The sequence below is a fragment of the Curtobacterium sp. MCBA15_013 genome, assembly GCF_001865095.1.
GTDB lineage: Bacteria > Actinomycetota > Actinomycetes > Actinomycetales > Microbacteriaceae > Curtobacterium.
This window is the reverse complement of record NZ_MJGQ01000045.1, coordinates 16776-73368: the sequence shown is the minus strand read 5'-3', so window position 1 is coordinate 73368 and position 56593 is coordinate 16776. Positions and strand designations below refer to the sequence as shown.

The 56593-nt window shown below is 65.2% G+C and carries 57 protein-coding genes and 2 pseudogenes (1 of these 59 running past the window's edge); 29 read left to right on the top strand and 30 right to left on the bottom strand.

Translation table 11 applies throughout. The features are described from left to right. From BIV01_RS14215 to BIV01_RS14205, 3 genes are all read right to left on the bottom strand, one after another. A protein-coding gene (locus BIV01_RS14215) for an aldo/keto reductase (protein WP_071303275.1) crosses the window boundary here: on the bottom strand, positions 1-533 show its 5' portion. The gene continues 469 nt to the left of window position 1, outside the view; only the first 533 of its 1002 coding nucleotides appear in the window; its start codon is at positions 531-533; the stop codon falls past the left edge of the window. A 172-nt stretch (positions 534-705) separates the two neighbouring features. Next, positions 706-1713, bottom strand: coding sequence for a TerC/Alx family metal homeostasis membrane protein (locus tag BIV01_RS14210; protein WP_071296470.1), 1008 nt, complete (start codon positions 1711-1713; stop codon positions 706-708). 106 nt (positions 1714-1819) lie between these two features. Next, a complete protein-coding gene (locus BIV01_RS14205) occupies positions 1820-2794 on the bottom strand; it encodes a family 43 glycosylhydrolase (RefSeq protein WP_083414057.1) in 975 nt (324 codons plus the stop codon). A 178-nt stretch (positions 2795-2972) separates the two neighbouring features. Between BIV01_RS14205 and BIV01_RS14200 the strand changes: the two genes are divergently transcribed. Then, positions 2973-3626, top strand: coding sequence for a nuclease-related domain-containing protein (locus BIV01_RS14200; RefSeq protein ID WP_071303274.1), 654 nt, complete (start codon positions 2973-2975; stop codon positions 3624-3626). A 54-nt stretch (positions 3627-3680) separates the two neighbouring features. Here BIV01_RS14200 and BIV01_RS14195 read toward each other — a convergent pair. The 3 genes and pseudogenes from BIV01_RS14195 to BIV01_RS19055 form a co-directional block, all read right to left on the bottom strand. Further along, positions 3681-4385, bottom strand: a pseudogene (locus BIV01_RS14195) (alpha/beta fold hydrolase). A gap of 72 nt (positions 4386-4457) precedes the next feature. Further along, positions 4458-5654 carry a hypothetical protein gene (locus BIV01_RS19450; RefSeq protein ID WP_139199410.1) on the bottom strand — a complete coding sequence of 399 codons (1197 nt, stop codon included), beginning with the start codon at positions 5652-5654 and terminating at the stop codon, positions 4458-4460. A gap of 829 nt (positions 5655-6483) precedes the next feature. Beyond that, entirely contained in the window at positions 6484-6885 is a 402-nt protein-coding gene (locus BIV01_RS19055) for a GDSL-type esterase/lipase family protein (RefSeq protein ID WP_083414056.1), read from the bottom strand. 218 nt (positions 6886-7103) lie between these two features. Between BIV01_RS19055 and BIV01_RS19445 the strand changes: the two genes are divergently transcribed. Continuing rightward, positions 7104-8324: a hypothetical protein gene (locus tag BIV01_RS19445; protein WP_139199408.1), complete on the top strand. Its 1221-nt coding sequence runs from the start codon at positions 7104-7106 to the stop codon at positions 8322-8324. A gap of 243 nt (positions 8325-8567) precedes the next feature. On the opposite strand, the pseudogene BIV01_RS19050 reads toward BIV01_RS19445, so the two are convergent. Further along, positions 8568-8705 (bottom strand): annotated as a pseudogene (locus tag BIV01_RS19050) (IS3-like element ISAar45 family transposase); the annotation flags it as partial. A gap of 296 nt (positions 8706-9001) precedes the next feature. Between BIV01_RS19050 and BIV01_RS19440 the strand changes: the two are divergent. Then, positions 9002-10312, top strand: a complete 1311-nt coding sequence (locus tag BIV01_RS19440; protein WP_139199406.1) for a trypsin-like serine protease — start codon at positions 9002-9004, stop codon at positions 10310-10312. 251 nt (positions 10313-10563) lie between these two features. On the opposite strand, the gene BIV01_RS14180 is transcribed toward BIV01_RS19440, so the two are convergent. Beyond that, positions 10564-12036 carry a HEPN domain-containing protein gene (locus BIV01_RS14180; protein WP_139199404.1) on the bottom strand — a complete coding sequence of 491 codons (1473 nt, stop codon included), beginning with the start codon at positions 12034-12036 and terminating at the stop codon, positions 10564-10566. A 214-nt stretch (positions 12037-12250) separates the two neighbouring features. Between BIV01_RS14180 and BIV01_RS19045 the strand changes: the two genes are divergently transcribed. Further along, entirely contained in the window at positions 12251-12856 is a 606-nt protein-coding gene (locus tag BIV01_RS19045) for an HIRAN domain-containing protein (protein WP_139199402.1), read from the top strand. Between the two features lie 341 nt (positions 12857-13197). Here BIV01_RS19045 and BIV01_RS14175 read toward each other — a convergent pair whose 3' ends face one another. From BIV01_RS14175 to BIV01_RS19915, 4 genes are all read right to left on the bottom strand, one after another. Next, positions 13198-13743: a hypothetical protein gene (locus BIV01_RS14175; RefSeq protein WP_071303270.1), complete on the bottom strand. Its 546-nt coding sequence runs from the start codon at positions 13741-13743 to the stop codon at positions 13198-13200. Between the two features lie 401 nt (positions 13744-14144). Next, the gene (locus BIV01_RS14170; RefSeq protein ID WP_071303269.1) at positions 14145-15041 is read right to left on the bottom strand and encodes a hypothetical protein; all 897 of its coding nucleotides are present in this window, start codon (positions 15039-15041) and stop codon (positions 14145-14147) included. 9 nt (positions 15042-15050) lie between these two features. Continuing rightward, positions 15051-15323, bottom strand: coding sequence for a hypothetical protein (locus BIV01_RS14165; protein ID WP_071303268.1), 273 nt, complete (start codon positions 15321-15323; stop codon positions 15051-15053). Between the two features lie 89 nt (positions 15324-15412). Next, on the bottom strand, positions 15413-15568 hold the full coding sequence (locus BIV01_RS19915) for a hypothetical protein (protein WP_175473740.1): 156 nt from the start codon (positions 15566-15568) through the stop codon (positions 15413-15415). Positions 15569-15680: 112 nt separating this feature from the next. Here BIV01_RS19915 and BIV01_RS14160 point away from each other — a divergent pair, with 112 nt between their 5' ends. Beyond that, a complete protein-coding gene (locus BIV01_RS14160) occupies positions 15681-16058 on the top strand; it encodes a helix-turn-helix domain-containing protein (RefSeq protein WP_071303267.1) in 378 nt (125 codons plus the stop codon). Between the two features lie 2 nt (positions 16059-16060). Continuing rightward, on the top strand, positions 16061-16633 hold the full coding sequence (locus tag BIV01_RS14155; protein WP_071303266.1) for an ImmA/IrrE family metallo-endopeptidase: 573 nt from the start codon (positions 16061-16063) through the stop codon (positions 16631-16633). 32 nt (positions 16634-16665) lie between these two features. Here the strand turns inward: BIV01_RS14155 and BIV01_RS14150 are convergent, their stop codons facing one another. The 12 genes from BIV01_RS14150 to BIV01_RS14095 all read right to left on the bottom strand — a co-directional run bounded on the left by BIV01_RS14150 (position 16666) and on the right by BIV01_RS14095 (position 29292). Further along, complete coding sequence (locus BIV01_RS14150) at positions 16666-18885, bottom strand: S8 family peptidase (protein ID WP_071303265.1); 2220 nt, start codon at positions 18883-18885, stop codon at positions 16666-16668. Between the two features lie 23 nt (positions 18886-18908). Then, positions 18909-20012 carry an AAA family ATPase gene (locus BIV01_RS14145; RefSeq protein WP_217642563.1) on the bottom strand — a complete coding sequence of 368 codons (1104 nt, stop codon included), beginning with the start codon at positions 20010-20012 and terminating at the stop codon, positions 18909-18911. Positions 20013-20499: 487 nt separating this feature from the next. Further along, positions 20500-21471 (bottom strand): hypothetical protein, encoded by a 972-nt coding sequence (locus tag BIV01_RS14140; RefSeq protein ID WP_139199398.1) that lies wholly within the window; start codon positions 21469-21471, stop codon positions 20500-20502. A gap of 63 nt (positions 21472-21534) precedes the next feature. After that, positions 21535-21780 (bottom strand): acyl carrier protein, encoded by a 246-nt coding sequence (locus tag BIV01_RS14135; RefSeq protein WP_071303262.1) that lies wholly within the window; start codon positions 21778-21780, stop codon positions 21535-21537. Between the two features lie 75 nt (positions 21781-21855). Further along, a complete protein-coding gene (locus BIV01_RS14130) occupies positions 21856-22872 on the bottom strand; it encodes a beta-ketoacyl-ACP synthase III (protein WP_254791846.1) in 1017 nt (338 codons plus the stop codon). A 41-nt stretch (positions 22873-22913) separates the two neighbouring features. Further along, positions 22914-23885, bottom strand: coding sequence for an AvrD family protein (locus BIV01_RS14125; protein WP_175473739.1), 972 nt, complete (start codon positions 23883-23885; stop codon positions 22914-22916). Positions 23886-24034: 149 nt separating this feature from the next. Further along, on the bottom strand, positions 24035-24853 hold the full coding sequence (locus tag BIV01_RS14120; RefSeq protein WP_071303260.1) for an MBL fold metallo-hydrolase: 819 nt from the start codon (positions 24851-24853) through the stop codon (positions 24035-24037). After that, the gene (locus BIV01_RS14115) at positions 24850-25698 is read right to left on the bottom strand and encodes a helix-turn-helix transcriptional regulator (protein ID WP_071303570.1); all 849 of its coding nucleotides are present in this window, start codon (positions 25696-25698) and stop codon (positions 24850-24852) included. Before BIV01_RS14115 ends, BIV01_RS14120 begins: the two co-directional genes overlap by 4 nt. A 43-nt stretch (positions 25699-25741) precedes the next feature. Beyond that, positions 25742-26386 carry a thioesterase II family protein gene (locus tag BIV01_RS14110; RefSeq protein WP_175473738.1) on the bottom strand — a complete coding sequence of 215 codons (645 nt, stop codon included), beginning with the start codon at positions 26384-26386 and terminating at the stop codon, positions 25742-25744. 8 nt (positions 26387-26394) lie between these two features. Continuing rightward, positions 26395-27867 carry an MFS transporter gene (locus BIV01_RS14105; RefSeq protein ID WP_071303258.1) on the bottom strand — a complete coding sequence of 491 codons (1473 nt, stop codon included), beginning with the start codon at positions 27865-27867 and terminating at the stop codon, positions 26395-26397. Between the two features lie 40 nt (positions 27868-27907). Then, on the bottom strand, positions 27908-28675 hold the full coding sequence (locus BIV01_RS14100) for an ATP/GTP-binding protein (protein WP_071303257.1): 768 nt from the start codon (positions 28673-28675) through the stop codon (positions 27908-27910). A gap of 32 nt (positions 28676-28707) precedes the next feature. Continuing rightward, the gene (locus BIV01_RS14095) at positions 28708-29292 is read right to left on the bottom strand and encodes an AAA family ATPase (RefSeq protein ID WP_071303256.1); all 585 of its coding nucleotides are present in this window, start codon (positions 29290-29292) and stop codon (positions 28708-28710) included. 201 nt (positions 29293-29493) lie between these two features. On the opposite strand from BIV01_RS14095, the gene BIV01_RS14090 reads away from it, so the two are divergent. From BIV01_RS14090 to BIV01_RS14075, 4 genes are all read left to right on the top strand, one after another. After that, the gene (locus tag BIV01_RS14090; RefSeq protein WP_071303255.1) at positions 29494-30441 is read left to right on the top strand and encodes an NADP-dependent oxidoreductase; all 948 of its coding nucleotides are present in this window, start codon (positions 29494-29496) and stop codon (positions 30439-30441) included. Next, positions 30438-31109, top strand: coding sequence for an HAD family hydrolase (locus BIV01_RS14085; RefSeq protein ID WP_071303254.1), 672 nt, complete (start codon positions 30438-30440; stop codon positions 31107-31109). The genes BIV01_RS14090 and BIV01_RS14085 overlap by 4 nt, the downstream gene beginning before the upstream one ends. 421 nt (positions 31110-31530) lie before the next feature. Then, on the top strand, positions 31531-32061 hold the full coding sequence (locus BIV01_RS14080; RefSeq protein ID WP_071303253.1) for a hypothetical protein: 531 nt from the start codon (positions 31531-31533) through the stop codon (positions 32059-32061). Positions 32062-32210: 149 nt separating this feature from the next. Next, on the top strand, positions 32211-32657 hold the full coding sequence (locus tag BIV01_RS14075; RefSeq protein ID WP_139199394.1) for a hypothetical protein: 447 nt from the start codon (positions 32211-32213) through the stop codon (positions 32655-32657). A gap of 4 nt (positions 32658-32661) precedes the next feature. Here the strand turns inward: BIV01_RS14075 and BIV01_RS14070 are convergent, their stop codons facing one another. After that, positions 32662-33870, bottom strand: a complete 1209-nt coding sequence (locus BIV01_RS14070) for a hypothetical protein (protein ID WP_071303251.1) — start codon at positions 33868-33870, stop codon at positions 32662-32664. Positions 33871-34210: 340 nt separating this feature from the next. Between BIV01_RS14070 and BIV01_RS14065 the strand changes: the two genes are divergently transcribed. Further along, on the top strand, positions 34211-34564 hold the full coding sequence (locus BIV01_RS14065) for a histone-like nucleoid-structuring protein Lsr2 (protein WP_071303569.1): 354 nt from the start codon (positions 34211-34213) through the stop codon (positions 34562-34564). An 87-nt stretch (positions 34565-34651) separates the two neighbouring features. On the opposite strand, the gene BIV01_RS19435 is transcribed toward BIV01_RS14065, so the two are convergent. Further along, positions 34652-35161, bottom strand: coding sequence for a hypothetical protein (locus BIV01_RS19435; RefSeq protein ID WP_139199393.1), 510 nt, complete (start codon positions 35159-35161; stop codon positions 34652-34654). A 74-nt stretch (positions 35162-35235) separates the two neighbouring features. After that, positions 35236-35496, bottom strand: coding sequence for a hypothetical protein (locus BIV01_RS14060; RefSeq protein ID WP_071303250.1), 261 nt, complete (start codon positions 35494-35496; stop codon positions 35236-35238). A 563-nt stretch (positions 35497-36059) separates the two neighbouring features. Here BIV01_RS14060 and BIV01_RS14055 point away from each other — a divergent pair. The 11 genes from BIV01_RS14055 (at position 36060) to BIV01_RS14015 (ending at position 46265) form a co-directional block, all read left to right on the top strand. Continuing rightward, positions 36060-36683, top strand: coding sequence for a hypothetical protein (locus tag BIV01_RS14055; protein ID WP_139199391.1), 624 nt, complete (start codon positions 36060-36062; stop codon positions 36681-36683). After that, positions 36676-37710 carry a hypothetical protein gene (locus BIV01_RS14050; protein ID WP_139199389.1) on the top strand — a complete coding sequence of 345 codons (1035 nt, stop codon included), beginning with the start codon at positions 36676-36678 and terminating at the stop codon, positions 37708-37710. The genes BIV01_RS14055 and BIV01_RS14050 overlap by 8 nt, the downstream gene beginning before the upstream one ends. 59 nt (positions 37711-37769) lie before the next feature. Further along, positions 37770-37985 (top strand): hypothetical protein, encoded by a 216-nt coding sequence (locus BIV01_RS14045; protein WP_139199387.1) that lies wholly within the window; start codon positions 37770-37772, stop codon positions 37983-37985. Positions 37986-38027: 42 nt separating this feature from the next. Next, entirely contained in the window at positions 38028-38879 is an 852-nt protein-coding gene (locus BIV01_RS14040) for an antitoxin VbhA family protein (protein WP_139199385.1), read from the top strand. Further along, positions 38867-39127, top strand: a complete 261-nt coding sequence (locus BIV01_RS14035; protein ID WP_071303245.1) for a hypothetical protein — start codon at positions 38867-38869, stop codon at positions 39125-39127. Before BIV01_RS14040 ends, BIV01_RS14035 begins: the two co-directional genes overlap by 13 nt. Further along, positions 39127-40212: a hypothetical protein gene (locus BIV01_RS14030; protein ID WP_071303244.1), complete on the top strand. Its 1086-nt coding sequence runs from the start codon at positions 39127-39129 to the stop codon at positions 40210-40212. Before BIV01_RS14035 ends, BIV01_RS14030 begins: the two co-directional genes overlap by 1 nt. Positions 40213-40738: 526 nt before the next feature. Next, positions 40739-41263, top strand: a complete 525-nt coding sequence (locus tag BIV01_RS14025) for a hypothetical protein (protein ID WP_139199381.1) — start codon at positions 40739-40741, stop codon at positions 41261-41263. Positions 41264-41660: 397 nt separating this feature from the next. Further along, on the top strand, positions 41661-41891 hold the full coding sequence (locus BIV01_RS19910) for a hypothetical protein (RefSeq protein ID WP_175473737.1): 231 nt from the start codon (positions 41661-41663) through the stop codon (positions 41889-41891). Positions 41892-42191: 300 nt separating this feature from the next. Then, positions 42192-44543 (top strand): hypothetical protein, encoded by a 2352-nt coding sequence (locus BIV01_RS14020; RefSeq protein WP_217642562.1) that lies wholly within the window; start codon positions 42192-42194, stop codon positions 44541-44543. Between the two features lie 14 nt (positions 44544-44557). After that, entirely contained in the window at positions 44558-44959 is a 402-nt protein-coding gene (locus tag BIV01_RS19425) for a hypothetical protein (RefSeq protein WP_139199377.1), read from the top strand. A gap of 919 nt (positions 44960-45878) precedes the next feature. Then, the gene (locus BIV01_RS14015) at positions 45879-46265 is read left to right on the top strand and encodes a hypothetical protein (protein WP_071303241.1); all 387 of its coding nucleotides are present in this window, start codon (positions 45879-45881) and stop codon (positions 46263-46265) included. 569 nt (positions 46266-46834) lie between these two features. Here BIV01_RS14015 and BIV01_RS20440 read toward each other — a convergent pair. Together BIV01_RS20440 and BIV01_RS14010 are read right to left on the bottom strand one after the other, a co-directional pair. Beyond that, positions 46835-47329: a YbhB/YbcL family Raf kinase inhibitor-like protein gene (locus BIV01_RS20440; protein ID WP_368073355.1), complete on the bottom strand. Its 495-nt coding sequence runs from the start codon at positions 47327-47329 to the stop codon at positions 46835-46837. Between the two features lie 231 nt (positions 47330-47560). Next, on the bottom strand, positions 47561-48100 hold the full coding sequence (locus BIV01_RS14010) for a YbhB/YbcL family Raf kinase inhibitor-like protein (RefSeq protein WP_071303568.1): 540 nt from the start codon (positions 48098-48100) through the stop codon (positions 47561-47563). A gap of 83 nt (positions 48101-48183) precedes the next feature. On the opposite strand from BIV01_RS14010, the gene BIV01_RS14005 reads away from it, so the two are divergent. The 6 genes from BIV01_RS14005 (at position 48184) to BIV01_RS13980 (ending at position 53569) form a co-directional block, all read left to right on the top strand. After that, on the top strand, positions 48184-48879 hold the full coding sequence (locus BIV01_RS14005) for a GntR family transcriptional regulator (RefSeq protein ID WP_071303240.1): 696 nt from the start codon (positions 48184-48186) through the stop codon (positions 48877-48879). After that, entirely contained in the window at positions 48879-49733 is an 855-nt protein-coding gene (locus tag BIV01_RS14000) for a fumarylacetoacetate hydrolase family protein (protein WP_071303239.1), read from the top strand. Before BIV01_RS14005 ends, BIV01_RS14000 begins: the two co-directional genes overlap by 1 nt. 875 nt (positions 49734-50608) lie before the next feature. Continuing rightward, complete coding sequence (locus BIV01_RS13995; protein ID WP_175473761.1) at positions 50609-51028, top strand: DUF4396 domain-containing protein; 420 nt, start codon at positions 50609-50611, stop codon at positions 51026-51028. Positions 51029-51218: 190 nt separating this feature from the next. Further along, positions 51219-51845 (top strand): TetR-like C-terminal domain-containing protein, encoded by a 627-nt coding sequence (locus BIV01_RS13990; protein ID WP_175473736.1) that lies wholly within the window; start codon positions 51219-51221, stop codon positions 51843-51845. 79 nt (positions 51846-51924) lie between these two features. After that, positions 51925-52710 carry an SDR family oxidoreductase gene (locus BIV01_RS13985; RefSeq protein WP_071303236.1) on the top strand — a complete coding sequence of 262 codons (786 nt, stop codon included), beginning with the start codon at positions 51925-51927 and terminating at the stop codon, positions 52708-52710. Positions 52711-52945: 235 nt separating this feature from the next. Next, on the top strand, positions 52946-53569 hold the full coding sequence (locus tag BIV01_RS13980) for a TetR/AcrR family transcriptional regulator (RefSeq protein WP_071303235.1): 624 nt from the start codon (positions 52946-52948) through the stop codon (positions 53567-53569). On the opposite strand, the gene BIV01_RS13975 is transcribed toward BIV01_RS13980, so the two are convergent. After that, entirely contained in the window at positions 53554-55167 is a 1614-nt protein-coding gene (locus tag BIV01_RS13975) for a DUF5597 domain-containing protein (RefSeq protein ID WP_175473735.1), read from the bottom strand. The genes BIV01_RS13980 and BIV01_RS13975 overlap by 16 nt on opposite strands. Before the next feature lie 112 nt (positions 55168-55279). Here BIV01_RS13975 and BIV01_RS13970 point away from each other — a divergent pair, with 112 nt between their 5' ends. After that, positions 55280-56533 carry an MFS transporter gene (locus tag BIV01_RS13970; RefSeq protein WP_217642561.1) on the top strand — a complete coding sequence of 418 codons (1254 nt, stop codon included), beginning with the start codon at positions 55280-55282 and terminating at the stop codon, positions 56531-56533. Positions 56534-56593 lie beyond the last annotated feature (60 nt).

Here is a 56593-nt window from a genome sequence, read left to right as displayed (position 1 = left end):
GCCGTCTGCGCCGGGTCGTAGTTCGAGATGCCGGCGTAGAGCGCCTTGCCCGAGCGGACCGCGGTCACGAGGGCGCTGACCGTCTCCTCGATCGGGGTCTCGGGGTCCGGCCGGTGCGAGTAGAAGACGTCGACGTACTCGAGCCCGAGGCGTCCGAGCGACTGGTCGAGCGAGGCGAGCATGGACTTGCGCGAGCCCCAGTTGCCGTACGGACCGGGCCACATGTCGTAGCCGGCCTTCGTCGACACCACGATCTCGTCGCGGAACGGTCGGAGGTCCGACTCGAGGATGCGACCGAACTGCTCCTCGGCGGCTCCGGGCGGCGGGCCGTAGTTGTTCGCGAGGTCGAAGTGGGTGATCCCGCGGTCGAACGCGTGCAGCACGATGTCGCGCTGCGTCGTGAGCGCTCGGTCGGCGCCGAAGTTGTTCCACAGCCCGAGGGAGATGCGGGGCAGGAGCAGGCCGCTCCTCCCGACGCGCTGGTACGGGAGTCGCTCGTAGCGGTCGTCGGCGGGGCGGTGGACGTCAGGCATCGTTGCTCGATCCGGTTCGTGAGGGGGTGGCGGGGTCCGGTGTCGACGCTAGCGGACTGCGGACGCGACCCGGTGACGGACGGGAGGGACGGTTCGGGCCCGACCCGCGCCTCCAGTCCGTCTCGTGGTGCGTCCACCCCCGGACGCGCGCGACGGGCGCGGTGCAGGACCGCTACGCCGTCCCGGCGTCGCGGGAGACCTCGTCGTGCGACTCGTCCTCGCGGCGCATCCGCAGCAGGCTCGCCCCGGTCGCCACGCCCATCGCCACGACGATGACCAGCAACGACACCCCGGTGCCGATCTCCGGCGCCCACTCGACGTGCTCCCCACCGTTGATGAACGGCAGCTCGTTGCCGTGCAGTGCGTGCAGCACGAGCTTCACGCCGATGAAGGCGAGGATCGCCGCGATCCCGTACTTGAGGTAGACCAACCGCTCGAGCAACCCGCCGAGCAGGAAGTACAGCTGCCGGAGGCCCATCAGGGCGAAGACGTTCGCGGTGAACACGATGAACGCGCTCTCGGTGATGCCGAAGATCGCCGGGATCGAGTCGAGCGCGAACAGCAGGTCGGTCGTCCCGATCGCGATGAGGACCACCAGCAGCGGCGTGAAGTGCCGCGCGCCGTCCTGCACGATGCGGAACTTCATGCCGTCGTAGGTGTCGGTGATGCGGATCCGACGCCGGAGCAGGCGCACGATGAGGCTGTCCTTGTCATCGTCGTCGTCCTCGCCACGGAGCTGCTGGATCGCCGTCCACACCAGCCACGCCCCGAAGAGGTAGAAGATCCACGAGAAGTCCTCGATCAGACGGGCGCCGAGCAGGATGAACACGCCGCGCAGGACCAGCGCGATGATGATGCCGAGCATGAGCACCTCCTGCTGGATCGCCTTCGGCACGGAGAACCGCGCCATGAGGATGACGAACACGAAGAGGTTGTCGATGCTCAGGCTGTACTCGGTCAACCAGCCCGCGAGGAACTGCCCGGCCGGTTCCCCACCGGCGAAGACGAACATCGCGACGGCGAACAGCAGCGCGAGGCCGACGTAGAGGCCCACCCACAGGCCGGACTCCTTGAGCGTCGGCACGTGCGGACGCCGCGCGACGACGAGGAGATCGGCCAGCAGGATCGCGACGATGGCGATCAGGGAGCCGACTTCGAACACGGCCGGGAGCTCGAGCATCCGGGGCCTTCCTGGTTGGGGGCGTCGGGGACGTCCAAGCTTGCCACGCGCGCGGGCCGGCCCCGCACTCGACGGCGCGGTTCGTGACCGCCTCGACCCGGCGGGGTCAGCCCACGGGGTCCGTCTGCACGACCGGCACCCCGTCGACGAACGTCAGCTCGGTCGCCGCGATGCACCACGTGTGTCCGTCGTCCGGGTTGCCCTGGAAGAACAGGTACTCGCGCCCGTCCTCGTCGCGGAAGAAGCCCGGGTGGCCGGACTCGGAGCGGTTCCACGCCCCCTCCGGCCCCGCCGGCACGAGCGGCTCGTCGGAGCCGCGCGTCCACGTCCGGCCGTCCGGGCTCGTCGCCCACCCGATCTGCTGCGGCTGGTTGTTGTACGCGCCCGCGTAGAAGACCGTGAACGTCTCGCCGTCCCACCGCAGCGCCGGCGCCTCGATGCAGTCCTGCTCCCACGGCAGCTCCGGGGCCAGCGCCGGGCCGTCGACGGACAGCTGCTCCCAGTCGTCGCGACCGTACGCGCTCCCCAGCGGCGCTCGTGCCGTCCCGAGCAGCTGCGTCGTCATCGTCGGGTCGCGCGTCACCCACCCGAGCAGCAGCCAGTCGTCCGCGACCACCAGGTCCGCGTCGATCGCTCGGCCGCAGGTCCACTCCCCCGTCGGGCGGAACACCGGGTTCTCCGGGTTCGGCGTGAAGGTCAGGCCGTCGTCGCTGACCGCGTGGCAGATCGAGTCCTCGCGGCCCCGGCCGTAGGTCTGGAAGAACAGGTGGACGCGTCCGTCGATCACCACGGCGCCGGGCGCTGCCGCACCACTCCGGTCGTACTCCCCAAAGGACGGCAGCACGGCCACGGTCCGCCACGTGACGAGGTCGTCGCTCTCGGCGATGCCGACCGACCACCCCTCGGGCTCGTCGTCACTCGCGGACGGGAGTGAGCAGTACAGCAGGTACCGGCCGCCGAACCGGATGACGGAGGGGTCCTTCGCGTAGGGGCGGCCGCGGCGGGAGGTGTCGCCCCAGGGGGCGCCGAGGAGGCGCACGGTCTGCGGTGCTGCGGCGGGGTCGGGTGCGGATGTCGGCATCGCTCCACTCTGCGCCCCGTCGGCGCGCGCGGACCAGCGTGACCGCTTGTCGGACTGGAGGCGCGGCTGGCGTCCGGTACCGCGCCTCCTGTCCGGTGGTCCGACCGTCCCGTCGTGTCGCTCGCGCGCCTCGCACTGGGGCTCGTCGACGAGGCAGGCTGTCTGCCTGGATGGGTCCATGGGGACCGACCACACGACCGGCGCCGGCGCGTCCGCGCAGCGCGAGTACGACCGGCGCAGGGCGCGCGACGAGGCGACGATCCGCTCGACGTGGGGCGAGGGGCGGATCGGCACGATCGCCGTCGCACTCTCGAGCGAGCGGCAGAGCACCGCGGCGTGGAGGTCCGGCGCCGTCGGTGAGGCTGAGGTCGGACGGAGACTCGACGCCATCGCGTCCGACCACGTCGTGGTACTCCACGACCGGCGCATCCCCGGCTCCCGCGCGAACATCGACCACATCGTCGTCACCCGGGCTGGCGTCTGGGTCGTCGACGCCAAGCACTACCGAGGCAAGCGCCCGCGGCTGGTGGTCGAGGGCGGACTGTTCCGTCCGCGCGTCGAGAAGCTCGTCGTCGGCGGCGACCGGACGAAGCTCGTGGACGGTGTCCTCCGCCAGGCGACGCTCGTCAGGGAGCTCGTCGACCCGGTGCCCGTGCACGGCGCGCTCTGCTTCGTCGGCGCGGACTGGCCGCTCGTCGGCGGGTCGTTCACCGCGCGCGGTGTCGAGGTCTGCTGGCCGAAGCGGCTCGCGAAGCGGCTCGCTGCGCTCGACGGGGATGTCGACGTGGCTGCGGTCGCGGCGGCGGTGGGGCGGCGGTTCCGGCCGGCGTGATCCGAGCGTCGGGGTCAGTGGCACCCTCGACGGCACGGACCCGCTCGTCGCGGGTCAGTGCTCGCGCAGGAACGGGTCGAGGACGCGCCACGTCGCGTCGGGGTTCTCCAGGTGGGGCAGGTGTCCCGCTTCCGGCACCTCGGCGAACGTTGCCCGCGGGACGGCAGCTGCGACTCGACGACCGTACGCCGGTGTGACGACCCGGCCGCTCTCCCCGAATACGATGAGTGTGGGCACCGCGACGGAGGCGAGCCGCTCCATGAGGATCGGGTCGCTCATCGTCCGCCCGGCGACCGCGATCATCGTCGCGCCGTTCGACTGCTGCACCGCCCGCTGCTGGTCCGCGAGCGCGGTCGGGTCGACAAAGCCGCGGTCCGGGTCGTGCCAGGCGACCTCGGCGAGACCCCGAGCATCGAGCGCGAAGAAGTCGGCGATCGGCTCGCCCTCGATGACGGCTCCGACACCGTCGATGTCGACCACCGCGCCGACCACACCCGCCTACCGGTCATCGGCGGCAGCCTGGACGGCCATCTCGAGGGCGATCCACCCACCGATCGACGAACCGATCAGCACGACGTCGCGTCCGCCGTCGACGAGGAGCCGTTCGAGGTACGCGGCGGCGAGCGCAGCCACCGAGTCGATGTCCGCGGGCCAGCTCGTCCCGTCCCGGCCGGGATGCGTCGGCGCGAGCACGTGGTGCGCCCCGGTCAGGTGCTCGACGAGCGGCGCAACCGTCCGCGGGCCGCCGCCGTGCAGCACCAGCGCCGTCCGTGCACCGGGCACACCGCCTCGGTGACCCGCAGTTGCCGGCGTTACCATCTGCCCGTGCTTTCAGGGTGTTGCTCTGTTCGTCTGATCAATCTTACCGAGGGCACGCGCAGAATCTTCCACCAACTTCGACAAGTCCGCTCCGTCGCCTCCGCCCGAGTGCTTCGCCGCGTCGCGATGCGCAAATCGCGAAAGTACGTTTCTGACCAAAACGGCGTCGCCCACCTGAGCGCGTGCCGCCACACGAGTCTCATTGTCAGAACTGGCATAAAATGGAGCGAGGGCTTTGAGTGAAAGGGATACGTCCTCTGCGGTGTCTGCCTCACGGAAGTGACGTCCAGATTCCCTCAAAAGCAGCGCGCCAAACGCTCCGATGACTGCCGCAACGCTAGCGCGAAGGATCCCATCTCCCACTGTGAGGTCGAAGTTATTAGCGACTGCTTCACTAACGATGAACCATCCAATTGCACCGGCGAGAACGAACGCCACTGCAGCACCAAATCTGATCCACTGCGCTGCTCGCCGCTCACGCTTGGCGCGGCTGCTCCAATCGACTGCGCTCAAGCTTCCGGCGGCATGCTCCGCGAGCGTCTCGCCGGCCCGTGCCGTTGCCGCCAGTGACGCTGCGTGCGAAAGAATTGCAGCATCTTGTTCTTCGTCAAACTGCTTACGGCGCTCCCACCAGTCGCGCAACTGCTCGCCCCAGTCTCGATCGATGTCTGTCCTCACGGACGCTTTGACATCTGCAATGGAATTGCGTTCAGCTTCAACTTCGTCAGCAACGGCAGTGGCTTTTTTCTCGATGCTGTTCAGGGTGGACTGCCGAGCAGCCAGGGACTTCTCAATCTCCACGATGCGTTCACGTAGATCGTCCAGGCGCGACGTCCGCGCCTCGATCTCCTTGTCGAGCAGGGCAACATAAGTGTCTTTCAGATCCTTTGGTGGAGGGAGCGGAAGCGCACGCAGGGCGATCTGAAGCTGTTCAGCCTGGCTCCGATATCCGGACATGAACGAGTTGAATTCGAGCTCGGCGGTGCCCAACCCATTCAATACGTCGCGTAGCTGATCAAGTACGCCCAGATACAGAGCGGGCTGACGCGTGAGCTTCGACTTCTCGGCCTCTGTCAACCAATCAATCACGTCAGCGCGCCGCTGCTCCGCGTTCGCTTCACCGAACCTTGCCGCGATGAGTGCTTCCTTCTTGATGCGCAGGGTGTCCCACACGTTGTGCCGACGGTAGCGCTCGCTCGCGGTTGTCATATATTGCTCCCAACTGGTGGCTTCGCGGATGTCCCTGGCGAAGGTGAGTCCACTTCAGTCTGGCGGATTCGAGCGACGCTGCCCAACCTTCGGCGCATCGCTCTGCGCCTGAATAGCGCGAGGAGGACCTCGCTCATCGAGCGCCCCGAAGACGAAGGGGCACAAGCGGGCGCCCCAAAGCGCGGCTGGCTAGTTCCTCGCGGGATCTCGCGCAGCACAAAGCAGTGGTTAGCTCGATTTGGCCCACCACGGTCGCACAGGTGCGAAGCCCTGGACTGGACTGCCCAATTGATCAACGCACGGGGCTGATCTCGGCATGGGTTTCGGACAAACTTCGACCGTGCATGCGCCCGAGCAAGCGGCGTTGCAGCACGAGACGTCCTGAGCGAGATCTGCACCAAAGACGTACCACAGGCAGTCCCAGAAACAAGAAAACCCCCGCGTGAACGGGGGTTCTCTGTGGCGGGTCATTTGCAGGTCTCGTCGATGCCCGTGTTCATCGGGATGGAAGCACGGCGGCTCCTGGTGCGCAGCCGACTTTCCCCTGAGCGGCTCGCGATTTTCCCCATGTTCCGGAAAGTCCTGATCAGGCGAGGTCGAGAAGCGGTCGAGCCGATGGCCGCGCTTACCGCCGCCTGGCTGCCGAGTCGGCGCATGGTCGTCTGCCGCCGGAAGGCGATCTCGCTTGGCGAAGCAAGGACGGCCGCGACCGCTCGAGGCCGGTATCCGAGGGGAGCTAGCGTGGCGTCGTGGTCTTGAAGAAGCTCGCTCGTAACGCGAATATCTGCCCAAGCAGCGAGGCCATCTGGCCGTCAGGCTCGGCGTGCGACTACGCGCTGTACAGCATCGCACCGGCGAAGTGGAGGTCGTTGCCGCCCGCCGGGACTGTCACGACGTCGGCGTTCGTAGGCAGGCCGTCGATCTGCGGCGGGAATGAGACGCCCTCCGCGACCTCCTGCGGGGTGTCGATAACGTTCGCGGTCGTCGCGCCGGACACCGTGCGGTCGACCAGCTCCGCGCCCAAGCGGTCCGCGAGCTGGTGCGCGTAGTTGTTCCCGGACCGCATGGCCGCTCGATCGACGACCGGTTCGATGTTCGGACCGGCTGGGATCGAGCTGCCGAGGGCGGCGATGAGCTGGTACGAAGGCGCACCATCATGCTGCCAGCAGCGGCCGGAATCGGGAACCGGCCGTGATGCGTGAATGCATGCAGGATAGACTGGAGGCGTCATGAGGGGACTAGTGCAGGGCCTCACGGTTGGCGTCGGTCAGAACGCGGCACTCTAGACCGGCCGCCTGCACACCAAGCACCCCCGGTTCGTTCCCTGGCCTCGGGCCGAACGCGTCTCAGGACGGGCACTGAGCTGCACGCCTTGTCGCGCCGCCCGCATTTGCATCTGAGCGCACCCTTCGCGAAGATGACAACCGCTACGCGCATAGGGGGAACGACATGCCGACCAACGACAGGACACTCGCGGCTGGGTCACTAGAACGCATGCAGAACGGCATGCTCGGTGAGGCCCGCACCCGGGCGTTCCTAGCAAACAGATTTTGGGTGCTTGAGCGTTCCGTCGACGTTCATGGCGCGGACTTTTTGATTCAGATCAACAGTCTTGCAACATCGGTCCTTGACGACCGCCCCCCTCGATTCGCCATCGTTCAGACTAAGTTTGCGCAAGGCGGATCGACGCGGATATCTATCCCGTCGTCGTACCTCAAACGTGACGATGGCTCCTTGTCCCGCGAGTTCTTTCTCATCGTTTGCACCGGATACGGCGATGACGAGCGCATGTTTCTGCTTGACGCCGAGGAAATTGATGATCTGTTTGACACCGCGGTTGACGGCGACAAAGAAGTCAGATACAAGCCCGCATCAACTTTCCTACGGAGCACAAACTATGAGATCACCGGTGCACGCAACCATGCACTGAATCGCATTGAAAGATCCCTGCGCGATGCCACTTATTCTACAAACCGGTTCTGGCTCACTACTTTGGGATATGGCGCGGGCAATGCTCCTTCGCTACCGGACGTCTATCACTACCCAGTCACAGGCCACGAAGATCTACCGGACTCTTTCAAAGACTGGAAGAAGGCGGCATCCCGCATCCTTGATGAGATGGAAGAGGTTGCTTCCTACCTGCAGGACGGGATAGCCGCCACCTGGCCGAGCGAGCTGGAGAAAGCCACCGACGAACTCGAGTCTCGCACTGACTTCGACGGCAACTTGACCTTCAAATCCCCGCCTAACATGCAGGATTTCTATAGAGCAGCGGAGTATCAAATAAACCTCGTCAGCCGCTTAAGGTCTAAGGGACTCGAAGGAGCATGGCTTCGCCTGGCGGAACAAGGCCAGAGAGTTACCGGCAATTCGCTCGCAAACGTGGCGAACGACTACAGGGCTGGTCTCCATTTCACAATTGAATACGAGCCAGCATCCCTAAAAGTCACGAAGTTTCAGGCGTCGCCCGAGGAGACCTTTTGCGCCACCTCAGCGCAGATCTCATTCATAGACCCGCGCAACACTCCGGGTCATGTCGAGATTTGTGTCCGTGCTGATGTCGCCGCACGGGTGCCTCAGCGACCGACATATCTGAGCACTTTGACGCGCGCTCTCAGCCATGCGATCCTGCCCGCAGTCCTAGACATCGATACTCTCGACGACATCTGATCCACTACTGTGGATATCAGTTACGCGCTGGCCTCTCCACGATGCATCTTGCTTTAACAACGGTGTTGTGAACGACGCGGGTCTCGAAACGGCCGTGGCTATTGAGGCGGCTCTTTGTACCATTGCCGGAGCTCGCTGGCGAACACGCGGACCGCGCCGTTAGTCCAGCCGTTGTAGACCTTCACCCAGTGACCGCCGTCGTTCTTGGCGAGGGACTGCTGCAGTTTGGGTTGACTCGCTGGTTTAGACCGCGAGTGCTGCCTGTGGGTTGATGATTGCTTCGCACTCGAAGGGCGTCAACTTCCCGAGACCGCGCTGTCGGCGCTTTCGGTGGTAGGTGCCCTCGATCCAGTGCACGATCGCGAGCCGCAGTTGCTCACGAGAAGCCCAGGGTCCAGAGCCGGGATCGAGGAGACCGACACCGAGCTCGTGAAGTTCGGACAGCGCTAGTACGACCCGTACTGGAGCTCCTGGACCCAACAAGACACCCTCGACTCCCCCTCGATTGCCTGCGCAGACCCCGTGGCGCCGTGAAACGCGATCCGAGCCCGAGGCATCTTTAGCACCCCGCCGAGGGACTCTTCGATTGACCGGCGAAGCCACCACGTCCACCAAAAAGTGGACAGCCAGCCTCGTCGTACCTGTGCTTCCATACAGGAAACAACCGAGGGAGTTTCATGAAGAAGATCTTGGGCCTGGCCACGCTGAGTGCCGGAGCGCTCGTGCTGTCGGTCATATCCGCATTGCCGGCAAGTGCTGAAGGAGCGGATCCTGAACAGACGTCGGCTGTTCCAACGTTCGAGACCGCGGCACCGCCGAAGGGCGCTCGTGCGCAGTCCCTGCCGGAGAACGCTGGAGGTGTGCCGACCGAAATGTATGCAAAGGTCGCTATTGCGGAGCAGGTACTGGGCGAGGGATTCAACGTCGCTTCCTGGGACGCGTCGTCCGAGCAGCTGACCCTGCACGTCAACGACGGCGCAACTGACTCTGACCGAAGGGTCGCGCTCACGTCTCTCGGCGACAGTGTCGCAACGGCGATCGTCGAGGACCCGTTCGTGCGTTCAGAGCTAGCTGCGCAGGCCGCCGCACTTGCAACGGAGCAGCCGCTAGCCGGCGTGCAGGTCGTCGCCGCCGGCCCGAATGCCGATGCATCCGCCATTGACGTCACGGTCAACTCTGACGGAGCGCAGCCGTCTGCAAGGCGAGCCCTGCCTCGCACCATCGAGGGTGTTCCTCTGAACGTCTCATACGGCGAGGCGCCGGTCGCTACGAACCGTGAGGTCGACCCGTACCCGCCGCACTTTGGCGGTGCGAAGATGTCGCGGCCGAACGGTGTCCCTGGGAAGGTGCAGGCATGCACGACCGGGTTCGGAATCGGTTACATGAGTGGTTCGACGTTGAAGACTGAACTGCTGACTGCTGATCACTGCGGAAAGACCGGCACACAGTGGCGAACCGGCCTCTACACGGACTCGCCAGTGCTCGGAACCATGCGAGACACGAGCCGCCTTGGTGCAGACGTAAAGCGTCTCGTCGGAGCCGACTTCGCCGGAGCCATCTACTCCGGTGCGAATTCCACTGCCACTTGGTCACCGGTGAGCGGAGCAATCGCGCCGATCCTTGGCGACTCGTGGTGCATGAGCGGGGCCCCAAGCGGTGTCGTGTGCTCGAACAAGGTGACGAGCATGAACCAGTCGATCTGCTACCCCGCCGACGCGCTCTGCTACACGGGGCAGGTCTACACGAACCAGACGCAGAACAAGCCGGCAGCTGGACAAGGCGACTCGGGTGGACCCGTGTTCGCAACGAACAAGGCCGGGCAGCCCATCGGAACCTACGCCGCGGGCATCATCAGCGGGATCTTCGGGAACAGCACCACCTGCGCCGCGCAGCAGGACGGACGCCTCTGCAGCCACCAGGTAATCGTCGCTCCTGTGTCCGACTTCTTCGCAGCGAACAATGCATACGGAATCCTCGTCATGAACTGAGGTCATGCAGCTGCGGGGTGGTGCGCTTAGGCTGCCACCGCCCCGCAGCTTCTCAGTGCGAAACCGGCGACGAACACCACACACGCAGCGACGATGATCCACCCAAACAGTCGCCACCCAGCACGTCGCATCATTCGGACCTCCCTTGTCAAGCCTGTCGGCAACCGCCGGCGCATGCAACCCACGACTGCTGGGGACGCGCTGGTCGCTGTCGCAGGAATTCTGAAGTCGTTGTCGACGCGCCGTGCGATTCACGTCCTCCCGAAGGCTTCTTGAGCGAGTTCCGCGGCGAAGGACAGCCTCGGGTGTTCGCGGACGACTGTGAGGAGCCGCTCCTTGGGGACCCCGAGCTCGTACAGCAGATTGAGGATGACCACTGCAGAGGTCGTCTCAACGACGGCGTGCAGCCGATCAAAGTCCCCTTTAGCTGCACCGGCGTGCGCGATGGTGTTGCGGGCGTTCTTCGCCGTCGTCGCCCATGCCGGTATGTCTGCGACGGCCGCGGCACCGGCAGGGCCGACACGTTCGGCGAGCTCTAGGAGACGTTCCCGGAGGGTGGGGACATTTGTGTGGTCGTTGAACCGTTCTGCCAGCCACGTCTTCCACGCAGGGTCCACGGCGAGGATCTGCTTTCGCAGCTCCTTGAACTCTTCCTGTGGGATTGGTGGCTTTGGGTCGAGCGCACGATGCATCGATTCTGCTGCGGAGACCGCCGTGACGAGGCGGCTTTCGAGGTATCCGTCGGTGACGTAGTGCAGCCCCAGAATCATGCTGCGGGCCGCTGCGAACTTCTCGCGCACGTCGAGCCAGAGCGGCAGGAGGTCTTCGAACGGGCGATCTCGGAGGGTGAGAAGGAAGTTGCGAGCCGGCTCCGCCTCGTCGTCGGGACGAGCCTTCACAACGAGCCGTTGAAAGACCTGCACCTCCGGTCGAGCATGGCCAAGGGGATGTCCCGCAGGGTACCGTTCCGGCTGAGCTGGCAGGTACACCCGCAGCGTCACGAGACCGCTTGGCTTCAGCGCGGAAAGCGAGACAAGGTCGGCGATGCTCCCGAGTAGGTCTGTGTAGAACGCCAGCGCCTGCGGTTCCGCGCTGACGAACTCGATCGACGTGTGTTCTTTGACGTCGGCAATCCGTTCCGCGCGGACCTCTCTGATGCGGGGTTGTGCGATGAGGTGGTGGAGCTTGATGGTTAGGTTGCCCGACTTGACAACTAGCGGCTCCAGCCGCGCGATTGTAAGATCGCCGCCCGGTTTACCGTCGCCCCGCCTAGTTCGGTGGCCATCGATCCCGATGCGGTCCGACCATGACGTGAGGTTCTCGATTGTTGCGGCACCGGCGACGAAGACGGCGTCGGCCTCTCCGAGGTGACATCCAACCATCACTGTCTGCGGCGCAAGGTGCAGCACGTCCGGGCCGTCGGAGGTGTTCCACTGATTGTGGGAAGTCTTTGCGTGCACGAATCGCGCATCCAGCAGCGTCATCGGGCGTCCGTCGCTGGCTGCCCCAAGGAGGATGGGCCACGACCGCGACCTGTTTGTCATGATTGTGGAGCCGTCCCCGACCGGTATCTCGACGCTGTGGTCCCACCCGCCGATGAGTCGCAGCTCCGCGCCGACCTTCGGATCAAATGTGAGGACGCCCGGCACGCGGCGGGTGGGGTCCTGCGGGATCCACCAAGTTCCAACCCATTCTTGACGATCGCTTAGCAGTGCGTCACTCATGCTCACATTCTGGCGGGACGACGTCCGGCGGTGACGTACTTTCGGCCGTGTAGGGCGGATACGCACAGCGCCCGCAGATCGTCCGCGTGAGCAGGGCGCCGCAGAGCTGGCCGGTGCTGCTGGGCTCAGGCGTCGCCGTCCTCGCCCGTCGGGAACGAGCCTGCCGCCCGTCCGGGGCGCAGACGGTGTGGCTACTGCTAGCTACGGTGACCGCATGGTGTTCGAGATCGTGCTGCTGATCGTCGTATTGCTCATCGGAGGACGTTTGTTGGTTCAGCACTTCACCCGTCGAAGCGGTGCAGAGCCACCTGCGACGCGTCCGGGCGAGACTGTCACGAGGACCGGTCCGGACGGCAGGAAGCAGTCCGGAGCCATCGCCAGGAGCTTCAGCGAAGGCGTTGCGGAAGCGGACGAAAGGCAGGGCCGAGCATCCTCCCGGGGTTCTTCGAGGATCGTTCCTGCTTACCTCGACGAGCGGCTTCCCCGCATCGACTTGCGCGAGCTGCCGTCGTCGCGGTTCCGCATCGTTGGAACGTCGTACTGGCTGCGCGACGACGATCGGGCCCGATACGGCGGTCAGGTATACGAACTCGTTCGTGAACCCGAGAACAAGCATGACGAGAATGCCGTCGCTGTCTATGGCAGAGGACGAAAGATTGGGCATCTCAGCGCCGCCAAGGCCGCCGCACTTGCTGCAGATCTTGACCGGCTCGGACCTGCATCGTTCGTCGTATCCGGCGAAACCGTGTCGGAGGCGAGCATGAAGATGTGGGTCGACATTCCTCGGGTGCCGGGGCTCCGCGCGTTCCAGCGAAGCTAGTTCATCACCGCCAGGTAGGCGTCGAGGCGCTGGTAGGCCTCATGCCGTTCTGACGGATGCAGAGCCATCGTCGTCACAACCGTGCGCGACGGTTGCTGGGCACCCAGCTGACCGTCGGTGGCTGGCTCAGTACGGTGGTCCTGCCGCCGGGCGCATGCTGCCCTCAAACTCCTGCCGACAGTCCGAGACGGAGCACCGGCTTCGGTGGGAGGGGGCAGCTTTGAGCCGAATTGGCCTCGTGACCGCACCGCTCTCGCCTTGGCCAGGACTGCGGCGGCTGCGTGGAAGCAGTGTGCCCGTGAGGTGCTCGCTGAATGAGAACCCGGCAGGGTCAGCAGGGCTCAGTTGACGTAGTCGGCGCTGCCGTCCCATTGCCCTTCGACGGCTCCGGTCGCGAGTCCGCTCCAGGAGCCGTTGAGGATGTAGAGCGCGGCTCCTCGGAGCCGCCAGGTGACACCGACCAGGTCCTCGACAAGCCCGACCATGCCGTCGAATGTGGTCGCGGTGATGTTCTGCTCACCGTCTGGTTGGCGCTCGAGGCCTGCGAGTTCCCATCCGCCGCTGAGAAGGTCGGCGCGGAGCATGTCGTGGATGAAGCGGTTCCGTGACGTGTACATCTTGTTCGCAGCGGTCAGGGTCGCGTTCACTGCTCGCCGGCCTGTTTCGTCGATGCTGTCATGCGTGGCGAGGAGCGCTTTGCACTCCTTAACGATGGTCGTGATGTACCTCGGCGCATCGAGGTACGCGTCGATCTCGTGACGTCCGCGCAGAGCAGCATGCACGAACCGCAGCGCCGCATCGACGCTCGTCGTCTCCGCGGTGATCCGGCCGAGCAGGAACACCCGCTGGTCCGATGAAGGCAGCGTACGCAACGTCCTGAGGTCCACGTGTCCACAGTGCCATTGGTCGGGAATCAGCGATCGCTGGAGCGCTACAGTCTCGATCCGGACTCGATGACGCCGCTTGGGTACTGATCCGCTTGCGCACAGCATGCGGCCTGTCGCTCGCGCTTGGTCTGCGAGATCGATCGCAGACGCCGCATGACGCAGCACTCAGAGATCGGCCGTTCGATCGCTTCCGAGTCGACGGTGGCTGCCCGGCCGAGCTGGGACTCGACGCCCATGGCCGAAGCGGTTTGGCGTCTGCCGAGACGAGCACGGCGAGCGAGCTGTTTGCGCCCGGCGTGCTCCGCCGCAGGCGGCGCCAGATGATCTCCCGACGGCAGACGGATCGTCGACGCGACCTGGCCGACCATACGGAAGACGCTCCGGGCACCCGAACCGTCGGTTCAACCGGTTGTGATCGCTTCGGGTGCGTGCGTTGGCTGCAAGCTGGGAAAGACGGACGTGGGTTGATCGACGAAGCCGGGCATGAGAACGAAGAGCGCGAGCAGTATCGCGGGTATGAGCAGCGGCGTGAGCCGAGCACCCCATCCGTGCTGCAGGTATCGTGCTGCGCGTCGCGACGCGAACGGTCCGGCGGTTCCATCGATGTGCGCGAGGTAGCAGCTCCAGTCGAAGAGCGTGACGGCGGCTACGAGCACGCTGATGACGCACGCGACGGCGATGAGGACTGCATATACGAGCACCACCATGCTTGGTATCCCGAAACGGTCGATGAGTGCGCCGTACTGGCTGACCACGGTTTGCAGGAACGGCTGCGTTGGCTCAGCGTTTCCTGTCCGCAGGAGTGCGCCCATGGTCCACACGGTTGCGCCGTGCAGCTGCACACGTGCGAGCAAGGCGATGGTGAGCGCGAGTTCGGCAACGACGATTCCGACCTGCACGGTCGGGAGGGTTGCGCGTTGCGGGACGCGGTGAAGCCCGCTGATACTCCGTGTCCAGATGAGGACGAGGCCGGCCACGCACCCGACCGCGAGTCCGATCAGCGACGCTCCAACGGCGACGGGGTGTTGGGCGAAGAACCAGGCTGCGACCAGGGCGCTGGCTCCGATGAGGATGGCGATTCCGCTGTCATTGCCTGAGGACGTGGATGATTTTGTGGTGCGGCGTTCGATAACCGCCGCGGTGGGTAGCGTGGAGCGCGTCACAGCCACTTCGCGTTCGTCGATGGTGTGGGGAACTCGGATCCGACGTTGCGCCCAGGTGGACATCAGTGCGACGGGAACGGCGGTCAGGAGCGCGCTGAGCACGCCGGACAGCACTTGCAACCAGAAGTCGGTCATGCGCGTGACTCAGAGGTGCTCTCGGAGCCACTCGGTGACGACTTTCGACACGCTGAGCGTGGCCCAGTCAGCACCGGAGACATCGACGACCATGACCACGTCGTTGCTGTCCACTCGCTGCTTGATTTCGTTGCGGAGCTCCGACGCGCTCATCGCCGTGTCCACGAAGTAGCTGTTGCGCACCGGTCGCGCCCAGCCTCGATGCGACTTCAGGTAGTCGATCAGTTCGGTGTAGTTCTGCCCCCGCTTGTTCAGGTCGTAGTTCACCCAGTGCACAGCCATCGCTGCTGTCTCCTCTCGTTGTCACGGCACGCGGCCGCATGTGGCTGGGGGTGTGGGTCGCTCGCGGAGGAGCGACCCACATCAGTCAGCTACTTCTCGTTTCGGACGCCCTTGTGCTGATTCGGCGAGCCGTTCATGATCCGCCCCGTGCTCGTGTCGCGCTTGAACCACGTCCCCTTGGACTGGAACTCGCTGCGTCCGGTCACCGCTCCTCGTCGGTAGCCCTTTCCGGTGTTGCTGGCCATCTCTGGCCTCCTTTCGTGACGTGAACTGATGCGGGATGCAATCAGTGCTCGACTTATCGAGCAGGTCTAGACTAGCACCACTGTTCGAGATGTCGAGCACCTGAGGAGGAAGATGAGCGACTCGACCCCAGTGGTTGACGTCAAGGCCCTGCATGCAGCGCTGGACGCGGCTCGTGTGGAGCGTGGCTGGTCGTGGCGGCAGCTGGCGAAGGAGTTAGGTGTGGCGGCGTCGACGCTGTCACGGATGGCTAATGGTTTCCGACCGGATGTGACGGCGTTCGCGACGATGACGACGTGGCTGCGGATGCCTGCGGAGTCGTTCTACCGCCGTGAGGACGCAACGTCGGATGTGGAGGAGCCAGAGCTTGTCGCACAGCTCGCGCCGTTATTGAGGGCACGGCGAGACCTGCAGGCGGACGACGTTCAGTATTTGGAGCAGCTGATTGGGGCGGCAGTGCAACGGTTCCGGACGGAGCGTTCCGGGGGTTAGCGATGTCGTTCACACAGAAGCAGATGCGTGAGATTGCTGACGACGAGCGGTTGGCGCTTGGGCTGCGGCCGCGCGAGCCGTTGAACCCGTACGCGTTGTGTGAGGCGCACGGAATCCGCGTCTACCCGCTCTCGTCGTTCGACGCGGCCCCGGATGCGGTCCTGCACTACTCCACGACTCGGGCTAGCGCGTGGTCCGCTGCGCTGATCCCGGTGGGAACCGCTCGGTTCATCGTCGAGAACGACTCACACGCGCCGGTCCGGCGGCGCTCCAGCATCGCGCACGAGCTCGGACATCACCTTCTCGAGCATCCGTTCGACGACGTGCTGCTCGGCGAAGACCACCAGCGCCAGTTCGACAAGAAGCAGGAAGATGAGGCGAGGTTCATCTCCGGTGAGCTGCTTGTCCCGTTGAAGGCCGCTGAACGCGCCGCCTTCGACGGGTGGGACAACGCTCGCGTCGCCCGAACGTACGGCGTGAGCGAGCAGTTCGCGCAAATGCAGTTGAAAGGCCAGCGAGTCCGAGCCCAGCGAGCCGCGAGGAATTTCGGCGGCCGTGCGCGTCGGGCGGGATGAGGTTCACTCCGAGTCCAACCAGGATCGTAAACTCAGACGTCGACCTCGGGTGCACCGGCAGTCAGATCTGGCTCGATGGCAACCAGCAAGTCGGGGTAGGCGTCAAGGATGTCTTGATGGAGGTTTACGTGCTTGGCGGCTTCCAACGTGATAACCAATGCGTAGCTCATCGATTCGGTACTGCTTGACTTGCCTCCTTCTTCTCGAGCGTTGTAGTGAATGTCGAAAACAGGTGAGGCAAGTGTCTTCCCGCGCATCAACGCGGCGTCACTGAGGACCGTCTCCCACTGCCCGAAGTCATTCCGACGCCTCTCCTCGCCGACGTATTCAAGTTGAGAGAAGAACCGCCGCGATTTCGGGGTTTTTGCCCCCTTTGCATATTTGCTCAGATTCGGTCGGAAGATCGGCTCGAGTGCGGCCCTGGTGTAAACGTCAGGACTATGCGCGTCGACGGGACTCGCGTAACAGAACGTTGCTCGCATGCGAACGTCGCCGGTGAACCCGCCTGTCGGGATCGGCACCTTCGCTCGTACGTACTTCCCGGGCTTCAGCTCACCCTGGTAGATGATTCGCGCAACACCGTCGCCGGACACGACCAGGTCCTCGAAGTCGTCCGGGACACGACCCCACCCGACTTCCGCACTCGTATGAGTGTCGCGCCGAGCTGCGTGCACCATGAGCGTGCGAATCGCCAAGGGTGACAGGTCGCCTCCTAGGAGAGCACGAATACCGACGGCGTGCCGTAGACCGTATGGAGCTCCGAAGCTGGTTCCTGTAACTCCAACGATGCCGGTGCCGGATGCGCTGAGGACGTTGAAGGGTTCGTGAGTGCTGCCGCCGAACATCAGCACGTCGGGCTTCACCCGTCCAGGATGCCGCCCCGGCCCGATTGCGGAGTACGGCGCGCGTGCCCACCCGGAGTCGCGGCTGTCCGCGGCGCCGACGGTGAGGAGGTTCACTCCATCTCCGGGTACTTGAACACGTGCGTTCCCGGATTCGGCATCGAGTTCACCGTTGTTGCCCGCGGCGACGGTCATGAGCGTCTGTCCGTCGCTGAGGAGATCATCGATGACTGACGTCCAAGCGTGTACGTCGTCGTCCTCGACCGGTAGGTTCGGGCCGAGGCTCAGGTTGATGTAGTCGTATGCGTTCGAGGTCAGCACATCCTCGATGTGGCTCAGCACCCGGTACAGCTCGAACTCGTCCTCGTCGGCGATCGACTCGTCCAGCACTCGGATGACGCTGACCTTCGCCGGTGGCGGTGTCGAGGCTTCCCCGTTCGTGAGCGGGCCGAATAGGAACGCGGATGCGACCGCGAGACCATGGTCGGTGAAGTTCGGCAAGTCCGCGGCGGCAGGGTTCATCCGGCGGTAGGACTCGACCCACGGCCCGAGGGGGTGCTGGTCTGGGAGTCCTCCGTCAAGGATCGCAACGCGGATGGCATCGTCGCGTTCCGGGGCCGGCGGCAGTTGCATCTGCGGAAGCGACACCGACCGCAACACCGGCTCGATGGTGAGGCGGGGCATGGGGCGGACCGTCCGCAGTGTCGTGTATTGGGCTAACGTCCGCAGGGCTGCCTGGTCTCCGCGTGCCGGCACGAACCACAGTGTGCCGACATCGAACCCGTGTTCCGGGTACAACTGCACACCCACTTGTTCCGCGGTTGCGAGGAACTGGGCACGGTTGTCCGGAGCAAGGGTCTCGGACGGTCTGTGGAGGACGAGCTCAAATTGTGAATCCGTCGAATCGGGGAGCCCCGCCTTCACCTTTTCTTCGGCGGCGAAGGGCGCGATCTGCTCGAACCGACGAATCGGCGCGAGTTCAGTTGCAAGGTCAGCATCGGCGATCAAGGCGTCTCGGAGCGATTCGAATGCTCCTGCGGTTCCGGCGACATAGAGCTCGGAGGTTGTGTAGGTCTCGTCGGTGGGGTTGCTGCCGGTGTGGCGATCTACCCTGATTTTGCGGGACTTGCTTCCTATCACCTCCAGGCCGGCCGCTCGTAGCATGCCCGCAGGATGGTACGACTTGGCGATGTAGGTCGGGTGCAGGGCGAACCGCGCAACGTGAACACCATTCGGAGTGAACGCCGCGTCCTCCGTGAACGAGACGATCGTGGTCGACAGCTGAGGGGCCAAACGTTCGCGTGCTTGCTCAATCGTGTACGGCTCGAGCTTGTCGCCGCCGCCTTGCGGTGCGCCGATTGGTTCGACAAGCCGCTCAGCGTAACCGATGAGATAGTTCGTTTGAGCCATGAGAGGTCCCCCAACCGTGGGTCTTAGACAAGTTCCTTGACGCGTTTACGGATCGTGTCGCGGCTCACTCCGGTGAGTTGCGACACGCGCCGCTGAGACAACCCGCTGTTTTGCTGCAATTCGCTCGCGAGTGCGATTCGACGGTCCTTCGACATCGCGTTCACGCTCGTGGCGAGCACATCTGCAACAATATCGTCCGGCTCTCCGATAGCAAGCACCCGCCACTTCCGAATGGCCAGGAGGTTCCGCTCGATCTCACTGTAGGACTTGCCTTCGTAGACGGTGCGGAACAACGGAGCGTACTCAGCGAGACCTTCATCGTCGCCAAGGAACCGAATGATGGCAGCGTCGAGTTCATGGCCCGTCGGCACATCAAACGTGATCTGCATATCGAATCTTCGCCACAGCGCCGGGTCCACGAGACCCGGGTGGTTCGTTGCAGCGAGCAGCAGACTTGTCGACGGCCACTCATCCATCTCCTGCAGCATGATGGTCACCAGGCGCTTCAGCTCGCCGACATCGCCGTCGTCATCTCGACGCTTCGCAATCGCATCGATTTCGTCGAGAAACAGCACCGATGGCTCCGCTTTGGCGCGGTCGAACGCGTATCGAAGATTCGCGCCAGACTGCCCAAGCCGGCTACTCATCACCGCAGTGAGATCCAACGCGAACAGCGGCAGCTGAAGTTCCGAAGCCAACCACCGCGCGGTTCTGGTTTTACCCACGCCTGGTGGCCCGACGAACACCGCGGACGACGCCGGGCTCAGGCCGTGACGTGCCAGGTCATTGACACGAGCCCGCTCAACCAAGAGCCGATGCAACTGCCCTTCGAGATCCGATGCGAGTACCGGCGCGTCGACCGGATCGGTCGACGCGTAGCTCCGCAGGACTGACAGCTGCGGGTCCTCCGATGCACTGGCGGTCGAGGGAGCACCTCCGTTGGGCGTGACGCGGTCAGGGCGTTGCGGCGCCTTCCGGCGGAGGACCTCGCTCAAGTCGTTCGCGAGTGCGGGGTCGTCCGTGCGGTACCGTCGCACGAGCCGGCTGAGGTACATACGCACATCGGCGTCGCTCCCCTGCACCGCAAGCCGCGCCACTTGGGCTAGTTCATCTCGGATCTGAGTCAAGTCGTCCACTCCTACCATCTCACCGCACCCATATGCGGCAAAAGTAGCAGGTTCCACGGACGATTTTGGCTCGTAGACGAGCGGAATCGTCCAGTTCGCGCTCCCGGCTGGTCCGAGACGGGGTCGCCCGGACCCAAGCGTCTGAGCGGCGGACCAGGGTGGGCAGCCCTCGGTCGGCCGCGCCGGCCATCCCACTGACGACTGTCGAAACCAGTGTGCGGAGCATGGTGCCGCTCGAGGTCGGCCCGCATAGCCGGGACAACCCGGATACGCTCTCCGATTCGATACCTTCGTTATGGAGCGCCGAGGGGCCGCTGGCCGGAGGCCGGTGACATCGTTCTCGTCGACGGTAATCATCGATAGGCGGCGGTGCTACTGACGGGCCGCGAGTAGCTGCGCATGCAGGTACTTCCGGCTGAAGCAGCCTGAAGGCAGCGAGCCGCGCCGGAGCTGCCGACCAACTCCGCAGACGCCCGCATGGGTCCTCCTAATCCACGCGAACGGCGGTCGGCTTAAGCGAGTTCAGCAGGTTTTCTGGTGTCAGCGGGAGCCGTTCGGATGGCTTGTCGACCGCGAACCATTCTTCGTGATGCGCTGCACCAGGAACGGCTCCACTTCCGATGGTGACGTTCAACGCGGCGCCAATGTTGAGGACAAAGCCGAGCGAGTTGTAGTCGTACTGGAAAACGTCGGCGTATGACATGTGCTGCCGGTCCGGGAAAGATGCACGATAGTGCGTGTTGTACTCCGGGTCGAAGTATCGAATCATGGCCGCTTCCGCGAGCGCGACACGTACTTCCGCTGACAGCGTCGGTGACATCGCCGCGACCCGTTCTGCGGCCGACTTCTTGTCCGTCCCAGCGTTCGGCACGATGGCCGTCAGCGTGCTGAGCTCGTCGAACACGAGAGGGAGCACCCAGATTTCGTAGTCAGGCGCGTGGTCAAAGTGGTCAGCGAGGATCTGCTGCAATGTGCTGTGCGCGGTGAGGCGCCGGCGGATGACTCCACCGTCGTCGTTGCTTTTGCCGACGTACAGCACCTCCAAATTGAGCAGATCGTCTTCGACGTGTGCAACGTCCAGCGCGTTACCTTCGACGGGGATCTCCTTCGAGTGCAGCAGCCTGCTTGGACGGTCGTCGAAGATGACGTCGTCGTCGACGCTGAGTGTGAGCCATTGCCCACCTTCTTCGGCGGTGAGTTCGAACGGTGGGTCGGTGCGGACGAAGGTCTGGACGACGGGGCCGTTCTGCGGCGTTTGCAGGCGAAGTTCTGTGTACCCGTCGTCCGCCGCACGGGCTGCGGTGAACGTCAATCGCGGCCGTCGGGCGACGATGTACAGCCGACTGTTGGCAACAACGTCGTCATCGACCCACTCTCGGAGTTCGCTTGGCGCGATCATGCGTGCTGCCGAGCAGCCGATCACTACAGCTTGTTCAATGGAGTCGTGGAACGACGGCATCCTGATCCTTGCTTTGTCGGTTGTACCGGGGACTGATTCGTGTCTCGGCGCGTGCGCCGAACGCTACGCGGAGACTCGATCGTGCAGGAGCGCCGTGAGCGTGATGAAGTCACCTGCTTCGACGACTTCTTCTTCGCCGAGCTGGACGCCGTACGTCTGCCCGACGATGGTCGCGATCTCGACCATCGACAGCGAGTCGAGGTCGAGTTCGTCGAAGGACTTGTCGACGCCGTCGAGGTGGGAAAGCTCCTCGACGCTTGTGCGGATGAGTTCGACGAGGTTCTCGGCGGACGGGATGGGTGCGGTCATGACAAGCCCTTTCTGGGCGGTTGCTTGAATAGTCCTGGTAGTGGGTGTGGAGCGCGACTTGACGGAACGCGGTGGTCAGATCAGGTCGATGACGGGCGCCTCGAGAGCGGGCCAGGTGAGCGTGCCGGCACCCCAGGTCGCACCACCGCCGAATGCGGTGAGCAGGACCCGCTCCCCAGGACGGATCTGCCCTGCGTGGGCGGCCAGGGCGAGGGGGATCGACGCCGCCGAGGTGTTTCCGACCCGGTCGAGGTGGATGACAGCGCGTTCGCTCGGTACTCCGATCGATGCGGCGACCATCGTCATGATCCGACGGTTCGCTTGGTGGGCGACAAGATGGTCAACGTCGTCCGCCTCCCATCCTGCGGTGTTGAGGGCTGTGCGGCAGGAGTCGGCCATCGCGGCCACAGCGGCCGCGAACACGGCTCGCCCCTGCATGGTGAACCATGCGGTCGGATCCGCTGTGTCGATGACCGGCTGTCGAGAGCCGCCGGCTTCGACCCGGATGAGGTCGACTCCTGTGCCGTCGGAGCCGAGCGTGAACGGGCCGAATCGTCCTGCGCCGCCGTCGCGGGCGGCGCCGAGGACGACTGCCCCGGCACCGTCGCCGAAGATCACGGCGTTCGCACGGTCGGTCGGGTTCACCAGGGTTGTGAAGGTGTCTGCGCCGATAAGGAGAACATGCTCCGCGGCGTGCGATTTGATCAACGCATCGGCTTGGGCCAGTCCGTACACGAACCCGGAGCACACTGCAGCGAGGTCGAACGCGGGGATCGTACCGAGACCGAGACGAGCTGCGACGTCGGGAGCCGTTGCCGGGCACCGGTAGTCGGGCGTCGACGTAGCGACGATGACCATGTCAACGGAGTCGAGTCCGGCGTTCTCCAGAGCCCGCCGACCGGCAGCGACCGCCAGGTCGCTGGTCGAGGTTCCCGGCTCGACCTTGTGTCGTGTGCTGATCCCGGTGCGGGATGTGATCCACTCGTCCGTGGTGTCGAGCGTCTTGGCGAGGTCGTCATTGGTGACGGCCCGGGACGGGAGCGCGCCACCAAGGCCCTGCAGCACGGTGGTTCGGAGCTTGGCGGCGGCCACCGGTCGTGCGGGCGTAGCACTCGCCATCACCTGGTCGACACTCATGCTGCACCGATGACGTGAGCGACTGAGCAGCTGACCTGCATGCCGGTGTCGAAGGTTCCAACGACATCGCAGAGACGCCACTCATGGCCGTCCTGCTGGAGCGTGCGGGATCGGTCGAGGTAGACCCGGGTGGCGGTTCGAACAGCTGAGTGCGGATGACCGGGAACGGTGATCAGGGTGCGTCGCATCCAGAGCGTCTCGCTGTCCGATCGGTCGATCTCGTCGAGCCGGTACAACAGAACCTGGCCGAGCTGCAGCGTAGTGACGAAGGCGTCGACCAGGTTGATCCCGGGCTGGAACGCGGCCTCGAAACCGCAGAGCTCGTCGGCGGGACGACGTCCGACGGCTGGGATCGTGACGCTGGCGCGCACGTTGTTCGGTGAGACTTCGACGTCCTCGACGAGCGGTGAGCGGCTCCGGTACACGCCGCAGTAGACCCCGTCTCCGGGGCGGTCCTCGACACGAGTGCTACCCGGGACAGGAGGAGTCGCGGTTGAACGGAGAACGACGATGCCGATCGTGAACCCGGCGACGTCGACAACGACGGGTATCTCAGCTCCTGCGGTTGCGGCCCCCCTGGGCGCATGCCCTTTCACTGGCAAGGCCGCGAGGTCGCCTTCGATGGGACGACGTGGTGCTCGGATGTCGACGCTCATGATCGAACACGCGGTCATCGCTTCGGCGTCGAGGTCTCGAGCGAGCAATTCGTAGGCGCTGGCGATGCCGAGAACGATCAGGTCGGTCGTGCTGAGGTGCGGGTTCTGTTCGTCGTCGCCCTTCCGCGACCATGCAGCGCCGGTCACGGCGTCTGCAGTGGCGGTGAGCCTCCAGGTGCCGGCGTCCTCGACGACATCGGCGTTGCGGAGCCTGGGATCGGTGAGGCGGTATCCGAGTCCGAAGAACCGGCCTGCTGCCGGTCCGAGGAGGTCCTCGATGGATTCGTGGCGTTCGATGGTGTCGGTTGTCACGGGTTCGGTCTCCTGTCGGTGGAGGAGGGACGTCTGCGAGAGCAACGATCCACCGCGTCGGACGGGTCGACCAGAGGCCACTTATGGTGGGAGCAGAACCACCAGTCACGGCACCGACGGGGCGCTTCTTCCAGGAGCGCCACTTTCGCTCAATCGACCGGATGCCACTGACGAGCGTCAACGCGTCCGAAGACGACATCTCCGAAGTGGTTCCCGTACGCGACAGCGCTCGTGCGCTGCAGCTCCTCGAGCAGGGCCGCTCGGGTCGCCACAGCTGCCGCGGGGTCGTGTTCGACGAACGCGTTGATGGTCGGGTCCGGGATCTGCAGCGTGCTGTGCAGCGCATCGCCGAACGCGATGAGGCAGTCGTGTCGGGATCCCACACGGACGCCGAGGTGGCCCGGGGTGTGCCCGGGGAGCGCCATGACGGTGACCCCCGGGGCTATCTGCTCGCCGCCGGCGGCGGGCTGCCAGCGATCGGAGAGGGTCGCTAACGGGCTTCGGTCAAGGTCGCCGCGCCCAGCGATGGTTGGGAGCTCGCGAAGCGTGGCGCCGAATCGGCTGTCGCTGCTCCACCATCCGGTGTGATCTTCGTGCAGATGGGTGATGACGACGTCGGTCGGGTCGGGTAAACCGAGCGCGCGCCACTGTTCCGGCAAGGTGCCACCCGTCATCGCGCCGATGGCCGGGTGCCCACGGCCTCCGGGAACGTGCACCGGCCCGAGCCCGGTGTCCACTGCGATGACGTGGTTGCCCGCCTCGATCACAAGCGACCCGACGGACGCGACGAGATACCCCTCAGAGTCCAAGAGCGGCTGCACTTCGGTGACCGGCCTCGGCGGTTCTGCAGAGCCATACCAGCCCGCTGGGTGCAACTGAATACGCCCATCGGGCACCGACGTGACCCGGACGTCGCCCACCACGATCGAGCGAGCGCGGCTCGGGCTGCGCCAGCGTCCGGAGGTCACCGGATCTGCTCCAGCACCGCATTCGTTGTCGGAGCCGTCGCCGGCGACGGTGAGTACAGGAACAGCATCAAGTCGTCGCCTCCGACGGTGGGTGTCAGCACCACCGTCTCGAAGGACATCCGTCCAAGCGGATGGTCGAACACGGTCGCGACGTGGGGTTCCTGACCGACAGAGTGCTGACCCCAGTGGCGGCGGAACTCGGTCGAACGCTCGGCGAGGTCGGTGGCGATCGATTCGAACGTCGGGTCGGTTGCGAATGCCGTCGCCTGACGTCTGAACTGCGAAACCATCATCCGTGCGGCGAGGTCTCGGTGTGGATAGTGCGCTGCGTACTCCTCATCGGTGAAGTACCGGATGAGGCAGTTGGTGCCGACCTGTGTCTGGAATGTCTTCGCTGCCAGCTCATTGGTGGCGAACACGTTCCAGTAGCGATCTGCTGCATAGGCCGGCATATCTTGGATGCTGGAGAGCGTCCGCTCGATCGAACCTTTGAGGTCGTCGGCCGCCGCGCGGCGTGACGCCGGCACTTTCCCTGTCAGCTCGTAGAAGTACTCCAGATCTGCTCCGTCGAGATGAAGCGCGTTCGCGATTGCGTCCACAACGACTGTGGAGACGCCGATGTCGCGCCCCTGTTCGAGCCACGTATACCAACTCACTCCGACGTTGGCCAGCACCGCCACTTCTTCGCGCCGCAGCCCCGGAGTGCGGCGACGGCCCGAGCGCGGCAACCCCACATCCTCCGGCTGCAGCGCCTCCCGTCGAGCGCGAAGAAACTCCCCGAGCCATGCGCGCCGCCCCTGCGCTTGCTCGGCTTCTGCTGCGAAGCCCGTCACGTCGTTCTGCATGTACACCCCCTGATGCGTACGAATTGTGTTGCGATGGGCAACTCTATTCGGCTCGGGCGATCGATACGAACACCTCGGAGAACTGCTCGTGCGCCGCCTGATGGAACAGGTGCGCTCCGTCGATGGCGTGTATCGCGAGCGTCTCACAACCCAGCTCGGACCAACGTTCCATGACATCGGGAGACACGACTTCGTCATCTCGGCCGCAGACGACATGCACGGCGATACCGATGGGGACTGGCCGCGGAGCGTACGCTCGGGCTCGGTCGATGCCGATCCGGATCCTCGATCCCCTGGCCCCCTCCGCGGCGTCGACACCGAGTCGGGTGCATACATCCTCGACAGGGGGGAACACACCCGGGGGCGCAGTCGCCCCGAGGACGAGCGCCGTGGGCATGGGGCCTCCGATCGCCGCAAGCTGACGGCACACTTCGAATGCGACGAGGCCACCCATGCTGTGGCCGTACAGCAGCGCTCCGGCGAGGGAGTCGTGCATCGCGTGAACCGACATCGCCGCGAGCATCTCGATGGTGGCCCACGTCGACCGCAGCGCAGCGCGCTCGAATCCGACCGCGGTGACCTGTTCGACGCCTGCGGCGGTCGCCGCCGCACGCACTCCCCTCGGAACGGCCGCCAAGCCGCCAGCGTGGTGGAAGTACAGCAGCGACCGCCCGGACGCGGTTCCCACTGAGCTGCTCAGCGACTGACCGCCGCGTCATCCGCGGTGACGGGCGAAGCCGGCGCGACCTCAGGTGTGGTGACACCCACCGACACCGGACGACCAGAGGCCGCCAGCGACACCAGCAGGCCGACCACCAAGCCGCCAGCGATGAGGAAGGTCGCGACGATGATCTGCCGCATTGGGTCAGCGCCAGCGATGGCGGACGCACCGAGGACGAGGAGGGCGAGGCCGACCGCTCCACCGACCTGCTGCCCCGCCGTCGCGATGCCCGACGCGGTGCCTTGATGCTCGGCAGCGACGCCGCTGGTCGCCAAGGTGAACATCGTGGTGAACACCACTCCCTGGGCAAGACTCAGCACGACGAGCGGCACGACGAGCACGTACGGGGACATGCCGGCGGCGAACCCGGCCGCGAGTGCCGCGGTCCCGACCGCACCGATCGCGAACGACACTGCGAGCACGGACCTCGGCGATGCGACGTTGCCGAGGCGTCCAGCGAGCGTCGCCCCGACGAGCACACATGCGGACGGGATGATGAACGCGATGCCGGTCGCCATCGGCGTGAAGTCGAGTTCCTGCTGCATGTAGATCGTCAGGAAGAACGGGATCGCACCGAACGTCGCCATGAACAAGAAGGTCACCCACGTTCCAACGCCAAGGTTCCCCGATCGGAACAGGCTCAGCGGCACGAGGGGGTCACGCGACGAACGCTGGATGAGGACGAACGCGACCAGGAACACCACGCCGATCACACCCGGCACGAAGGTCACCGGCGCCGCCCAACCTGCTTCCGGCGCCTGCACGAGCGCGAACACGACCGCGAGCACACCGACTGTTCCGGTGACCGCACCCGGCACGTCCAGACGCTGCGCGGCCGCTGCTGCGCTCCTTCGGTCCGCGGGCAGGAGCAGGAACGCGCCGACGATCGCGACGGCAGCCAACACGACGTTCACGGTGAAGACGGACTCCCAGCCGAGGCTGCCGGTCAGTACGCCGCCGAGAAGCGATCCGAGCACCATGCCGGTGCTGCCCGCGGCCGCCCAGATCGACATCGCGGTGTTCCTGGACCGGCCCTCGGGGAAGCTCGTGGTCACCAGTGACAGCGTCGCCGGCGACAAGAACGCTCCGCCGAGCCCCTGGAACGCGCGGGCGATGATCAGGACGAGCGGGTCGGTGGCGATCGCACCGACGAGCGAGGCGACGGCGTACAGCGCCAGTCCGATGACGAAGGCGCGACGCTTCCCGATGAGGTCCGCGAGCCGCCCGCCGAGCAGGAGGAAGCCGCCGAACGCGACTGCGTAGGCGCTCACCACCCATTGGAGTGCGGACTCGGAGAAGTGCAGCCCCTCCCCGATAACCGGCAGTGCCACGAAGACGATGTTGTAGTCGAGCGCGATGATGAGCTGCGCGAACGCGAGGAGCCCGAGCAGCAGCGCCGGGCTTGTCAGACGAGCACCGTTCCGGACGGCGTCTGCGGTTGTAAGCATGGGTTGACCCTTCGTGGCGAGTGCGATCTGGTGGGAGCGATCAGTAACGGAGCGCGTACTTCAGCTGCCGGCCGAAGGACTTCTTGCGCTGCGCTTCGTGGAACCGGGCGTCCTGCTCGAGGACGTCCGTTGCTGCCCGAACTCGGATTTGCGCCAACTCGATCGCCTCGTCGGTCGGAACGACCTGCGGCATGTCGAACAGCTCGATGATTCGGTCCACCCGTTCCGGGATCGGACCGCCGACGACGTGGTAGGGGATCTCGAGCTCCTGCAGCGCCTCGATGAGCAAGTCGTCCGAGAGCCGACGGAACGGTTCGGAGACCGGGCGGTGACCGTCGGGGTGCATGTCGAACTCGACCGGCAGGTGCACGTACGCGTCGTACAGGCGCTTCGCTCGCGCCCGAGTCACATCACCGAGCGTGTCGGTGTAGCGCTGGTAGAAGTGCTTCACCGGCAGGCCAGTGATCTGCTTCACCGCCTGGAACCACTTCGGCGCTCCTGGGTTGATCCCGACGCGCATGCGCGCTTCGAAATAGACCCATTCGTGGAACACTCCACCGTCGGAGATGAACGGGCCGGGTCCGGACTCGTTCTGGACCCGTTCCTCGAATCGTCGCAACCCGAGCTTGATGAGTTCCATCGCGTTGAGGTCCATCACGGTCTTGCCGGGGATGAGGTCGATGAGAATCTCGCGTGAGGTCTTCGCGTGGGTGCGCGGCAGGCCGGTTGCGATCGACAGCGCTTCCGTTGTGGTGCTTTTCCCAGTCGAGTACGTTCCGGAGATGGCGAGCTTGAGGTTCTCTTGCATGGGATTTTCCGATCAGTGCAGTTGGGTAGGGGCTATGCGGCGGCTGGGACAGCCAGAAGCGCGCCGAGCTGGTCGAGTCGTTCGGCGACCGTGCCAGTGACGGTGTGGAGGTGCAGCCCGGCGAGGCTGGTCTCCTCGGCGAGGTACTGCTCCGACGACCTGCGGAAGGCTTCGGACACGGGCGGCGTCCGCTCCGACATCTCGAACTCGATGGGTACGTGCACCACAGCGTCGTAGCGTCCAGCGAGTGACGTCCGAATAGCACGTCGGGTGGGTTCGAGGAGCCCGTTGATGAGACCGCGACCAGCAACCGTGGGCTGCGGCGACGCGGCGGGGTCGGTGCCGTGCAGGAGCAGTGTCTTGGTGAAGACCCAGTCGTGCACCAGTGACCCGTCGGAGACCCAGTGCTCGCCCTGCTCGGACGCGCTCCGCTCCATGAGCCGACGCACCGTCAGCTCGACGAGCTGCGCTGGGCTGCACGCAGTCGCCGCCTTGCTGATGCCGAACGGGTTCTGCATCGCGGGAAGCGCGTCGAGACGGAGGCCGAACCGCTCGGCGGCCGCTCTGGCGAGTGTGGTCTTTCCCGAGCCGTAGGCGCCGATGATCGCGAGTCGCATGCTGCTCCTGGTGTTGAGGTCGGTTCGTGATGCGGCCGACCCCATCGTCGATCCGCACTGCGATGCTCGACGAACGTCGCCGAGGTCAACAGGGCTGCGTTATCCGGGGTGTGCCACCACCCGGCTGGCTCAGCGGGGGACAGGACCGGCTGGTGGTGAGAGCACCTGGTTCCCAGTCCGCACCGCCGGTTGGATGGACGTATGAAGCTCGTCGGCACCACATCTTTTGGCGGACCAGAGGTCCTCGAACTGCACGAGGTCCCCTGCCCGGACCCCGGGCCCGACGAGGTGCGCATCCGCGTCCATGGCGCCGCAGTGAATCCGACGGACTTGGCGTTCCGGGAGGGGTTCTACCGCTCGGTCCTCAGTGACCGGACTCCCCCGTTCGCCCCTGGGATGGACGCGGCCGGCACCATCGACGCGGTCGGTTCCGCGGTCACCGGGTGGTCGGTGGGAGACCGCGTCATGGCGGTGGTCGATGCGCCGCTCGTGTCGGGCGCATACGCGGAGTTCATCGTCGTCCCCGCGTTGTCGGTCGCTCCGTGCCCGGAGCGGCTGAGCCTGCATGAAGCGGCCGCCGTACCGATGAACGCCCTCACGGCAAGACTCGCATTGGACTCGTTGCCGCAGTTGTGGCACGGCACGCTTGCTGTCACTGGCGCTGCCGGCGCTGCGGGCGGGTTCACGGTCCAGCTTGCCAAGCATGAGGGCTTCACGGTCATCGCCGACGCGCGAGGTGAAGACGTCGAACTGGTGAAGGCGCTCGGCGCCGACTACGTGGTTCCCCGCGGCGACGAGTTTGCGGCGGAGGTTCGAGCGCTCGTCCCTCAGGGTGTGGACGCCGTCGTCGACGCAGCGGTGCAGACGACCGCAGTGTTCCCAGCGATCCGCGATGGCGGCCACTTCGTGCCCCTGAGGGGTTGGGCCGACACGCTTCCCCGCGGCATCGTCGCGCATCCGATCATGGTGTCCGCCTACACACGGGAATCCGAGAAGCTACGGCACATCTCTGAACTCATCGACTCCGGCGTGCTCACCGCTCGGATCGCCGACGTCCTGCCAGCTGACCGGGCACACGACGCGCATGTCAGAGTCGGCCTCGGCGGAGTCCGCGGGCGTATCGTTCTGGACTTCGCAGCACTCACGTGAGCGTTTCGACTCTGCGGAGAGCTGCGTTCTTCGACGTTGACGGCACGCTCACACGGACGACCACAATGTTCGACCTGGTTCACTTCGACGCTGCTGAACGCGGGCAGCCTGCTGACGCGGTCCAATTCCTGCACGGGCTCCGTCGGATGCAGCTCGAGGACGGGGTGCCTCGCGCCACCGCCAATCGTCATTACTTCGCCTGGTGGCAGGGGCGCAGCCCCGACGCTCTGAGAGGGTTGATCGCACGCTGGCTGGCCGCCCGTCCCGCCAGCTACTTCCACGCCGCCGTGCTCGCGAAGTTGCACATGCACCGGGTGCGCGGTGATGCCATCGTTCTGGTCAGCGGATCAGTTCCAGCACTGTTGGTCGCTCTCGCCGATGAGCTTGGCGCCGACCACGTTCTGGCGACAAACATGCTCGTCGATTGTGGAGTGTTCACCGGGGCGATCGACGGACCAATGATCGAGGATCGAAAGACTGACGCTGTCCACAAACTTGCCGCTGACTGCGGGTTGGATCTCGCTGGCTCGTCGGCATACGGAGACCACACGTCGGACGTCCCGTTCTTGGAGTTGACCGGCGACCCGGTGATCTGCAGCACGCCTGGAACCGCTGAGTGGAAGGTTGCCGAGAACCGAGGGTGGGACCGCGTTCTGCTCGACGGTTGAAAGTTCAGCTCGCCGACCGCGCGATGTAGTGCCCACCCGTCGATCGGTGCACAGACGGCACGAATACGTCCGTCATTTGCCTTGTCGGAGGCGAACGCCCCCTCGCAAACCACCCTTCAGAGACCACCATCATCTCCTTGAGACACCGAACGTCCAACGAGTGGCGACAACGGTCATCTTGGTGGCGGAACGCGTCCGGAGGGAAGCTGCGGGAAGGTGCTCATGCCCGTCGCCGCGGCTCCCCTCTACGACCCGACGATGGCCGCTCGCGACGCGACGCTCTCGAGAGGAGGGCAAGCGACACCCCGCCAACGCCTGCGTGAAACCGCAAGCGCAACGAACCCCCAATGTGAGGGCTACTCGCTCGCACCTGGCTGAAACTAAACTCAGGGGCACAGCAACTTGAAAGGTTTCTCGCACCATGCGCAAGCTCGCCCTCCTGTCTCTTCCCGCCGTTCTCGTTGTCGGACTGCTCGCCGGCTGCAGCGGCACCGGCACCTCGTCCGCCGGCACCGTTTCCGACGAAACGCCCACCCCCGTCGCCACGAAGACCCAAGCTGCGGCAGCAGCGGCGCCGAAGTTCGGTCAGACGTACACGTTCAGTAACGGGTTGAAGCTCAACCTCTCCGCTCCGGAAACCTTCACCCCGAGCGAATACGCCGCGGGTAAGGCCGCGAACAACGTGAAGTTCACGGTCACCGTTGTCAACGGGACGAAGGAGACGCTCACTCCGGCTCTTCTGTCGTTCACAGCGACTGCAGCCGGTCAGGCCGGCCAATCCATCGAGGACACCGAGCAGAACGTGTCCTCGTTCCCGCAGGCCAGCTCGGTTGCGGTCGGCGCCACGACGTCCTGGACCACCGGCTTCGGTTTCGCGGGCGCCACTGACGACCTGACGATCGAGGTCAACCCGAACGACTTCACCTCGAAGGCCGTGACCTTCACGAAGTGATACTGCCGAGGTAAGCGAACGGCCCCGCGTGTTTGCCCTCGGGGCCGTTCGTTGTCACGGCATCCGTCCAAATGTGGATTTCGGGTTTCGGTACCAGTTGCGAGCAACATGCCATGACGTTGTCGAGGGGAGACTTGGAGCACTCGATAGTGAACGAACTGGGAAACGCGCGGCTGTGGAAGTCGCGTCTGTCGAGCATGTGGACTGATGACGACGGTTCCGGGCTGCAGCTGATCGACACATCATTGCTCGCGTTACCGGCAGCGTCGGTGGCGGACGACTCAGAAGCGATGTCAACTCTCGAGCGGTGGATCCGGGGCGGCAGCCCGCAGCCGACGCTGCAGGCCGTCCCGTTGATCAATGTTGACGCCAGCCTGCAGGGCGTCGTGCGACTGGACGTCATCCTGCACTACCTCGAGGCCCCTAATACATTGTGGGACTCGGTTCCGTCATCGTGGGGCGCGGGAGGGCCACTGGCAGTTCGGCTGCGGGACGGTCGCTTGGTCCTCGTCGACGGGAACCATCGGTGGGTGGCGGCGCTGCTGACGGACCGGGAGTATTTGCTCATGCAGATACTTCCGGCTGCCGCGCGCTGAAGACTCAACTCGCGCGCTTTCGGCGCGAGAGGATCCTCGGACGCCTGCACGATGGCGAGCTCAGCGCCCCGATCTCCGTGATTCGTTCCGGCAACGAAGCGTCACTGTCGCTGTCGCGGCGACGTTTGACGACCTGGCGCTTCATCCAGGTTCGGATTGGCCGCGCCCGCTCTTCAAGTTCCTGAACTCGCCTCCCGACGGCTTCCGACGTCTGCTCGAGGTTGATTGCTTCGATCCCTGCCATGGCCGCGCGGAGTGTGCGGCGCGCCCGTGGAGTGCCGGGCGTGGGCTGCCTCACATGGAACCCGACCGACCCGAGAAGCAAGAGAAGAAGGACCACTCCGGCGCCGGCCCAGGCAGTCGGTGCGACAACGACCATGATGCCCGTCGTGAGTACAGCAGCGAGAAGGTACATGAACCCGGCGCCAGTACGCATCGCGATGATCTTCCCCGTATTGGTTTCTGTGAGGCTGCTCGCCGCGATGAGCGCGTACAGCGCCAGGGTCACCGCGCCGCCGAGGAACGCGATTCCCCCAGAACCCACAATGACCTCCCAGCGACGGGGCATGGCAGTGACGGCGACCGTGATCATCGAGACGACCGCCAGGCCAAAGGCTCTCCCGCCGATGATCAGCACGATCGTTCCCCCCGCGGCGAAATCCTCCGTCAGCGTCTCCCGACGTTGCGAAAGCGCAGCCTCCTGCTGCCGCGCCGTGATCATCTGCTGACGGAGATTCGGTACGACATACCGTCCGACCTCAATGCCGAGATACCAGCAGATGACTGTGGTCGGAACGATGACCACAAGGGACGGCACGTACTTCGGATCAGAGATCGCTGCGGAGACGCCGAATACGAACAGCACCATCGCGCTCACCGCGACCAGTACACCGAGCGCACCCGCACTCCGGCGAGCGTTGTCTCGATCAACACGCTTCTGGAAGCTGCTTTGGCCACCGATCGAGATGCCGTAAAGCACAAGCACGGCGGCAACGAAAGCCAGGAGCGTTGTCGCAGTGTCGTCATGAAGCGCGTCGCCCCATGTGGCCAGCCAGTCGAGCCGAAGTTCAGCGTCCTCGCCCCATCTCCCCCACGGAAGGCCAACCACGATGGACGCTTCGAGCATCACGCCGACGACGAAGGCCGCCGGGAATACATGAGCAGCGGTTCGTGGGATAAGGAGCGGCTCGGGCTCAGTCTTGAAGATCGACACACGCACGCCCTGAACCAGGATTGATCATCTCTCAAGGATAGTGGGCGGGGTTTCCCCGGTCCGATACCCCTTGCCCCACACAAGCAGCGAAGGCCTAACATCGCCGGGACTCGGTTGATTCTCGGACAGAACGCTGGCTCGGTATCGCCACCGGGAAACGCGTACACGGCCGCCGGATCGTGAAGCCGCTCTGCAGAAGGGGGCATCAAATCGATGCAGTGTCCCTGAGCCATCCCGCGTATTCGAGCTGCGGCACAGGGGCTGCCACCATCGTTCTGGAGTGGATTCGCCCGCTACCGTATGACACGCTGGAAGAAACCCCCACGTATTGGAGCAGCACATGGCGCAGAAGGTAACCACGCACCTCGTCGACGATCTCACCGGCGACATCATTGAGACCGGCAAGGGACGGACCGTTCAGTTCGCGTTCGACGGCAGCAGCTACGAGATCGACCTCACCGACGACAACGCCGACAACCTCCGTGAAGCGTTCTCGGATTACATCTCGGCCGCCCGGAAGGTCAGCGGCCGCGGTAGCCGCGGGACCACCTCCGCGGCTACTTCGAGCAAGGCGCGCAGCAACCCGGATGAGCTCGCGAAGATTCGGGAGTGGGCGGCCGCGAATGGTCACGAGGTCGCCGCTCGTGGTCGTATCAGTCAGCAGGTTCGTGACGCGTACGCCGCAGCGAACTGACTGCCGCAGCTACGCTCTCCTCTGAGCTCGCCACAACGAGCTTTCGACCGGGTCGCCGTCCCCCCACGGTGACCCGGTCGTTTCTGTTCAGGCCGCGAGGTATTCGCCGGTGTCACCGTCACGGCGCTGCGAACGGTCGCGGTTGCCCCATGCCGACCTGAGGCTCTTGCAGCGCTTGTCGGTCGCGCAGTCGGGGCAGTTGCTTGGGGTGTGGCTTGAGAGGTGGTTCATCGGTCGTTGGGTAAACGGACCGTGCCGTCGGCAGACGATGGTGACTGGTGTGTGCTGGTCGATGTACGTGACTTGCGTGTAGTCGTACCGGTCGCCGTGGAGTTCGATGGCTCGGGCGATGAAGTAGCTCCGTCGGACCGGAGAGCGGGCGTTCCGGCGCCCGGAGCAGTCCGGGCACCGCTGTCCACGTTTGTGCTCGTTGGGTTCCTGTCGGAAGTCACCGTGGTCGGGACAGCCGATTGTGACCTTCGTGTGCGCGTTGACGAACTCGGCTGGCACACGGGAGTAGTCGTATCGGCCCTCGTGTTTGGCGGCGGCTGCGCCGATGAATGCTTCGAGTCGGGTGGTACGAGACTGGGTTGCCATGGGAGGACGTCCTTTCGGTCGTCGTCTCTATGCGCGGACGCCAGCGGCTGGTGTGAGGTGTGAGACGGCTACGGTCAGCTGGTCTCGTGTTCGCGCATCCATTCGACGATGGCGGTCCGTTCCGTATGTCCGAGGTCGCGAAGGATTTGAACCCCTTCGGTGAGCGCGGCGATGAGCGGGACCGCGTCATCGAACTCGACAGTTGTGCAGCCGCCCGCCGGCCCGTTGATGGTGATCAGTCCGCCGCGGTCGATCGTGACGTCGATGTCGTCCATCACCGTGGCGATCATTGAGCCGTCACTTCGCTGCCCGCTGAACCAGGTCCGTTCCTGCATGGTTGCTCCTTCTGCGCTGCGGGGTGCAGCGCTGCGGGCTGTATGCGCGGAGGTCGGCCGTATGTGGGTGGTCCGGAAGCGCGGTATGCGAGGTCTCGATCACGACTGGGCTTACGATCTCACCGTCTTTTGCGGGAGGTACAGCTAGTGGGATAGGAGGGTATATGTACCTGCCGGGGATATACATCTACTACCTACACATAAGTAATAGTAGAGGTAAGTAAAGTAAGTAAGACCCCTCTCGTAACCCCTACTTCCTTGTCCTGGCGCGGATGTCACTGACTCGACGCGGGCACGTGATCGGCGAGCGGGCGGTAAGCAGAGCCCGCCGGTTCGCTCCCGGAGCGGAGCTGCTTGCTGCACTCTCCGCGATCCGAGCCTCCCCTGCGTTGGCCATTGCGTCGGGTGCTCGAACGCCGCACGGATAGCAGTCCGCGGCCCCTCAGCCAGACCTCATCGAAACGGTCCTCGACAGATCGCTTGACGTTCCTTACTATGAACACCAATCGGGCGCACCGTAGGCCCGTGCAGTCGCGAGCAAGCGCTGAGGGAGATCGGAAGCGATGGACGGCGAGACAGGTGACGGCTGGAATGGCCACGATCAGGGACGTAGTAGCGGCGTGGCCCGGATTCCGTTCGCGTACCTTCGGGACGGTATCCCCACGGACCTGCGCGCGCTGTACGCAAAGGTGCAAGACGGGCAAGCGCTCATCCCGGGTCTGAAAATGGGGCTCGGTGCCCTCACCGTCCAACGGTGGGACCCGACGTACGCCGCTGGCGGCTGGACTTTCTACGGAGCGGATTTGACGCTCGATCAGGGCCGCCCGTTCGGGTCGATGTTCTACCGCAACGACGCCGACGAGCGAGTGCTCCGCGTCGGGGTGAAGTGGCATCCGCCGGTGCAGCAGCTGGAGTTCCCGGCCCTGCACCCGTCGAAGCCGGAGCTCGCGTCCGACTGCACGGTCGAGGAGGTCGCTGCGGTGGTGTTGGATGCGCGGAGTCGAATCGGGACTCTTGTCGCAGTCAACGCGCAAATCGGGTCGTTCGTCGCCACCGAGGAGTCCGAGAACGCCATCCTCGACGCATCCGGGCTGGGGCTTGAGCGGCTCTCTGAGGACGACCCACGGTTGAACGGACGTGGTTCGTGTCGGCCGTCGGGGCCGGACGGTGGCGGCGCTGATGGGTGACCGGCAGTGGGTGCAGGACATTCGGCATCACCAGCGGATCCTCTCGTTGCCATTTGGCCTCGGGTGGACGATCGACATCACCCAGACGCTGGTGGCGCTCGCGGCTGCGGGGATGCCCGCGAAGGTGGAGGCGTTCGACCGGCTCCGGTTCGACGACGGCCGGTCCGGGTTCCTGTCCACCCCGAACCCGACCGCGACGATCAACGACGACGGCACGCCAGCCGAACGGACCGAGGACCTCATCGTCCTGCCCGGCGGGTCCGAAGGCGGTGTCCTGTCGCTGGCACGCCGGTACCCGGACCTGGTGGTCGTGAACGGAAAACGGCAACGCGTCTGGGCCAACGGCAAGCAGGTGTACGGGTCGTCGATGGAACGCGACGCGACACCAGGCTGGCGGAACGTGTTCGCCGTCGCCCGTACGGTCACGATGCACGGTGGCGGCACCGTCGACATCGCAGCCCGTACCGGGCTGTCGGTCGAGCAGGTTGCGGAGGCGCTTCGGAGGCTGGGCGATCACGTCGTGTCGACCGAGCGCGGGTGGGAAGCGCCCGACCTCGGCAACTTCGTCGATTGGACGCTCGCCGCGTACCCGGGTCCGGGCGGGGTCCGCACCTCATGGCGACGCGACGACACCATCGACGACCAGGCAGACCAGCTCATCGGGCTTGGTGGGTTGATGTCGGACCGGTGGGCGGCGCAGCAGGCCGGTGTCCTCGTCCCACCGAACCGGCTTACCGCGTTCTTCGCCCATCACCCCGACATGGCTTCGCTCGGCTACGAGCCCGCCACCGCGAACGACGCGACCGTTACCGTCGTCATCCCGCAAGACACCACCATCCTCACCGCCACCGACCTGGGGTGCTGCACGAACGACTTCGTCACGGCGCACGTCATCTATGCCGACAGCTACGACGACGCGAACACGGACGCGGTCAACGGGCTCCGGCAGCTGCTGCACTTCCAAGCAGACCTTGCCCGAGACCTCCGCTGGCACCCCGACAGCGACGCCCCGGGCGGGGCCCGCTGATGTTGCAGCTGCTGTCGCTGACGTTGGCGTACGACGACGTCCGGTTCTTCGGGTCCGTCTTGTTCACCGACACCGACCACCCCGACCAAGCGCCGCCGACCGTCTTCATCGACCATGCCGATGAACCGCCCTGGTTCCGGCTGACCAACGTTGACCCAGCGGCGCAGGACCCGACGACCCCGGCGATGGTCGAAGCGGACCGGATCATGCAGTTCATCCTCCGCTACACGCCCGACCGCATCGGCCGAACAGCGGCCGACTTCCCGCAACCCTGACCGCCCCGCCCGTCTTGGAGGTACCTGCTGATGATGCGTCTGGTGTCCATGCATCTCTCGAACGACCGGATCCTCTGGGGCCACGTCCTCCTCGAGGACACGGACAATCCGGACGCGCACCTGGCGCAGATTCTGGTCCGTCCCGTCGACAAGGACCCCGGGTACGAGCTCTACGACAAGACCAACACGGTCCTGTCGGACCTGACCGTGCCGGCGGTGCGGGAAGCGAACCGCATCGTGCAGACCCTCCTCATCCCCTCCACCGAGATCGCGAAACGGGAGAAGGCGGTGCGGGCGGTGATCCACTCCGGCTACCTCGAGGGGTTCCCCGACGACGTGCCGTGGCAGTCACAGCTGTGGATGTACGCCCGCGGGGAAGTCACCCGGGAGCAGCTCAGCGCTTACACCGACGACGGCCGGCAGCTCACCCGCGACCCCGGAAACCCACCCGTCGACCCGGCGGACGTCCCCGAAGACGGGTGGCGGACCACGCAGGCCCGCATCCGCCGCCATCTCCTCGAGTCGACGCTCACCGAACCGGAAGCCGCCGCAGCGCTGCAGATCAGCATCGACGACGTCGGTGAACTGTTCGGGTCGAACCGACTGCTGAGCTTCGACCTTGAGGGCGAGGAACGCATCCCCGACTGGCAACTCGTGAAACCGGCCCTGCCCGAGTTCGGCGACCCGTCGAGTCTGCTGCCCGGCCTCGACGTCCTCCTCGCAGCCGCACCGCAACCATTGCTCGACGCTGCAGCGATGACCGAGTTCATGACCACACCCCGCACCTTCCTCACCGTCGACGACGAACCCCTGACGCCGTTGACCTGGATTCAGCAGGGCCGGCCGCTCGCGACGATCATCGCCCTGTTCCGAGGACGGCAGTGGCGATGGTGACGCGTCGGCCCAACCTGTTCCTTCTCAACGTCGCCTTCGACGTGCATGGCGTTCACGGGCACATGTTCTTCCGCGACCCAACCGACGCCGAACTCCGACAGGTCATCGTCCATGGCGCCGGCGTCGCCGGCACCTACCGGCTCGAACCCGCCTCCGGCGACACCCGGGACGGGTGGGAGCCGTTCCTAACGGAGGCGAGCTGGCTGATGGCCCTCGTCCGACCAGACACCCCGGAGGAGCGCCCCTGATGGGCCCGGCACTCGAGTGGGTTACCGCCGCGTACGGCGACAAGCCGCAGATCACGATGCCGTACGGACTCGGCGACACCACCGACCTCACCGACGCTCTCGCCGTCCTCAAACTCGCCGGACATACCGCGGTCGTGGAGTCGTACGACACGATCCGCCTCCCCGACGGCCGCCGTGCACGCTTCCCGACGTCGACGCAGAAGCCACGCGACGAGCTGGCTGTGCCCGCGGAACTGCTGTTGTTGGCGCCGCGGACGGTGACGACGACGCAGATCGCACTCGCCGAACAGACCACAACGGTCCTCCTCGTCGACGTCGACCGACGACGCGTCTGGGTCGACGGGAAGCAGGTCCTCGGCAGTCACGACCGGTGGAAGGACGCTGCACCGATCTACGTCACCTTCGCCGTCGCGCGGATGCTCGCCGTCAACGGATCCACCTTCGACGGCCTCGTCCGCGCAGGACTCACGCCAGGGCAAGTCGACGACGCCCTCGCCCGGCTCGGCAAACGCGTCCACCGCACCGACAACGGATGGGAATCACGGAAGATCGGCGGCCTCGTCGACTTCGCCATCGCCTGCTACCCGGGACCCGGCGGCATCCGCACCCGATGGCGCTCCGACCTGTCGTTACCGGAACAGGCGGAACGACTCATCAGTGCGGGGTGTCTCATATCCGGCCGCGGCATCTCCGACCGACCCGGGTACCCATCCATCACCAAACGTCCGACGCCGTACCGACTCGTCGCATTCAGCCCTGATGAGGTTGACATGACCAGCCTCGGGTTTGAGCCGGAGGTCCCCACCGTCACCATGTTTGTCGTCCCGGCGGACGCCAGCAGCATCGCCGACGAGGACGAGCAGCGGGCGAGCACCGAACTCATCATCCCGGCCGACCCCACCATCTTCACCATCGCAACTGCCTCCGGCTACACGGACCGCACCGACGACATCATCACCGCGAACACGCTCCTCCGCGCCGACACCCGCAACGACGACGACACCGCAGCACTCGAAGAAGTCCGAAACCGCCTGCAGTTCCTCGCCGACACCGGATACGACCTCCGATGGAACCTGCCGAGCTGAAGCCGGAAGTCACGGTGTCGCTCTGTGGCGGACCGAACTCCTCCACACCCACGCCTCAAGCTTCGTCTCGCCACGACCCGCTTCCACCCAGACCGCGTCACGGGTCATGCTCCGAGCAACCGCATCGTCACGGCGAATCAACTGGTCCGGAAGCTGAAACCAGACATAAACGGGCAGTGGCTCTTCCAGCTCGCGCACATCGGTGCCGCGTGCTGCTTCCTCTAACGAAAACGGCTGCGGCGGCACCCAACGACCCGAACGACGACGACCCATGGGTTGGATCGTAGGAAGGAGCACCGACGGTTGTGGCGCGGCCGGATGAGGCACCCGCAGTGAGACTGGTCTCGGACCACCTATGTGAGACAGGGCTCCTCAGACGGACGAAACTCGGAAGGTCTTCGTGGTCAGCACAGCCGGCCGCCCGGTGGACTACCGGCTACCGGACCCACTGGTCAGGACGGGATACGCCGCGAGCGGCATGCGCGGCCAAGAACGACCGTCGCTCTTGCCCGATAGCCTCCTCCGCGTGAGCATCTCCGACTTCGACGTCGAGCCCAGATCCGGGTCGCGCTTTGGGGTGGTCCTGCTCAGCATCGCAAGTGCGATCGCTGGGGTTCTCGCGATCATTGGATGGCCGTTGCCCGTCATCTCGTCGACGCACGGCCGAGGCCGGCATGCCTGGGCACGGACCAGCCACGAAGTCCAAGACTGGTTCACACACGACGGCTGGCGGATGTCCGGAGCATCGTGGATCTACGGTGCACTCGCGGTCGTCGCGGCGGCGGCCGTGGTCGTTCTGCTTCATCCTTCTTGGAGCGGCCGCCGAGCCTTGCTCATCGTCGTCGTACCGGCCGGAGCGCTACTCGTGGTGGGCCCTGCACTGCAGTGGGCTCTCGGGGTGCCTTGGTCGAATTACGGGAGCGGGTCGGCCAGCAGCACGGCGATCGGCATCGTTGCGACGGTTACGTGCGCCGCTGTGCTCATGGTCTTCCGTCGGGCAGCGAGGCGAAGGGCTCGACGCGATACAGATCAGGAGACGCTCGCTCACTGACTTGGTGACCCGGCGGAGGAGCCCCGCGGGCGCGGGCGTGAAACTGGCGCCCCGACCCATCTTGTAGCCGATCCTCGTCCTTCACACCCACCGGTACCGTCAGCATCATGACGCAGCGCGGGGACCCTGGATGGAACTACCTGGTGTGGACACAGACCGCCACAGCGGGCATCGTCACGGTAGGAGGGTTTGCCATCCTCCTCACCGACCCTGCCTCCGTCTGGGTCGGAGTCGCCCTGGTCGTCCTCGGCACTGGTGCACTCGGGCTTCTCGCAGTCGTACGTCGCCGCGGCCGGTACTAGGTGTCACTTCCAACCGAACTGCGTCGTCGGAATCGTCCACCTGCGGGCCCTCTCGGTAGCCGATCCTCTACCGAAAGCCAGTGCACTATGGGGCAATGATACGTAAGTACCGGCTCTGGGTGGCGTGGATCATCGGCTCGCTGACGGTAGCCCTGATCGTTCTGACGATCGTGGCGGCGGTCACGGACTTCACGCCTTGGCTACCGCTGCTAGCTGCGGCCCTCGCTGCCGCTGTTGCAGGAACGATTCTGATCGCACGGGGTCCGCGAGTTGCTCGACAGCAGGAACGGGAGCGCCGTGCGCAACAGGACAGGCTCGTCCGTTAGCCGATCGGCTACCGAGCCGTTCGGAGCCTAAGGTCCGCTTCGCGCGGTGTGGGCAGCTCCTCTTTGTGTCGTCGTCGCGCAAGACTTGGCGTCGTCGTAAGGGCCTACGCTCTGGTGTTGAGCAGGGAGCTTTGACAAGCCCTAATACTGAGGATGCATTAAGTCCATCATGGAACTACCCCTGCTGATCTGGGGTTTCTCATGAGCCCCCAGTATAGGTGCCACGGGACAAGTCCCAGCGTCCTCTTATGCTGCGAAGAAAGGCAGCAATTGGTGCTGCCTTCTGACCTAGGGGGTCTCGTGCGCGTAATGCTGCACGCTCCGCGCTCGAGGACGCGCAGCATCGCTGCCGCGACACTCGGAGCGCTGGCACTGATCGGGTCTGTGCTGGTGGCAACACCGGCGCAGGCGTTGAATGACACCGGAACCGGTGGCGTGTTCGTTCCGGCGACCGGTCGGATCATGGACACGAAGAACAACATCGGCGGGTACAGCACACCGATGCCCGCGAAGGCATGGCGGACCGTTCACGTCACCGGCGTCGCGGGGCTACCCGATGACGGCACTGTCGGTGCCGTGTCCGTGGTCGCGACCGTCGCGGACATCCCGGGCCAGGGGCAGTTGTTCGGCCGCCCCGACGCCGACACCAGTCAGACCTTGATGGGTATCTACGGTGGCGAAGCGAAGCAGAACACGTCGTTCTCGTCCGTCCTCGCCGTCAGCGCGGACGGCACGGTCCAGGTGTATGCCGAGACAAGTGTGCGGCTGATCCTGGACGTGCAGGGCTATTACACGGCGAACACCGACGGCACCGCCCCCGGTGGGTTCGTGCCCTCCAACGGGAAGCGGGTCGCTGACAGCCGTTCCGGAACCGGCATTCCGAAGGCGCAGCTCACGACGGGGAAGTCCGCCGTCCTGCAGGTGACGGGTACGGCGGGGGTTCCGGCCGGCGCGTCTGCGGTGATCGTGAACCTCATCGCGTTGAACAGCACGTCTAACGTCGGGTTCCTCACCCCGTACGCCACTGGTGCGGCGCGACCGTCGAACTCGTTCAACTACGCCGGCGACGTGATCACCACGATGCAGGCACAGGTGCCGCTGTCCGCGGACGGCAAGATCACCATCTATAACGCCAACAGCACCATCGACCTCGCAATCGACATCCAGGGCTACTTCACCGCCGCGGGCAAGGGCGGTGCCGTGTTCACGCCCGGACAGGGTCGTGTCGTCGACACCCGCAACGCTGGCGGCAACCTCGCCGGCAACGAGACCCGCGCGTACGACGTCGCCGGGAAGGCAGGCGTCCCGGTGATGGGGTCCGGTGTGAATGCGGTCGTGTTGACCCTGACCAGTATCGCCACCAACGGCGGCGGCTGGGGCCGTGTATGGGCCAACGGCACCACCGAACCCGACACCGCCTCCCTCCGCTACGAAGACGGCACGATCCGGACCAACACCATCACCGTGCCCCTCGGCGCAAACGGGAAGATCAACCTCCACAATGTCGGTGCCGGAGCCACGAACTTCGTCATCGATGTCCAGGGCTGGTACGGCAACCCGCAAGCTCCGACAGTCAGTTGCGACGGGTATGCAGCGGGCTCGTGGACTTCTGACGTTCCGGAGAGCGTGAACTGCACGGTCGGCGCACCGGCCGCATCGGCCAGCGGGCAGTACCTCGAGATCGACTCGGGTGATCCGACTGCTGGGCCAGTGGCACTGTCGGAGACTGCAGCAACGTCCTCTTCGATCACAATGGTGCCCTCTGGCGGAGAAAACACGATTCTCGCAACCATAACCGACGTCTACGGCGAGCCGCTGACGCAGACTGAATACAGCTTCGGTGTCGGAAATTGGTCTGCTGCGCCGCTGTCGTCCTTCCCCGCCGATGGGCAGCACATTGCTGGGGATATCGGACTGGCGGTGGGAACGACGGATAACAGTGCCATTCTCGACGGTGACACCATCCGATACACGGTCGCGTCGGACCCCGACTTGAGTTTCCCTGTGTGGAGCTCACAGACCACTGACACCGTCGTGCAGGTGCCGAGCGGGACGCTGACCGACGGCACGACGTACTTCTGGCGGGCGGACGTGTCCGGGCCGACAGATTGGTCGAACGCGCAGGCAACAGCAAGCACTGCCGTCAGCGCATTTACGCCGGACAGCACGGTTGTCGATCCGGATGACGACTCGACCGCGACGAGCACGGGACCTAGGGTCGTGTCCCGTGGCAAGACCAACGCTCACATCACCACGTACGCCGTGGTGAGCAACTCACTTGTCAACAAGCGGTACACGAACTGGAACCAGACGATCGGCGGTTGCCGTGGGCCGAAGGGCGCGACGTGCACGGCGTCTGTTCAGCAGAGCGCAACAGTGAGCGTGCAAACCGCATACGGCATCACTCGTGGTGCTGTGACGGCATCGCTCGGGATTACAAACGAAAAGTCCGTGGCGTATAGCACCAGTGAGACGTCGCCGGTCTTCCCGAAGAACGGGGCGTTCTTCGGGTGCTCACCGATTGGGAAGTACTACCAGTACAAGATCAAGAAGACGACGAAGTACACGTACTACCCGACCAAGACCGAGACCAGCGGGTGGAGGCACGCGTTCGTGCCATCGAAGAACCTAATCGATTGCCGATTCGAATGAGACGGTTCGTTCTCGTGGCCGCAGCCGTCGGGTTGATCATCGCCGCGGCAGGATGCAGCTCGAATCACCCGACCGATCATGAGCGGCATCAGCAGAGTCACACGCTCGCGTACTATGTCGGTAAGCCGCTCACCGACGCGAAGCGCGATGCGCCGGCAACAAGCGCAAGCATCACGGACCTGTCCGCACAGGCCGGAGTCAACCCGTCGTACACGCAGTCCGCGGTTAACAACGAACGTTTCGTCGTAGTCGCGATCTGCGCCACTTCGAAGAAGCTCAAGAACGCTGAGAAGCTGATTGCGGGTGTAATGCCGCAGGACGCATACGCTGCGTCGGAGACAATCCAGCAAAAGGCGGAGGCAGGAGAGTTTGTGCCACTACTGTATTGCAGCAAGGCAAATAAGCACACGAGCTAAACGCCTCTAAAGACCGCCGTGTACGCGGCGTGCGGGGGGGGGGGGTAGGCGGGCCTTCGCTGTCCGCGACGAAAACGCTCTCCACCACATCAGCTGCCCACGAAGCTTTCGCTTTGTGGGCAGCTGACGTTGCGCAAAGTAACCTTTTCGCTAGCGGGCCGCCTGTCCGAGCATTCGCCCCTTAGTTTGGCCCTTGTTTGGGCTGCGCCTCGTGGCTCGTCGATGTGGCCATGTCCGGTGTTCACGATCCCACTCGGATGCCGTTCCGTGGCCCTTGGACGGACGCAGAGCCGACAACGTTGGCTCGTTCTATGGCGAAGCGCCACTGGAAGCTCCGGTCTGGGGTGAGCCCTGAGTGTGGGGTGTGAGCTTCACCGTGTTCGATGAGGGGACGCCGGTCGGGATTCAGGAGCTGCACGCTCGCCGATTCGCCGCTCGAAGCACCGTCGAGCGCGACTCATGGTCCGCCTTCGCGCATCAGCGCCGAGGCCTCGGCACCGAGATGCAGGCGGCGCTGCTGCTGTTTGGCGGCGCGGCCCGCACCTCGCCGGTCTACACGGCGCGCCTCACCCGGATCTCGTCAGCGCGCCGAAGTTCCCGCCTCGAGCCACACGCCGGTTCCGGTACCAGAGCCGCCACCTATCAAGCGAGACCGCCCCCTCGGCGGAAGGCGCGACGGCGGCGAGCGGGGTGTGCGGGTCGCAGATGCACGGTGGTACGTCCGTTCTACGTCTTCCCTTCGTGAAGCGCCGCGCTTACGATCCCTCTACTACTAGTTAACGAGGAGTTCTCATGGCGAAGTCGAGCTGCTGCGGTGAAGCGATCGAACACGACAACGGTGGTACCGCGCGCTGTTCAGAGTGCGGCGCCGTGCAGGACTGAGCCGTCGCTACTGCAGTCCTGCGAGAGGGGACCCTTGATGGATCTCGAAGAAGACTTCCGGCGAACAGTTGAGGAGACTGTCGCTGCGCTCCGCGCTAGACAGAAGCCGAGCCGGGAGTGGAAGTCAAGCGACGGTCAGCGCGTAGTTGGCTGGCAGTTCGGCAGGGAGAACTCGTACGGGCCAACCGTCAAGGGCAACCCTGCTCGAGGCTGGTGGGAGGAGGTCTGGGGAAGGAGCTGCAGCATCCTCGGCGAGGACGGCCGCTTCCACGCCTACGGCTTCAGCGGCATCGAGGGAAGCAACTATGACGGCACCGTCCTCTCGGAAAGTCTCGGGCCGTTGTCGCAAAGCGTCCTCGTTGGCCTGACGGGCAAACCTTTTGCGAAGGCGAAGGCGGAGCTCGAACGGATGCCATACCTGTGACGGCCGATCCCCCGTTCCACGGCGCACGTCTCAACTGTCTTCTCGCAACGCTGCTCGATTGATGAGTTCCGAGCAGCGTCCTGGCAAGCCCCGAGGGTCGCGTTCGTTGGCGATATGGCGCGGGCCTGAACGAGGATGGCCACATCATGCATAGTGCGATGCGATGCTGTCGGCGTGCATCAACGTCGGCGATACCTTCTTGCACGGAGACGAAGCCGGCTTCGTAACCAGCCCAGTCGACTGCGCGACGTGGTCAAGCCCGAACGAGTGCCCCCCTCGTGCGTCGCAATACCACGAAGGTCATAGTTCGATTCGGAACAGATCGAGGCTGAGTTCCACGAGTAGCCAGTACTCCGGCTGGGCGGACCTGCTCAGCCGCTGGCGTTCGCGCGACCGCTGAGCGCCGCGAGTGTGGTCGCCGCTGACACCGTCGAGCGTGCCGACCGTTCTGCCCGGATGGCCCACCCCCTTCGGCGCGACGAGTTCTCACGCGCCCGGAGTCCGTCGAGCACGAGACCGTTGCGGCACCGGTGCGACTATCGAGGCGATGCTCACGGCTGATGCCGATGCTACGAAGAGCCTCTACTCCCCCGGAGCAGAGGCTCGTCGCGGTGATACGGGAAACTGCTTGATGGTTGCGACCGACACGAGCCCGGCTCGTCCGATGTCGGCGGGCCCATTGCGTTCGACAGCCGCGGCGGATGCGCTGTCGGGACCGTCAATCGTTTCAGTGTCGAGGGCCCAGACTGTGACGTAGTAGTGGTGTGCCACGGCGCCGGCGGGCGGGGAACCCCAATGTAGCGAGGGTTGCCCGCATCCCCAGGCAACTGCACCGCACCCGTGGGGAGGTCGGAGGAGTCGGGTACGACGGCGCCCGCGGGCAGCTGGGTTGGGGAGGCGGGTATGTCCCTCACAGCCCAATGCCAGGACCCGGAATCGGAAGTCACGTCACGGTCGAACAACGTGACGACATAGCGCTTCGTCAGCTTCGGCGCATCGAACCACGGCCATTCGGGAGAACGGCCCTGACCACCGCGGATTCCGAGCACCCGCGAGCGCTGCATCATCGGCACCTGCGTCCTGCTGGTGAAAACCATGCTGATGTCATCCATGTTGGTCAGCCCGGATGACGCAGTCTTGGGTGCCCTTGACGGGGCGATGCGCGGTGCGGCTCCCGTGGCAGTAAGGGACCGACTGGTGGAGTCGGTGCCCGCCCGCCGCCGCAGCAGCCCGCGAGGGCGAATGCGGCGACGGCGAGCCCGGCAGCACGGGTGATCAGGCGATCAGGCGATCCTTCACGCGGTGATCTCCGCGGTCGGGACGATGGTTGCCCGACCGAGGATGTGCGAGGCGATGTTGAAACCAAGGAACGCCGGGGTACCATCCACGGGGACACCGATGTCTTCGACGTCGAGGGCGTGCACGGTGATGAAGTAGCGGTGCGCACCATGGCCCGCGGGCGGGGCGCCGCCGATGAAGCGGGCCGCACGCGCGTCGCCGGGAAGCTGGAATGCACCTGCCGGGATGCCGGAGGCTGTGTCATCGCCGGCGCCTTCGGGCAGCGACGTGACGGAGGCGGGGATATTCGCGACCGCCCAATGCCAGAAACCTGACCCAGTCGGCGCGTCCGGGTCATACATCGTCACGGCGTAGCTCTTGGTGCCCTCAGGAGCACCCGACCACGTCAGCTGCGGGGACACGTCTTCGCCGCCGGGGACCCCGAACGCAGCGGAGAGCTGCGCGGTGGGCAGCGGCTGACCGTCCGCGACGGTGCTGCTGGTGAGGGTGAAGCTCGGAACCTCGGGCAGCCGAGCGAACGGGTTATTGGCGGTCATGGTCTTCCTCCCTATCGGGCCCACTCGAACCCGATGATCGACAACTGTAGCAACAATCGATTGTTTACGCGTAGGCTGAAGTCATGCCAAAACGCGCTTCCCTCGGTCAGTCCAGGTCGATACGGGTCTACGAGGCACTGCGTACCGGCGTCTTGTCCGGCCGCTACCAGCCAGGGCAGGCGTTGAAACCCCAGGGACTCGCGGATGAACTTGGAGTCAGCCTGGCTGTCGTCCGGGAAAGCCTGCTGCGCCTGGTTGGCGAAGGTCTCGCAGAGCGGTTTCACAACAAGGGTTTTGCGGTACCGCTCGTGAGCGCGGAGCGGTGGCAGGAGATCGCGGAAGCTCGCGCAAACACCGAGCCGAACATGCTCCGCCTCGCGATCCAACGCGGAGACCTCGCCTGGGAGGCCCGCGTGCGCGCTGCGCACCACACGCTGTCCCGCACGGCGATGTACGACGGTGACCACGCGATGTTCAGCGAGGCATGGGCCGTCGCACACCACGACTTCCACCGGGCGCTCCTCGAAGGATGCGGCAACAGTGTGCTGCTGGATACCTTCGAACGCTTCTGGACCGCCAGCGAGCTCGCCCGCCGATGGTCCGTGACTTCCAGCCCGGACCGGGACATCGCCGGCGAGCACCAGCAGCTCGAACACGCGGCCCTCACCCGTCAACCCGACCGTGCCGCGACGGCACTCGCCCACCACCTCGGAGCGACCGCCGCGGCGCTGCTCACGATCACGACCTCCATTCCCGCCCAGCTCGAGAAAGGCGCCTGATGCGCATCGCAAACCTCGACAACCGCCTCCACCTCATCATCGGCGACCACGCCGTTGACGTCGCCGAGGCCAGCCACGGCACCTTTGGTCCAGGCATCGACGCCGTCTACTCACGCTGGGAGGAGTTCCGCGCCTGGGCCGCGACGTTCGTCGCACCCGACAACGCCGGGACAACGTACTCGACCGATCAGCTCGGCTCGCCGGTGCTGCAGCCGAAGCAGATCATCGCGCTCGGTCTGAACTACCGCGACCACGCCTCCGAGATTGGCTTCGACGCCCCGGAAGGATTGCCACCGGTATTCACGAAGTTTGTCACCAGCGTCACCGGCCCGGACACCACCGTCACACTTCCCGAGGGTCACGTCGACTGGGAGGTGGAACTTGCCGTCGTCATCGGCCGCACCGCCCACCAGGTTGCACCCAACCAGGCGTGGGCGCACGTCGCGGGTGTCACCGTTGCGCAGGACCTGTCGGAGCGCATTCAGCAAATGGCTGGACCATCTCCGCAGTTCAGCCTTGGAAAGTCCCATCCGGGCTTCCTCCCCCTCGGTCCCGTCCTCGTCACCATCGACGAGCTGGCCGACCCGACCACGCTCGCCCTCCGCACAGTCCTCAACGGCGAAATCATGCAGGACGGCAACACTCGAGATCTCATTGTTCCCGTCGCCGACTGCATCGCTCGGTTGTCCGAGGTCATCACGCTCCTCCCCGGCGATGTCATCCTCACTGGCACCCCCGGCGGTGTTGGGGTGGGCCGGACTCCGCAACGGTTCCTGCACGACAACGACGAATTGGTCAGCAGCATCGAAGGGATTGGCACTATCCGGCAACGCTTCACTGCAGCGGTGCGATGAAGTCAACGAGATACGCACCGTTCGCCCAGACGGTGTCTTACCGATCGAATCGATCGAGGACGCCGGGCTGAGCTTCATGCCGGCATCGATCGACGACGCGAGCGGAAGCGTGGTCGGAGCGGTATGCCTCGCCGGAAGCGCCGATTCAGCGAGACCGTGGCCGGGCAAAGTCAAGACAACTACCCGCTCGCTCATCGCCGCGATCTCCGCAGATCTTGGGTGGGCATTGACGAAGGATCGGCCACCGTTCCCTGACATCACCACTGAGCACACCCAGTCGTCGGCCATCGCCCTCCCAAAGGGGTTGTACCTCATCTTGTCCGCACTAAGGGGGGCAGCGTATTTTCACTCGTGTGATCGCCTCACCCGACGGATTCGAAGCGGTGCCTTCAGGCTTGCTTCGACCGGGCGCTCACCGTTGGCGCGGTGCCGGTCCGGTGTTCCCCTAGCCCCGGACCGACACCGGCGTCTTCCCTACCTCACTGGCGCAAACGGGCCCGCAGCATTGAGTGCGTATCAGCCGTGAGCGCAGTGCGGCGCTCGGAGGCCCTGGCCGCACTCGCGGTACCGCTCGGGCGGATAGCGCCTGCTCGATCACCACCTCGCCTTTCCCCGGTGCTGACCATCAGTGAAAATTGGATCCCGGTTCTAGATCGGCCATCACAGTTCGCACGGAAGAGCTCCGGATGTGCGAGCCGGCATGCAAGGTCGTACTCGGCGCAGCCGCATCACCAATCCGGGAACACTTCGAGGGTCTCCGCGTTACAACGTCTGATACCCCCGGAGGGTATCAAACGACTGACAGGCATCAGCGCCAGGAAATGAAACGGATGAACCCTCACAACCAGACTGGGCACACCGTGACGACTTGGTCGATGGCCGCGCAAGCAACCCTGCACTGCCTCACCGGCTGTGCGATCGGTGAAGTCCTCGGCATGGTGATAGGCACCGCGGCCGGGCTGCACAATTCAGGCACCATCGTGCTGTCGATCATCCTCGCGTTCATCTTCGGTTACGCGCTCACGATGCGCGGTGTCATGAAGTCCGGACTCGCCCTCGGCGCAGCGTTCAAGGTCGCTCTCGCCGCAGACACCGTCTCAATCGCCGTCATGGAGGTCATCGACAACGCCGTCATCGTCACTATCCCGGGCGCGATGGACGCACAGCTGAGCCAGTGGCAGTTCTGGGGCTCCCTCGCGCTGTCGCTCGCGATCGCGTTCGTCGTCACAACTCCGGTGAATCGGTGGATGATCAGTCGCGGTCTCGGTCACGCCGTCATCCACGGCCACCACTGAGCGGCAAGGGGATACCCCGTTGGACACTCGACCACCCGGATAGAGCGGCTCAGCTGAAACCAGCCGCGCGGCCGTTCGCACTTCCCACCCCTCTGCGGCGGCAGAAGCGAGCGAGCGGGTGAGTGAGTAAGTGAGGACGGCATCCGTCAGCTTTTCCGGACAGGTGTCTGGAAAGTCGTATGCTGGCGTGGTGCAGCGCAGCCTCCCCGCCCGAGCGATCGATCCCCGGCCCGCCCGGACCCGTGCAGCGATCATCGCCGCGACCGAACACCTCGTCGCCGCGGATCGCACCGCTGAGGTGTCCGTCAATGCGATCGTGCGCACTGCGGGGGTGAGCCGGAGCGCCTTCTACGCCCAGTTCTCCGACCTCGATGAACTCGCGGTCGCGATGCTCGTCGACGCGTTCCGGGAGATCGGCCTGGACGACCTCCGTGCACGCGCCGAGGACCTGGCCGGCGACGGGGCCGGCTCCGCCGGGGACGCGCGACGACGTCTGGCAGCCGCGTCGAACCGGCGCCTCGTCGAGCACATCGCGGCGCGGTACCCCTTCTACCGGGCGTCCCTCGACTGGCGGCTGTCTGGACGTGTGCACGAGACCGTCGTGTCGGCGTACGCGGACCAGGTCGCAGCGACGATGCGAGTCCTCGACGACCGGGTGCCCGCGGGGGTGGGCTCCGATGACATGGCCAGGTTCATCGCCGGCGGAGCGATCGCCCTGCTGACGGCGTGGCTCCGCGACGATGCACCGGAGCAGCAGGACCGGATCGTGGAGCGCCTGCTCGCGGTGATGCCGGACTGGCTGGTCGGCTCCGACTGACCCGGAGGACTTCTCCGCCACCCGAGCGGAGCTCGCGCGTCCCGCACGCGCCGACGTCGAAGAAGACGAGAGGAACACCATGAGCAGGACCTACGTGGTCACCGGAGCGGCATCCGGCATCGGCAAGGCCACCGCAGAACGACTCCGAGCGGACGGGCACGGCGTGATCGGCGTCGACATCAAGGACGCCGACGTCGTCGCGGACCTCAGCACCGCCGAGGGGCGCGCGAGCCTCGTCCACGATGTCGAGCAGCGGTCCGGCGGCCGTGTCGACGGCGTCGTGGCGGTCGCCGGCCTGGTCGCGGCCAGCCCGGTCACGGTCGGGGTGAACTACTTCGGCGCGATCGCGACGCTCGAAGGGCTCCGGCCCCTCCTCGCCGGGTCGGACGCACCGCGTGCGGTCGTCGTCGCGTCGCTCGCAGCGCTCGAGGAGGTCGACGACGGCCTGTACCAGCGCCTCCTGGCCGGTGACGAGCCGGGCGCTCGCGCTGAGGCCGAGCGCATCGGGACCGCGACGAACGCCGCGGGATCGAGCGCGATCTACTCCACCACGAAGAAGGCGATCGCCCAGTGGGTGCGCCACCACGCGAAGGACCCCGAGTGGGCCGGAGCGGGCATCGCCCTGAACGCGATCGCTCCCGGGGTCATCGAGACGCCGATGACCGCCGCCGCGCTGCAGACGGCCGAGGGACGAGCTGCCCTCGACGCGGGAGCACCGTCCCCGTTGAACGGACCGGCGGCACCGCCCTCGGCACCGGCCGCGCTCCTGGCGTGGCTCGCCAGTGCGGAGAACACCCACGTCACCGGTCAGGTCGTGTTCATCGACGGCGGCGCGGAGAGCATCCGCCGCCCCGAACTCGTCTGACACCACCGAGCACGCGAAAGCAGGCGGCTGGCGGCCCGGCGAAGACTCGTCGGGCTGCCACTCTCGGTCGCCGCCCTGCGCCGTTCCGCTCCCTGAACGGATGGCCCCGCGTTCCGCGACACCAAGCGTCTCAAGACCGGCAGAGGTGTGCGCGTCCCTGCTTCGCGAACATGAAGGACCTCCCGTCGGGATGCGTTCGACTCGATGGCAATGCGTGCCAGGCTAAATTGGTCGCATGGCCCTTGGGAACGACGCCGCAGCGGAGAGTCGTCCGCGCCGCGTGTATGCCAAGACCCCGCGCAGGCGGCTCGAGATAGTCGAAGCGGCGACGACAGAGTTCGCCGTGCACGGCTACGCCGGTGGCTCGCTCCGTCAGATCGCGAAAGACCTGCAATTGAGCGTCACGAGCATCATGCATCACTTCCCCTCCAAGGAGCTCCTCCTAGAGGCCGTGCTGGAACATGCTGCGGAAAACGCCGCTCGGAGCATCAACGTTGACGCGACCCGCGATGGGATTCGCGGCACCATCGCGCGGTTTGCCGCAGATGGGCAGGAGCATCCGCAGCTCCTCCGGCTTCTGCTCATGCTGAGTGCCGAAGCGTCGGCGGCTGACCATCCGGCCCACGCCTGGCTGGTTGCGCGCTACGACAGACTCGAACAGGAGCTGACAGGGTGGATCATCGCGGACCCGTCGCTTCCATTCGAGCCGGTCGGCGCTCGGGTGTTGGCGCGCCGAATCATCGCGTTGTGGGATGGACTGCAGCTGCGCTGGCTGCTGCACAACGACTTCAACCTCGTAGAGGAGCTGGACGCATCCGTCAGTGCCATCCTCGCCGTCGCTGCTCAGCCGACGAAGTAGATCGTCGCGGACGACACCCCGGTGTGCTCGACAGACATCGGGATCGGAAACACGTCGGACTGACGCTGCTCACGGGCCGGATGGATCACGGCGGTCCCGCCGGCTGTTTCGTCACCGTTCAGCCGTCGCAGCGCCTCCCGCTCACCAGATTTTGCGGGCGTGGCCGGATGTTCCAGCACTGACAGGAGCCCCACCATCCGGCGGCCCACGCTGTCGTGGAAGGTAAGGGTGAACCCTCGCCCGCCGATGAGGAAAGTGTCCGGCCCTGTCCGAATCACCATCCCGAAGGCCCCCTCGGCCGTAGGTACGACCTCTCCAAAGGGGACCAGACGACGGACCCGCAGTTCGATGTCGCCGAAGTCCAGAACAGCTTCGCTGTCGGGCGCGCTCGTCGGTGCAAGATGGAAACCACGACGTTCGTCGTCGGAGGCCAGGTCCGCGTCGAGCGCGGCGAGAATCCCGTACGCGTCTTGCAATGGCAGCGCCTCGGCGTCCGTCATCGAATCGACTCCGAACGGCGCCACGCCGATTGCACGGTGCTGACCGATCGCGATGAATGCATCCCCCACGCCGACGGCATCGCGACGCATCTCCGGTATGAACAGCCCGAATGAAACCGCTGCGTAGCGTTCGCAGATGGCGGTGAAGTCACCAAAGTAGATGTCAGGCACGATGAGATCCAGCGCTGGAGCGAGTGCACGCCACAGCGGCAACATCCCGGCGACCGGTCCGCCGCTCGGGTAGCTGCCCGGCTGCTGGCCGCCCGCGAGCGTGAAACCGGGCAGGTCGATTTCGCTGTCCAGCCAGGCATTCGTGAAGAACGGCAGGTCAGTGCGGTCCCGTCCCGCTGATGCGACCGCCCCGATGTATGACGCAAACCCCCACGTCATGAAGTACTCGTCCGCGGCGAGCCCCGCACCGAACGCGTCATCCCAGGTTCGGCTTGCCTCCGAGGCCCCGCTCACCCGGAGAACGTCAGCTGGAGGCTGGCTCGAGAACAGTGCCTGTGCTGCCGGCCCGTGATCACGGGAGTGACCGAGCAGACCACTTTCGTTTTCAACTTGCACCATGACGACCGTCCGTTCCGACGCGTCAATTTCTTCGATGCGGTCGACCATCGCGGCGAACGCGCGGGAGTCGGCGTCCCGCGTCTCATCCCCGAACGGCGAGAGGGTGCGCGTGAGGTTTCCCGCAGCGTCGCAACAGCGCGGGAATCGATGAACGTCCGACTTGACCCACCCGGGGGCGTAGGCGGACGCACCGTTCTTGTATGCGCCGAACCACAGGACCACCAGATGGAGGCCCGCCTCTCGTGCAGCGACGACGACGCGGTCGACGACGCTTCCGTCGTAGGTACCCTCACGGGGTTCGAACTCCTCCCATGTCACCGGGGCGAGCACGGTGTTCGCGCCGAGCGCGGCAACCCGTCCGAACGCCATGTTCGCCGCGCGCGATGTGGACGCTGACGAGTTGTGCACCTCAGCTCCGCGGACCAGCAAGCGTGAGCCATTGGCGATCAGCTCTGCCCTTCCGTTGACACCGCGCAGCAGGTGAGCACTGCTCGCCGCGCGCTTCGACGTGCTCTCAGCAGCGGTCATGGTTCCGAGCATCGGTGCACCTTCCTGGGAGCGAACGAATTAAATGTAGCAGGTGTACGGGTTTTGCCCTACGCTGCTGCACACACCGTCCGGTCGATGCAAAGGAGCACCGGTGAGCACTCACTACGACGTCGCACACGCCGCCACCAATCAGTCGAGCGCACCGCCAGCGAAGCTGGGCAGGCTCGGTCCGCTGCTCTTCATGGCGCATGCGGGTTGGATGTTGCCGTTCGCAGCCACAGGCACGTTGATCCAAGCCCTCATGACCGAAATCGACCCCGCTCAGAAGGTTGCCCTGTACGCGGCCCTCGCCACCGCCGGGTCGTTCGCGAGCATGATCGCGACGATCATCTTCGGAACGCTGTCGGACCGCACCCGCTCACGATTCGGCAAGCGGAATCCGTGGATCGCGTCCGGCGCCTTCGTCCTCGCGGTCGCCGCGACGGGCATGTCCTTCACCAGCAACTTCCCGCTTCTCATCGGGCTCTGGATGACCTTCCAGATCGGGCTGGCCATCGTCTTGGCACCACTGTTCGCGGTCCTGCCCGACCGCGTTCAGAGAAGCAATTTCGGGAAAGCATCCGCGCTCATCGGGGCTGGTCAACTGATCGCTCAGAGCGCGGGCGGGATCATCGGCGGCTCACTTGTCACGATGCCGCGGGAGGGTTTGCGGTGGTTGCCGTGGCTGATCGCCGTCGTCATGATCGTTTTCGTAGCACTGTCACCAGAGCGCGACAACCGTGCTGAGCCCAGGGCCGCACTATCCCTGAAAGCGCTGTTGCTGACCTTCGTCCCCCCGAAGGATCGCGACTTCCTGCTCGCTCTTGTTGGACGGTTCCTGCTGCTGCTGTCCTTCATGATGATCCTGCTGTATCAGCTCTATCTCCTGACCGACCACCTCGGCCTGAGCCTTGAGCGGGCAGGTTCGGTCATTGCGATCGGAGGGATCGTGATGGCGATTGCGTCGGGCCTCGCCACGGTGCTGTCCGGCCCGATCTCCGACCGGATCGGACGCAGAAAGCCGGTAGTCATCACCGCCTCGGTGATCTTCGCGCTCGCTGCGCTGCCGCTGGCACTCTCGGCGGAGGTCGCCTCGTTCTACGCCTTCCTCGCCATCGGCGGGTTCGCCTACGGCATCTACATCGCCGTGGACCAGGCACTCTTGGCGGAGGTGCTCCCCTCCGTCGACGACCGCGCGAAGGATCTCGGGATCCTCAACGTTGCGAACACGCTGCCACAGATCGTCGCACCGGTCGCCGCCGGCGCCCTCGTGTCTTCCGTGGGTTTCGAGCCGGTGTTCTTCATCGCCATGGGGCTCGCCCTGCTGAGCGCAGTCGTCCTGATGCCAATCAAACGAGTGCGGTAAGCATTGAGCTCGGACCGCGTCCAAGCAGTGCAGGAGGGGGCGACCGGATGGTCGCCCCCT

Bases quoted from the DNA above. Each gene is read 5' to 3' on its own strand.
- BIV01_RS14105 (WP_071303258.1), bottom strand. From the start codon at position 27,867: ATGCTTACAACCGCAGACGCCGTCCGGAACGGTGCTCGTCTGACAAGC.
- BIV01_RS14095 (WP_071303256.1), bottom strand. From the start codon at position 29,292: ATGCGACTCGCGATCATCGGCGCCTACGGCTCGGGAAAGACCACACTC.
- BIV01_RS14170 (WP_071303269.1), bottom strand. From the start codon at position 15,041: ATGACCGACTTCTGGTTGCAAGTGCTGTCCGGCGTGCTCAGCGCGCTC.
- BIV01_RS14150 (WP_071303265.1), bottom strand. From the start codon at position 18,885: ATGGCTCAAACGAACTATCTCATCGGTTACGCTGAGCGGCTTGTCGAA.
- BIV01_RS14140 (WP_139199398.1), bottom strand. From the start codon at position 21,471: ATGCCGTCGTTCCACGACTCCATTGAACAAGCTGTAGTGATCGGCTGC.
- BIV01_RS14000 (WP_071303239.1), top strand. From the start codon at position 48,879: ATGCGCATCGCAAACCTCGACAACCGCCTCCACCTCATCATCGGCGAC.
- BIV01_RS14030 (WP_071303244.1), top strand. From the start codon at position 39,127: ATGGGCCCGGCACTCGAGTGGGTTACCGCCGCGTACGGCGACAAGCCG.
- BIV01_RS19045 (WP_139199402.1), top strand. From the start codon at position 12,251: ATGGTGTTCGAGATCGTGCTGCTGATCGTCGTATTGCTCATCGGAGGA.
- BIV01_RS14160 (WP_071303267.1), top strand. From the start codon at position 15,681: ATGAGCGACTCGACCCCAGTGGTTGACGTCAAGGCCCTGCATGCAGCG.
- BIV01_RS19435 (WP_139199393.1), bottom strand. From the start codon at position 35,161: ATGGCAACCCAGTCTCGTACCACCCGACTCGAAGCATTCATCGGCGCA.
- BIV01_RS14060 (WP_071303250.1), bottom strand. From the start codon at position 35,496: ATGCAGGAACGGACCTGGTTCAGCGGGCAGCGAAGTGACGGCTCAATG.
- BIV01_RS14005 (WP_071303240.1), top strand. From the start codon at position 48,184: ATGCCAAAACGCGCTTCCCTCGGTCAGTCCAGGTCGATACGGGTCTAC.
- BIV01_RS14180 (WP_139199404.1), bottom strand. From the start codon at position 12,036: ATGAGTGACGCACTGCTAAGCGATCGTCAAGAATGGGTTGGAACTTGG.
- BIV01_RS14055 (WP_139199391.1), top strand. From the start codon at position 36,060: ATGGACGGCGAGACAGGTGACGGCTGGAATGGCCACGATCAGGGACGT.
- BIV01_RS14080 (WP_071303253.1), top strand. From the start codon at position 31,531: ATGCGCAAGCTCGCCCTCCTGTCTCTTCCCGCCGTTCTCGTTGTCGGA.
- BIV01_RS13975 (WP_175473735.1), bottom strand. From the start codon at position 55,167: ATGACCGCTGCTGAGAGCACGTCGAAGCGCGCGGCGAGCAGTGCTCAC.
- BIV01_RS19915 (WP_175473740.1), bottom strand. From the start codon at position 15,568: ATGGCCAGCAACACCGGAAAGGGCTACCGACGAGGAGCGGTGACCGGA.
- BIV01_RS14015 (WP_071303241.1), top strand. From the start codon at position 45,879: ATGGATCTCGAAGAAGACTTCCGGCGAACAGTTGAGGAGACTGTCGCT.
- BIV01_RS20440 (WP_368073355.1), bottom strand. From the start codon at position 47,329: ATGCAGCGCTCGCGGGTGCTCGGAATCCGCGGTGGTCAGGGCCGTTCT.
- BIV01_RS14165 (WP_071303268.1), bottom strand. From the start codon at position 15,323: ATGGCTGTGCACTGGGTGAACTACGACCTGAACAAGCGGGGGCAGAAC.
- BIV01_RS14010 (WP_071303568.1), bottom strand. From the start codon at position 48,100: ATGACCGCCAATAACCCGTTCGCTCGGCTGCCCGAGGTTCCGAGCTTC.
- BIV01_RS19450 (WP_139199410.1), bottom strand. From the start codon at position 5,654: ATGACAACCGCGAGCGAGCGCTACCGTCGGCACAACGTGTGGGACACC.
- BIV01_RS14155 (WP_071303266.1), top strand. From the start codon at position 16,061: ATGTCGTTCACACAGAAGCAGATGCGTGAGATTGCTGACGACGAGCGG.
- BIV01_RS14090 (WP_071303255.1), top strand. From the start codon at position 29,494: ATGAAGCTCGTCGGCACCACATCTTTTGGCGGACCAGAGGTCCTCGAA.
- BIV01_RS13995 (WP_175473761.1), top strand. From the start codon at position 50,609: ATGGCCGCGCAAGCAACCCTGCACTGCCTCACCGGCTGTGCGATCGGT.
- BIV01_RS14100 (WP_071303257.1), bottom strand. From the start codon at position 28,675: ATGCAAGAGAACCTCAAGCTCGCCATCTCCGGAACGTACTCGACTGGG.
- BIV01_RS14115 (WP_071303570.1), bottom strand. From the start codon at position 25,698: ATGCAGAACGACGTGACGGGCTTCGCAGCAGAAGCCGAGCAAGCGCAG.
- BIV01_RS13980 (WP_071303235.1), top strand. From the start codon at position 52,946: ATGGCCCTTGGGAACGACGCCGCAGCGGAGAGTCGTCCGCGCCGCGTG.
- BIV01_RS14205 (WP_083414057.1), bottom strand. From the start codon at position 2,794: ATGCCGACATCCGCACCCGACCCCGCCGCAGCACCGCAGACCGTGCGC.
- BIV01_RS19440 (WP_139199406.1), top strand. From the start codon at position 9,002: ATGAAGAAGATCTTGGGCCTGGCCACGCTGAGTGCCGGAGCGCTCGTG.
- BIV01_RS14200 (WP_071303274.1), top strand. From the start codon at position 2,973: ATGGGGACCGACCACACGACCGGCGCCGGCGCGTCCGCGCAGCGCGAG.
- BIV01_RS14135 (WP_071303262.1), bottom strand. From the start codon at position 21,780: ATGACCGCACCCATCCCGTCCGCCGAGAACCTCGTCGAACTCATCCGC.
- BIV01_RS14065 (WP_071303569.1), top strand. From the start codon at position 34,211: ATGGCGCAGAAGGTAACCACGCACCTCGTCGACGATCTCACCGGCGAC.
- BIV01_RS14210 (WP_071296470.1), bottom strand. From the start codon at position 1,713: ATGCTCGAGCTCCCGGCCGTGTTCGAAGTCGGCTCCCTGATCGCCATC.
- BIV01_RS19910 (WP_175473737.1), top strand. From the start codon at position 41,661: ATGATACGTAAGTACCGGCTCTGGGTGGCGTGGATCATCGGCTCGCTG.
- BIV01_RS19445 (WP_139199408.1), top strand. From the start codon at position 7,104: ATGCCGACCAACGACAGGACACTCGCGGCTGGGTCACTAGAACGCATG.
- BIV01_RS14050 (WP_139199389.1), top strand. From the start codon at position 36,676: ATGGGTGACCGGCAGTGGGTGCAGGACATTCGGCATCACCAGCGGATC.
- BIV01_RS13985 (WP_071303236.1), top strand. From the start codon at position 51,925: ATGAGCAGGACCTACGTGGTCACCGGAGCGGCATCCGGCATCGGCAAG.
- BIV01_RS19055 (WP_083414056.1), bottom strand. From the start codon at position 6,885: ATGACGCCTCCAGTCTATCCTGCATGCATTCACGCATCACGGCCGGTT.